Here is a 45,020-nt window from a genome sequence, read left to right as displayed (position 1 = left end):
CGTCGCGACGGAGCTATTACAACGAAATACTGCCGGCCTTTTTCAACGGAATCGGTCACGAGCGGAGATTTGGGCCCGTGCCGATCACGTCGGGATCACCTCTGACAGCCGACATCGAGCAAGTTTCGTGGGCGGTCGAGAAGAGCCATAAGCGGACATCAGCGAACTTCCCGAAAGCGGACGCGTTGTCGATTGCGGGGGACGTCAATCTGGCTTTGCCAAACGGAGATAGCGCCCCGACAGTTGGTGTCACGGTTGCGCGCAGACGCATTCAATCTTGCCGGAAGGAGGATTGCGAGATGACAGAACGAATTTCGTTGGAGGGAAAGGTCGCGGTTGTGACTGGCGCAGGTCACGGGCTTGGGCGGGCCTACGTCGAACTTCTCGCCGAACGCGGCGCCCGGGTCGTTGTAAACGACCTGGGGACCGATGTATCGGGGTTCGGGAAGGATTCCACGATCGCGGAACAAGTGGCCGATTGCATTCGATCCCGTGGAGGCGAGGCAATCGCGAATGACAGCGATGTTTCCACCCCTGAAGGTGGCAGTGACCTGATCGCGACGACCATCGAGCATTTCGGGAGAATAGACCTCCTCGTGAACAACGCAGGTATCTGCGGAAGCCAGCTATTCGAGGACGCCACCCTTGACGATTTCGATCACTATTGGCGGGTGCACCTCGGCGGGCCGGTTAATACGGTGAAGGCTGCCTGGCCGTATATGGTCGCACAGCGCTACGGGAAGATCATCTTCACGACGTCAGTCAGCGGCCTGTTTGGATTACGTGGCCAAGCCACCTACGCTGCGGCCAAGTGCGCCGTAGTTGGATTGATGCGCATTCTTGCAATTGAAGGTGCTGAGCATGGGATTCTCGTGAACACCATTTCGCCAGCCGGGTACACGAGGATGCACCCGGCGGCGGTTGCGGATCCCGCTTGGCTGAAGCAGAGCGAAGCCACAATGCCGGTTGCGGCTGTTGCGCCAGCGATGGTCTGGCTTGCAAGCGATAGTTGTTCGGAGACGAACAGGATTTACAACGTGGAAGCTGGAGTAATCCAACGTATCGCTATCGTCATGGGACCTGGCTTCTACGATCCACATCTGACACCCGAGAGCATCGCCGAGAACTACGCAAAGGTCGAATCGATCGAGGGCTTTTTCGAGCCGGGTCCGTTCGAGCCCGGTCAGATACCCGCAACAGCGAAGTCTTGAGGAACGAGGTTACGCCATGGCGACGTTCGACTGTGGCAGACAGCGTTACTCTATGAACCAGTGCGCAAGTCATCAGCGGCCGCGCCGCGGCGGAGCTACACTGGCCGCCGAAAAGCAGACCTGCTGAAGGTCAGCTAAGGGTCAGAGGCAGCCCTCGGCAGCTTACAAGAGCTTGGTCGGCTCACCTCCCGAAAGCGGCCGTCGCGGCGCTCTGAGCCAAGGTCAGTCCCGGGCCAGAGCAGACATGCGCGCAGCGAAAGAGGCGCCCGAGTTGGCTGCTCTCATGGCTTTCTACTGAGGCAGCGTAGATCGTGCGCAACAGGCGGAGCCTACTAGCGGGCGCGCCGCGATGCAGGCCGCGAAGATCGGCATTGGCGATGAAGCGCAACTTGGTTCCGGTCGAGATTCTCGTTTTGCGCCGGCTCGAGCCGGCGCTGATGGTCGGCCTCCACCTTGCCCATCAGCCGCGCACTGTGTTAATCTATGATAGAAAGGTGCCTCTATGCACGCAGATGTAGTATCAACTCTTTGGACCGACTATCGTTCTCGCGAAATCATCCGAGACCTTCATCCAAACGATCATATGTTCAACGCCGCGGTTCAAGGCTGGACTGATTACATGGGCGTTGGCGTTAGCGCGGTCCAGATCATTTGCTCCGCGCTTCTGACCGGCCCCGCCTACCACCTCGAAAAAGTGCTAGATTTTGGGTGCGGTCATGGCCGAGTAGCCCGTCATTTGCGCGCCTTCCTTCCAAAGGCGGAACTGTATTTTGCAGATATAGACGAAACCGGTTCACGCTTCTGCGCCGATACTTTCGCCGGCAATTACGTTCAATCCCATCACGACTTCGATCAACTCGATCTTCCGAAGGATCGGGACTTGATTTGGGTCGGATCAGTGTTCACGCATCTCGACTATGGCCGCATGAACAAACTGTTCAATGCCCTGATTGGGGCACTCCGGCCGCGCGGCACGTTGATAGCGACCTTCCGCGGAGAATCTCAATATCGCAGAGCGTTACAGGAAACAGACCCTAATCAAAGGCGAAAATGGAAGTCCCTGATTGATCAATACGAGGCCGGTGGAATCGGTTTTGGTTCCTATGGCATCGCCGATGATCCGGAATGGGGACTATCTTTATCTTCCATCAATAGCGTCATCGGTATGGGAAAGCGTCTGCCGAATGTCCGCCTGGTGTCCTACTCCGAAATCGGATGGGCCGCAGCGCATGACGTGGCAGCTTGGTCAATCTCTCCGGTCTAGCTATCCTTTTCGCAAAGCTCCAGTCAGCGCCTGCTTGGCTTCCTGCTGGCAGCGCCTTTGCCATGTTCCGTAATCCGTCCCGGTTGGTTCCTGCCGGCTCGTACTGGATGTTCTGATGGTAGAAATCGACCCGGTCGGCCATAGCGCCGGGCGGCGCCACCTCGAGCTCCAGGTCATCGATGATGGCGCGATAGCCCTCGCGCAGCGCCTGCGTCGGAGAGCCCAGCAACAGTTCATTGTAAGCGGCGCGCGCGACATAGACCGGCCGCGAACCGGAGTCGGAAACATCGGACTTGCGGTATCAACGAGGGCCGCGATTGCTGACGCAGCTCGGCGCGCCGGGCATCGGCCAAGCTTCAAGGCGCGCGCATTGTCGGCTCCCGGATATCGCGCTGTCCGTCCGTCGGCCCTGGGCTTGTCCGATTGTGACCGGATGCACGGACAAGACAAACGTCCGCTCCGGGTCCAGGCCGTGTGAAAATCCGGCAACTTGGGGCGCACCGGCGCATTGCGGCCGCCGAGCTTCTAATTCGGTGGAATCGACCTCCTGTCATCTCGGTGCAACCAGGAGCTTCGTGCAGGCGCTGATTTGGTCGTGCAGAGGCCGGCCTCACGCCTGCATCGCCTCCAGCAATCCGCCTACGCCCACGAGCATCATCACGCGCTTCATGTTGTAGGCGAGCACGTTGAGCGCCATCTCGGTGGCCACCTTTGGCAGCTTTTTCGTGAGAAAGTGCGTTGCTCCCATCCAACACTTCATCGTGCCGAACGGATGCTCCGCTGTCTGACGGCGGACACCCATTGCATTGGGGTTGTGGTCGAGCCGATCCTGAACTTTTTCCAGAACGGCCTCATGCTCCCAGCGTGAGATGCGGCGCTCGGGACCTGTCGTGCACTGAGCTCTTAGCGCGCAGGTCTTGCAGGTGCTTGTCCAGTGTCTTTTCGTCCTCTACGTTCGTATAGTGATAAGTTAGCCGCTCGCCGGCGGGACAGCGATAAACATCATTGGCGGCGACATAGACGAAGTCCTGTTTGCCGAAGCGGCCAGCAGCCTTGGCGCCCGAAGTCATCGGCTTCGGCAACGTCACCGTGATGTCGGCTTCCTCGCAGGCCCTGATCTCCTCGCCATCGTAATAGCCGCGATCTGCCACGACTTCGAGAGTCTCGACAGCCATCTCGTCGCGAGCCTGCCAGGCCATGTTGGCGAGTTGGTGTCGATCGCTGCCCACGTTGGTCACCTCGTGAGCCACGATGAGATGATGCTGCGTATCAACTGCAATCTGCACGTTGTAGCCAACGATCCCGGTGTCCTTGCCACTTGTCGCCATCGAGCGCGCGTCAGGATCGGAGAGCGAGATCTGCTTGTCCTCACTCTTTATCATCTCCGCATTGATCGTGTTGAGCCGGATGGTCTCCTCCTTGAGCTTCTCGATCTTGCCCTTTAGCCGCTCAACCTTCGCCTCCGGCACCGCGTCGCCATGTCGATCGGCGGTCTCAAGCTGAGAGAAATAGCGGGCGATGCTCTCATCGATCCGCTCAAGACGTTTCTTCATCTTGGCCTCGGTGAAGTTCTTGTCCCGCGCATTGACAGCCTTGAACTTTGATCCATCAATGGCGACGCTTGCTGCACTGAACAGATCAAGCTTGCGGCACAGCGCGACGAACTCGCGACAGACCTCACGAATGGCCTTGCCATTGTCCTTGCGGAAGTCCGCAATGGTCTTGAAGTCCGGCGCCAGCTGCCCGGTCAACCAGATCATCTCGATATTGCGCTGGCATTCCCGCTCCAGCCGTCAGCTCGACGGAATCTGATTGAGATAGCCGTAGATGTACAGCTTGAGCATAGTGCTGGGATGGTAACTCGGTCGGCCAGTGTCGAGTGGCTGGACACCGACGAACCCCAGCTTGCCGAGATCGAGACCGTCGACGAACACGTCGACCGCTCGGACCGGATTATCCTTGCTCACATAGTCATCGAGCGACGACGGAAACAGTGTGCTCTGCCCCCGATCCAACCCTTCAACAAAGCGCTTCATCAGATGCCCCGCCAGATCGCCGGGAATCTTATCGCGCGAATCACTACAAACAGAGCGTTTTCACACAGCTTGGGCCAATAGGAGACATACCCCTTGAAGTTTCCACCCAATTTGATCTCTACTTACGGGAATCTTTGGGGGACGTCGTGTCGGCGCCGCAATATTCCCGTCGCAAGGCTGTGTCATCGCTGGCTGCTACAGTCGCTTGTGCGTTTGCTGGTCCCGTTCCCGCAACCGCAGAACCAGTTTCCCCCGGCGCGACGCAAGACTGCGCCGGTCCGATTTTCTCCACAACAGGTCCAAACGCCGAGCTTTACGGCGCCAAAGATGGTTATCCTCTTCCCGACATTGCGGAGGCGCGGAGGCAAGGCGACCCTTGGGAGCCAAAATATCGTGTCGGCGCATTCACCCATATCGATCACATCTATCCAACGCGGCTCATCAGGCGAGCTGTGACACCCTGGAAGTTCAAGTGCTCGCGGGCAGACGTTTACTACAATTTTCAGGGAAGCAAGTTTTCGCCCCTCGACTACATGTCGCGCAATCCGGCCACTGGCCTGCTGATCGCCAAGGACGACCAGATTATCTTCGAAGGCTATCAGTACGCGCGAACTGATCAAGATCGGTTCGTATCCCAATCGATGGTCAAGACGATAACCGGACTGTTGATCGGGATCGCCATCTCGGAGGGGGCGATTAAGTCGGTCGATGATATCCCCGAAAGTTATGTACCGGGTTTTATTGGCAGCGAGTACGGCAGGACGCCAATTCGCGATCTGCTGCACATGTCCTCAGGGGTCGATTTCGGTGAAACAAGAGACGGAGGACGTGACCTCAATCGCCTGTGGAACGGCATGGGGATCGCGTTCCCGGACTCCAAGTTGGGCACGGTTAAGAGCATTGTGCAATTCAATCAGCGTGTCGCCCCAGCGGGAACGAGATTTTACTACGCGAGCATAGAAGCCGACGTGCTCGGCATGGTGCTTCACGGTGCGGTCAACAAGTCAGCGTCTGACTATCTGCGCGAGAAAGTATGGGAACCGATCGGCGCGGAAGCGGATGCCAATTGGCTGGTAGACGCAGAAGGATTCGAACTGGGGCACTTTGGCTTCAATGCCGTTCTGCGCGATTACGCCCGGCTAGGACGTTTGCTGGCGCATGATGGCGCATGGGATGGCAAGCAGATCGTTCCGACGCAATGGATGATCGATGCGACTACCGTTCGAGCTTTGGATGACTATCTGCGACCGGTCGTGGCGACGAAGAGATTTGGCTACGGTTATCTCTTGTGGCTGTTTCCCGGTGAGAGGCGGCAGTTCGCGTTGTTAGGATTCAAGGGCCAGTATATTTGCGTTGATCCGACCTCTAAGGTCGTCATGGTGCACACTGCAATTGAGGACCCGGTACATCGAGGCGAACCATGGGCTCTATGGTCGGCACTGGTCGATCAGCTAGGCTGATACTAGCTCGGGACAAGCTCGACATCGACCGCTTCGGGTCACAAGATGACCTTCCGCGGGCGGGACCGCGTGTCCGCATTGTCTGCAAAAGCAGACATCCGATTTTGTCAGTGCATGCCGTCCGGAGCACCTGCGCGCTAACAAGCGCGCGAAAAGTGAAGTCTAAAGCGCACTCAACGCTGGCGGCGGCTTGCGCATGTTGGAGGCCTTTTCATAGGCGTAGGCCAGACGCAGCAGCTTGTGCTCGCTCCAGGCCCGGCCTGCGAAGGTGACGCCGAGCGGATAGTCCGGCGTGTCCTTGCCGTCGGTCGTCCCCGAGATGAAGCCTCCGGGCACCATGACGCTGGGATAGCCTGCCCTGGCGGCGATCGCGGCGCCTGCGCTGCCGGGGAACAGCACGGCATCGAGCTTGTGCCGGTTCATGTAGGCATCCATGCCGCGGGTCCTGGCGCTGAGCAGGTCCATGGCAAGTGCCGACTTGTACTCGCGTTCGCGTAAGTCGCCTCTGGTGAGGTCGGCGGCGAGGAACAGGTCTTGGCCGAAACGCAGCGCCTTGCTTGCATTCGCCTCGTTGAAGGCCACGATGTCGGTGATGGTCTTGATGGCGGTATTGGTCGCCCAGTCCCTCAGGTAGAGGTTGAGATCTCGCTTCAGTTCGTAGAGGAAGACGATCCGTTGCGTGACTGGATTGCCCTTGTTAGCGCTCAGCGGATTGCGGTTGAGCACGGCCATGATCGTACCTGGTCCGCTCATCCAGCCGGCCGTCGGCATGCTGGCGCGCACGATCACGGCGCCGAGATCCTCCAGCAGCTTGATCGCCTCCGCCATCACCTTCGCCCCTTTGGATGGCAGCTTGCCGTAGAAGGGATCGTTCAGCGGGTCGGCGGGGTCGCTCGGCACGCCGATACGCGCGCCCTTCATCGCATCCTGCGTGAGGTCGGCGGTGTAATCGGCTGGCCGCCGCTGCAGCTCTGTCGCCGTATCGCGCAGGTCCTTCGCCGCCAGCACGTTAAGGAGCAGCGCCGCATCGCGTACCGTGCGCGTCATCGGCCCTGCGGTGTCCAGGCTATGCGCGATCGGCACGATGCCGGCACGGCTGATCAGCCCGACCGTCGGCTTCACGGTGACGAGGCCATTCTGGCTGGCAGGGAAAAGCAGCGAGCCCGAGGTCTCAGTGCCAATCGCCGCTGCACACAGCCCGGCCGCCACGGCGACTGCCGGACCCGAGCTCGATCCCCCCGGGGACACGACCGGGATGCCGCGATCGTCCACCAGCGCAGGCGCGTAAGGATTCTTCACCTGCCCGCCTAGCGAAGAGTAGCCCGCGGGCATGTCGATCGCGAGCATGTTGGAAAACTCAGTCAGGTTCGCCTTGCCCAGGATCACCGCGCCCGCGTCCCGCAGCAGCTTGACGATTGTGGCATCGTCCCGGGCACGTGCGCCTTCCAGCGCCAGCGAGCCCGCCGTCGTCGGCTGTTCGTCGCCGGTCGCAATGTTGTCCTTCACCAGGATTGGAATGCCCGCCAGCGGCCGCTTGGCCGATGGCTTGGTGCCGTCGAGCTTGCCCGCGATCGCGAGCGCATCGGGATTGAGCGTGCGCACGGCGTTGAGCGCGGGCCCGTTGCGGTCGTAGGCCTCGATGCGCGCGAGGTAAGCCTTGGTCAGCGCCGTCGCATTGATCTGCGCAATGGCCAGGGCATGAGCGATATCGCTCAGCGGTGCATCGTCGAGCTTCAGAGGGGTCGGCGCCTCGGCGCTAGGGGCCGCCGCGGCGATGCCAGCATCGCGGCAGGATGGCTGCTTCATGGCGTGCCTCGCCTGACGGCGTTCCGAACCATGAGGCCGCGATAATGGCATAATGCCGGTGTTTTGCCCGACGGGTCAATGTCTCAGCGCATCGCGTCGACCTTTGAGCCGCGCAAGGCGTAAACCATTGAAATGACTACCCCCGGCTACTGTGCATGGGGTTGTTTTTCAGGTTTTTGTTTTGGACCTGCCAAACGATTGGCCTCTCCCCGATGGGGAGAGGCCAAAAATTGAAGCGACAGGCTCGACTTGATCGAGCGATCCTAGTCCCAGGCCCAGGTCGAGAAATCGTTCTCGTATTGTGGCACGTCCTTCCAGACACCCTTCAGCTTCTTGTTGGTGATGGTGATCAGCTGGGGCTGGTAGAGGTAGGCGGAGACGGCGTCGGTGGCCAACATGCGCTGGGCGTCGCCGAGCAGTTTTGCGCGACCAGCCTCGTCGGGTGTCGCGACGATCTGCTTGTAGAGCGCGTTGAACTTCTCGTTGTTGTAACCGAGGTAGTAGTCCGGCTCGGTGATCTTGACGAGGTCGAACGGCTCGACATGGCTGACGATGGTGAGGTCGAAATTATGCGGACCGTTACCGGCGAACACCTGCGACAGCCACTGCGCCCATTCGACGTTCTCGATCTTGGCGACAATGCCAACCTTGGCGAGCTGGGCTGCGACGATCTCGCCGCCCTGCCGCGCATAGGATGGCGGCGGCAGCTTGAGCGACAATTCGAGCGGCGTGGTGACGCCGGCCTCACTGAGCAGCTTCTTGGCCTTCTCGGGCTCGTAGGGGTTGATACCGGTGGTGTCGACATAGCCGAGCGCGCCCGGCACGTAGAAGCTGCCGATCGGCGTACCGAAGCCATCGACGGCACCGTCGATCATCGCCTTGCGGTCGATCGCAGCGAGGATGGCGCGGCGAACGCGGACGTCATCGAGCGGCTTCTTGCGGTGGTTGATCGCGACGATGGTCTTGGCCCTGGAGCCGCCGACCAGCACCGTGAAACGCGGGTCGGCCTTGAACTGGGCGATGGTGCGCTGGGCCGAGACGCGTGGGAACGCATCGACGTCGCCCGAGAGCAGCGCGGCGGTCTGCGCCGCCGGATCGGAGATGAAGCGGATCGTCACCTTCGACAGCTTGATCGCCGATGCATTGCGATAGTCGGCCCATTTGGTCAGAGTGATCGAGGAGCCCTTGGCCCAGGCCCCTAACTGATAGGGCCCGGTGCCGACCGGCTGCGTGACATTGGTGGCTGCGCTCTTCGGCTCGACGATCGAGCCGCTCGCCTGCCCCAGCAGGAATGGCAGGTTCGGCTCCGAATTCTTCAAGGTGATCACGACCGTCTCGGCGTCGGGCGCGGCAACGGACTCGAAGCTCTGGTACAGGCTCTTGTCCTTGTTGGTGCTGGTAGGCACCGCGTTGCGCTCGAACGAGAACTTCACCGCGGCGGAATTGAACGGCTCGCCATTGTGGAATTTGACGCCCTTGCGTAGCTTGAACGTATAGGTCTTCAGGTCGGGCGAAGCGGTCCAGCTCTCGGCCAGCAGGGGCGAGGTGGTGCCATCCTCGTTGATCTTGGTCAGGGTCTCGTAGATGTTGTAGAGCGTGACCTCGGCGATCGCAGCGGCGGCGGCATTGGTGGGATCGAGCCCCGGCGGCTCCAGCGCCATCGCCATGACGACGCTGTCCTTCTTGCTCTGCGCCAGCACCGGCAGCGGCGCCGCGACGAGCGCGGCGGCAAAGGCGACGATCGATAGTTTCCTCAACATGCGTAACTCCCCGGCCATCTCTGTTTCCAGCCTACGCCAATCCTGCCCCGGACATTAACCTTCCATGGCCGCCCGCGGCAACGCCATCACGGCCTCGGCCTTGTGGCAGGCGGCAAGGTGCCCCTCGCCCACCTTGCGTAGCTCAGGCGCCACCTCGCGGCAATGCTGGTCGGCAAGCGGGCAGCGCGCCACATAGGGGCATCCGGCCGCGGCCGCCGCTTGCGAGGCGATCGCCTGGGCTCCGCGCCGCCGCCGGCCGCCGCCGGCGCGCGCCCGCGGCACGGCATCGAGCAGCGCCCGCGTGTAGGGATGGGCGCAGCGCTCGAACAGATCCTCCGGCCGCCCCTGCTCGACGATCCGGCCGAGATACATCACCGCGACCTCGTCGCAGAGATAGTCGACGACGGCGAGGTCATGGCTGATCAGAATGTAGCTGAGGCCGAACTGCTCCTGGAGGTCCTGCATCAGGTTCAGCACCTGTGCCTGCACGGAGACGTCGAGCGCGGAGACCGGCTCGTCCGCCACGATGAGCTTGGGCTGCGTAATCAAGGCACGCGCAATCGCGATGCGCTGGCGCTGGCCGCCTGAGAACTCATGTGGATACTTGTCCATGTCCGCATCGCGCAAGCCGACCTGGCGCAGCACCGCGGCGACGCGTTCGCGGAATTTGGTGCGATCGGCCTCCTCCAGCACGGTGAGCGGCTCGGCGACGATGCGGGCAATTGTCTGGCGCGGATCGAGCGAGCCGTAGGGGTCCTGAAACACCATCTGGAAATCGCGCCTGGCACGGCGCAGCTCGTCGGCAGAAATGCGGTTGAGATCGCGGCCGAGCAGCGCGACCTGGCCCGAGGTGGGCCGCTCCAACGCCATCACCAGTCGCGCGAAGGTCGACTTGCCCGATCCGGACTCGCCGACCACGCCGAGGCTCTTGCCGGCGGCGACCCGCACGTTCACGCCATTGAGCGCGCGCACCTGCCCCGGCGGCCGGAACAGGCTTTCACGCGGCAGCGTGTAACGCTGCACCAGATCCTTCACGTCGAGAAGCGGCTCGGCTGCGGTGGTCATGCAGTCAGCGCTCCGACGCGTTCAGCCATCGACACGTCCGTCCTGATGCAGCGCACGAAATGGCCGGGTCCGACGTCCACCATCGGCGGCAGCGCGGCGCGGCACCGATCGATCACCAGCGGGCACCGGTCGGAGAAGGTGCAGCCGGACGGCAGATCGGCGAGCTCCGGCACCGTGCCCGAGATCGTCTTCAGCCGCGTCCCCTTGCGCGCACCGAGCTTCGGCCGGGCGCGGAACAGGCCCTGCGTATAGGGATGCCCCATGCGCCTGAACACCTCGTCGGTCGGCCCGCTCTCGACGACGGTGCCGCCATACATCACCATCATGCGCTGCACGTTCTCGGCGATGACGCCGAGATCGTGCGAGATCAGGATCATCGACATGCCGCGCTCCTCGACGAGATCGGCGATGAGGTCGAGGATCTGGCCCTGGATGGTGACGTCGAGCGCGGTGGTCGGCTCGTCCGCGATCAACAGGTCCGGCTCGCAGGCGAGTGCCATGGCGATGGTGATGCGCTGGCGCTGGCCGCCGGAGAACTGGTGCGGATAAGCGTCGACGCGCCGTGCGGGATCCGGCAGCCCGACGCGGTCGAGCAAGGCGATGGTCTCGCGCCGCGCCTGCGACGCCGAGTATCTCTTGTGACGCCGCAGCGGCTCGGCGACCTGATGGCCGATCGTGTGCATCGGATTGAGCGAGGTCATCGGCTCCTGGAAGATCATGCTGATGCGGTTGCCGCGCAGGCGGCAATAATCGGCATCCGAAAGCCCGACGAGCTCGTTGCCATCCAGCTTGATGCTGCCACTGACGACCGCGCTGTCAGGCAGCAGCCCCATCAGAGAGAGTGCCGTGACCGACTTGCCGCAGCCGGATTCCCCGACGAGCCCGAGCGTCTCGCCGCGCTTGAGGGCAAAGCTGACGCCACGCACGGCCTGCGCCGGCCCGCGGCTGGTGTTGAGGCGCACGCCGAGATTGGCGACCTCGATCAGTGGCATGGTTGCGGGATCAGCCATTGTCACCGCTCCCGCGCCAGTCTGGGATCGAGCAGGTCGCGCAATCCGTCACCAAGGAGGTTGAGACCGAGCACTGCGATGGCGATCGCAGCGCCCGGATACACCGCAAGCATCGGCGACTGGAACAGCAGCGTCTGCGCATCGTTCAGCATCCGGCCCCATGACGGCTGCGGCGGCTGCGTGCCGAGGCCGAGATAGGACAAAGCGGCTTCGGCGAGAATGGCGAGCGCGAACTGGATGGTGACCTGCACGATCAGGATCGAGAGGATGTTGGGCAGGACGTGCTCGATGGTGATGCGGAAGCGTCCCTTGCCCGCGGCGCGCGCGGCCAGCACGAATTCGCGCGCCCAGATCGCGTTGGCCGAACCGCGGGTCAGCCGCGTCAGTGTCGGAATCTGGAAGATTCCGATCGCGACGATCGAGGTCACCATACCCGGCCCGACCACCGCGGCGAGCATGATCGCAGAGAGCACGGCCGGAAAGGCGAAGCTGAAATCGGCGAAGCGCATGATGATCTCTTCGGTCCAGCCGCGCCTGGCCGAGGCGATCAGGCCGAGGCAGACGCCGAAGCTGAGACCGATGCTCACCGCGATGATGCCGACCATGATGGTCGAACGCGCGCCGGCAAGCAGCAGCGAGACGATGTCGCGGCCGAAAGAATCGGTGCCGAGCCAGTGCGCCGAAGACGGCGGCCGGAGTTTCGAAGCGATGTCGATCTCGTAGGGCGACCACGGCGTCCACACCAGCGACAGCAGCGCGGAGGCGAGCACCAGCAGGCTCAGCGCGCCGCCGAGCACGAAGCTGCGATGGCGCAGCGCGCGGCGCCAGAACGTCCGGGCCGGCAGCGGCCGCGTTGCAACCGGCGCGTCAATGGTCAGGGGCGCGCTCAAAGGTCGTGCACCTTGATACGGGGATCGATAAAGGCATAGAGCACATCGACCACGAAATTGACGACGACGACCATGGCAGCGAGCAGCATCACGCAGTTGCGCACCACGATCAGGTCGCGGTTGGCGATCGATTGGAAGATCAGGCGGCCGAGGCCCGGCAGGTAGAACACGTTCTCGATCACGATGGTGCCGGCGAGCAGATTGGCGAATTGCAGCCCCATCACGGTCATCACGGGGATCATGGCGTTGCGAAGCACATGGCGCCACAGCACCTCGCGCTTGCCGAGCCCTTTCGCACGTGCCGTGCGGACGAAGTCCTCACGCAGCACCTCGAGCACGGCCGAGCGGGTGACCCGCGCGAGGATCGCGGCCTGTACCACCGCAAGCGAGATCGCCGGCAGCAGCAGCGACTTGATGCCCGGCCAGACGCCATCGTCCCAGCCGGCAAAGCCGCCCGCCGAGAGCCATTGCAGCCGCACCGAGAACAACAGCACCAGAAGGATTGCGAACCAGAAGTTCGGCAGCGCGATGCCCACCTGCGTCAGCGACATCACGCCGACGTCGCCGAGCTTGTTGTGGTTGGCGGCGGTGTAGATGCCGGCGGAGAGCGCCAGTGTCACCGTGACTGTCATGGCCATGATCGCGAGCGGAATGGTCAGCACCAGCCGCTCTGCGATCAGGCTCGCGACCGGCGTGCCGTAGACATAGGAGTTGCCGAGATCGCCGACGAGGAGGCCTTTGATCCATTGCAGATAGCGAACCGCCAGCGGCTGGTCGAGCCCGAGCTTGACGGTGAGCGCGCGGACGGCGTCCGGCGAGGCATCGGCGCCCATCAGCATCTGCGCGGCGTTGCCGGGCAGCGCGTCGAGCACCAGGAAGATGATCAGCGAGGCGCCGACCAGCGTCGCCAGCAAGGTCAACAGACGTCGGAGGACAAAGACGCTCATGCGTGCTCGGCTTCAGGGCTCACCCGCGGCACGATCAACATGTCTGGACGCCGGAGGCAAGCTCTTTGCTGCATGTCCATCTCCTCAAGCCGGCCAGCGGGACAGAAGGTCGCTTGAGGCCTCGAACAGCGCGCTCACGCGCAGCAATTCGGCGTCGCCGCGGAAGCGGCCGACGAGCTGAAGCCCGATCGGCAGGCCGTCGCGGTCGAAACCGCAGGGCAGGCTGACGGCGGGATGCCCGGTCATGTTGAACGGCATGGTCCAGGGGAACCAATGCGGCCGGACGCTGTCGAAATGCGCCCCGTCGATCTCGATGGTGCCGAACAGGTCCTGGTCGATCGGCAACGCGGTGCGCGTCAGGGTCGGCATCGCCAGCAGGTGCCCGCGCGCAAGCAGCGATTGCACCCGGCGGAACAGCGCGGTGCGCGCGAACATCGCCTCCTGATAGTCGACGCCGCTGACCTCGGTTGCGAGCGCAAGCTGCTTGAGAAAGGCCTCGCTCAGCTCGTCCTTGTGCTCGGCCGCGAGCTTTGCAAAGCGCGTGCGCCAGACCGTGTGGTTGATGGCGCGCCAGATCGGCTCGATGTCGAAGCCGTCGCCGGAGAACTCTTCGAGCTCGGCACCGAGCTCCGCCAGCCGATCAAGGCTCGCCTTGAAGCTGGCCGCGACGTCCGACGACACCGGGCGCCCGGGCGGGGAAGCACAGAACAGGATCTTCTGCCCGCGCAGATCGCCGCGCGGGGCGGCGGTGCCGATGAAATCAGGCACCGGGACGCCGATCGACCAGGGATCGCAAGAATCCTCACCGGCCATCGCCTGCATCATCAACGCGGTGTCGGCGACGGTACGGGTGGTGGGCGTGACATAGGTTTGGTTGCCGAACACGTCCAGCGCCTGGCTGTGCGGGACGACGCCGTTGCTCTGCTTCAGCCCGACCACGCCATTGCAGGCGGCCGGAATCCGCGTCGAGCCGCCGCCGTCGGTCGCGATCGCGAGCGGCGCAATACCGCTCGCCACCGCCACCGCCGCGCCGCCGCTGGAGCCGCCGGAGGAACGGCGCGCGTCCCACGCATTGCGGGTGCGGCCGAACAAGGGCGAGTCCGTCAGGCACTTGCTGCCGAATTCCGGCGTCGTGGTCTTGCCGATCAGGATCGCGCCCTCGCTGCGCAGCCGCGCAACGGCGACGGCATCCTCGGTCGGCACGTTGTCCTTGTAGGGAACGGCGCCGAAGGTGGTCCTCACCCCCTTAGTGTTGACGATGTCCTTGACGGTGATGGGGATGCCGTGCAGCAGGCCAAGGGGCTCGCCAGCCATCATCTTGCGCTCGGCTTCGCGCGCCGCCGCGATCGCCTCATCACCGCACAGCGTGATGAAGCAGTTCAATGCGGGCTGAAGCGCCTCGGCGCGCGCAAGAACCGCGCGGACGATCTCGACCGGCGAAATCCGCTTTCCGGCGACGAGGCCGCGCAGCTCGGTTGCGGACAAGAGACAAGGATCGCCGTTCATCGTCAAATCGCGCTCCGAAGCGGGGCCGCCGTTGGCCCAAAGAGATTGACAGCGAGAATGACAGTTTTGTTAACTCGTCGTCCAATACGATTTTTGTCGTCAAGCCATACGCTTTCGGTATGCCAATGGATCTTCGCCGGCTCCGCTATTTCGTCGCCGTCGCCGAGGCGCGCAGCATCGGCAAGGCGGCTGAGCAACTCCGGATGGCGCAGCCGCCGCTCTCGGTCCAGATCCGCAAGCTCGAGGCCGAGATCGGCGCGCCGCTGTTCCGCCGCGGCACCCGCGGCATGGACCTGACCGAGGCGGGTCAGGCGCTGCTGGCGCGCGCCAGCGAAGCGCTCGCCCTTGCGGCCGACGGGGCCGAAGCCGCACGCGCGGTTGCTTCGGGGCGGCGCGGGCGGCTGTCGGTGGGCTACATGTTCGTGTTGGCGAATGCGATGCTGCCGCGGCTCATCCCCGAGCTCCGCCGCGCAGTTCCCGGCGTCGACCTCGGCTTCGCCGAGCTCAGCGCCTCGACGCGGGAGGCCCGCGTGCTCGACCGCAGCGTCACGGTCGCCTTGTGCATGCCGGCAATCAATCATCCTGAGATCCAGGTGGCACGGATCGGTGCGCAGCCCTTCATGCTGGCCATGCCGATCCGCTCGCCACTCGCCCGTCTGAGCTCCGTGCCAATGGCCCGCCTGCAGGGCCGTCCGCTGATCGCGCTCCCGCATCCGGACCATGGGCCCGCCTCCTCCGCCGTCGTCCCCTTGTTGCGTCGGCACCAAGTCGTGATGCCGATCGCCAGCCGGGTGGAGACGGTGCATTCGGCGATGAGCCTGGTTCTGGCCGGCGAAGGTCTCGCCATCCTGCCGGCCTGCGCACAGCTCGGCGCGCCACGTGGCATCGTGTTCAGACCCCTGCGTGACGTCACCGACTCCCTCGACATTGCAGTCTGTTGGCGGCGGGATTCCCAGAGTCCGCTGATCGGAACCTTCCTCAAATGCGCCGAGAAGGCCGTCGCGCGGATGTGAGGCCGCGCTACAAGCTCCAACTCACCTCAAAGCTCCAGGGCGGATCGGCGCCCGGACGGGTGCAAGTGAGGCCGGCGCAATTGGCGGCGAAGGACAGCGCGCGGCGGAGCTCGTCGGCGCTGATGTCCTTTAGGGTTTGCCGGGCAATGCGACCCTGCTTGTGCAAGGCGAACAGCAGCGCAGCCTGAAAGCTGTCGCCGGCCCCAATGGTGTCGGCCACCTCGACCTTTGGCGCAGCGACCTCAATCTGCCCTGCGCCCGCGTGCCAAGCGACCGCGCCGTCGTTGCCGCGGGTGATGACGACGAGGCTCGTACCCTGCCCCAGCAGCGCGCTCGCGCGTTGTTGATATGGCTCGTCCCCGAAGAGATAGGCGAAATCGACGTCGGACATCTTGATGAGATCGGCGCTGGCAGCGAAGCCGGCCATGCGCGTGAGATAGGCCGGCTTGTCCTTGACCAGATTGGGGCGGCAGTTCGGATCGAAGGAGATGGTCGATGACGCCCGCGCGTCCGCGATCAGGGCCTTCGTCTCGGCCGCACCCTGGTCGTTGACCAGCGTGGTCGAACCGACATGAATGGCTTCGACCTTATCGAACGGAATCGATCCGCGCCGATAGCTCCAGTTCCGCGTCGCGGTTCCGGCATCATAGAACGCATAATGCGACTCGCCCGCGACGATGCGGACAAAGGCGAGCGTGGTCTGGTGATCGCTGCGGGTGGCGAAACTGAGCTCCACATGCGAGGCCGCGGCGTGATCGGCAATCATCCGTCCGAACAGGTCGGTCGAGATGCCGCCGACGAAGCCGGTGGGTGCGCCCAGCCGGGCCATGCCGATCGCGACGTTGAGGCAGGAGCCGCCAACCGCCGGCATCACCGCCTCGCGCCCGTCCGCGTTCCGCGTCGGCACGAAATCGATCAGCGCATCGCCGCAGGCAATCAGCATGTCTTTCAGCCTCTCGCGATGTCGCGCATCGCCGCGCGGCTGCCGCGATCGACCTCGCGCAGCAGCTTGTAGACCTCGCGCTTGCGGGCGTGAAACGCCGCCATGTCGGGCGCGGTCGGCTCGCTCTTGCGTCCCAGCGCCGACATCTTTGCCATGGTCTCGCCGATCGAGGCATAGGCGCCGCCGGCCACCGCGCCGAGCATCGCGGCGCCCAGCAGCACCGGCTCTTTCGTCTGCGGCAGCGCGACCGTGAGACCGGTGGTGTCGGCCATGATCTGCCGCACTAGCGGGCTGCGGCTGGCGCCGCCGCCCATGATCATGATGCTGGAGCGCACGCCGTGCGCGGCAAAGGCCTCGATCACCTCGGCCAGCCCGTAGGCGAGCCCACACAGGCCGGCGACGAACAGTCGCTCCATCGAGGCGATATCGGTGTCGAGATCGAGGCCGGCGATCACGGCGCGCGTATCAGGGTCGGCGTAGGGCGAGCGGTTGCCGATGAATTCGGGCAGCACATGGACGTCGCGGGCGAGCAGCGCGGCGCGGCTGGCATCGCCTGCGCGCGCGATGATGCGGCGCTCGAGGAAGTCGATGAGGTCGAGACCCTCGTTGCGCGCCGCCGCGCTGGCCTCGGCATGGCCCGGATGCGACTTGAGGAGATGGTCGATCGCAGCGCCCGCGGCCGACTGGCCGCCTTCGTTGAGCCAGAAGTCCGGCACCATGCCGGAGTAATAAGGCCCCCACACGCCGGGCACGAAGCACGGTTCCTTCGTGGTCGCCATGATGCAGGCCGAAGTGCCCATGATATAGGCGAGACGATCGCACGCGTCGGTCGCCCCGCCCGAGCCGTCGCGGCCGCCGATCGCGCCGATGCCGCCGGCATGCGCATCGATCAGCGACGCGCCGACCGGCGTGCCCGGCGACAGGCCGAGATCAGCCGCAGCAGCCGGGGTGAGACCTGCACCGAGCCGCGTGCCGGGGGCGACGATCTCGGTGCCGATGCGGGCATATGTCTCGGCCACGAAATCCGACAGCCCGATGCGCTTGAAGAACGGCGCGCTCCAGCCGCCGTCATGCGCGAGGTAGTTCCACTTGCAGGTGACGGTGCAAGTCGAGCGCTGGAGCGAGCCGGTCGCGCGCCAGGTCAGGTAATCGGCCAGATCGAAGAAGTGACCAGCGGCGTCGAAACTCGCGCGAAGATGCCGCTTCAGCCACAGCAGCTTAGGCATCTCCATCTCGGGCGAGATCGAACCGCCGACATAGCGTAGCACGGCATCCTCGGTCTCGTTGATCAGTCGCGCCTCAGCGGTGGCGCGGTGGTCCATCCAGACGATGACGTTGCGCTGCTTGTCGCCGGAGCCGCTGACCGTGAGTGGATCGCCTTCCCTGTCGAGCACGACCAGCGAACAGGTGCCGTCGAAGCCGATACCGCCGACGCCGTCGGGCGTGATGCCAGCTTCCATCATCGCCGCGCGTACCGATGTCGCGCAGGCGTCCCAGATGTCCTGGGACGACTGCTCGACGATATCGCCGGCCTCGTGCCAGATCCGGATCGGGTGCCGCGCCATCGCGAGCAGCGTGCCCGCCTCGTCAAACACCCCTGCCCGCGTGCTCGTGGTCCCTACATCGACACCGATATACGCTCGCGGCATTGTCGCTCCCGGTCGCTTCGTCAGTCTTGACGCAAGCCTACCAGCAAGTGTAGCCGCCATCCACCAGCACGATGCTGCCGGTCATCAGGCTTGCGGCCTCGGACGAGAGGAACAGCACGACGGAGGCGATCTCCTCGACCTGCCCCATCCGGGCCATCGGGGTTCCACCGATCCAGGCGTCGTACATTTTCGGGTTGCTCTTCACGAAGGCGTTCAGCGGCGTCTCGATATAGGTCGGCGCCACCGCGTTGACGCGGATGCCGCGCGCGCCCCATTCGGCGGCGAGCGATTTGGTGAGGTGGTGCACGCCGGCCTTGGAGGCGTTGTAGAAGCACTGCTCCTGCGGCTTGTTGACGATGAAGCCGGACATCGAGCCGACATTGACGATGGCGCCGCTTTTGGCCTTCAGCATATGCTTGCCGAACTCGCGGCAGCACCAGAAGGTGCCGTTGAGATTGACGTCGATGACGTTGAGCCAGTGCTCGTCGGTCACGGTCTCCGCCGGCGTCTCGCTGCGCGCAATGCCGGCATTGTTGACGAGGATATCGACCTTGCCGTGGCGGGCGACGAGGTCGTTCGCGACGTCCGCCACACGCTTGGTATCGGTGACGTCCATGATCGCGGTCTCGATGTCGTAGCCCTTAGCCTTCAGGCTGGCTTTCGCGCTGTCGGCGACCTTGCTGTCGCGATCGCCGATGATGACCTTGGCGCCGGCCTCGGCCAGCGCCTCGGCGCAGGCGAGCCCAATGCCCTGCCCGCCGCCGGTGATGAACGCAGTCTTGCCGTTCAGCTTGAATTTTTCCAGGTACATGGTGGTCTTTCCGTTTTCTTGCCGTTTCTTCTCAGCCTCGAAGCGCGTTGCCGCCCTGGTCGAAGCGATGGATGCGCGCAGGGTCCGGCACCAGCGACACGCGATCGCCGGCGTGCAGGCTCAATTCGCCGATGTAGCGCGCCGTCAGCATGCCGAGCGGGCCGGCATCGACATAAAGAAAGGTGTCGCTACCGAGATGCTCGGCCACCGCGATCGTGCCCTGCCAGCCGCCGGCACCGTCGCGCTCGATCTTGAGGTGCTCCGGCCGCACACCGATCGTCACGGCCCCCTTCTGCAAGGCCGGCTCACCGGTGACGAAATTCATCTTGGGCGAGCCGATGAAGCCGGCGACGAAGAGATTGGCCGGCCGCTCGTAGAGATCCAGTGGCGAGCCATATTGCTCGATCTTGCCGCCGTTGAGCACGACGATCTTGTCGGCCATGGTCATGGCCTCGACCTGGTCGTGGGTGACGTAGATCGCGGTGGTGCCGAGCTGCTTCTGCAGCCGCGTCACCTCGATGCGCATCTGCACGCGCAGCGCCGCATCGAGGTTGGAGAGCGGCTCGTCGAACAGGAACGCCTTGGGCTCGCGCACGATGGCCCGCCCGATCGCGACGCGCTGGCGCTGGCCGCCGGAGAGTTCGCGCGGCTTGCGATCGAGATACGGCGTGAGATTCAGCGTCGCGGCCGCCGCCTCCACCTTGCGGTTGATCTCGTCCTTGGCAAGGCCGGCCATCTTCAGGCCGAAGCCGATATTGCCGCGCACGCTCATATGCGGATAGAGCGCATAGGACTGGAACACCATCGACAGCCCGCGCTTGGCCGGCGGCGTGTCGACGACGTTCTTGCCGTCGATCAGGATCTTACCGCCGGAGACGTCCTCGAGCCCGGCGATCAGCCGCAGCAGCGTGGTCTTGCCGCAGCCGGAGGGACCGACGAACACCACGAAGGAGCCGTCGGCGATGTCCAAATCGGCGCCTTTGATGATGTGCACGGGGCCGAAGGATTTCTGCACGTCCTGAAGTGTGATCTGACCCATGATCCGGCAGCCCCTCTACTTCACCGCGCCGAAAGTGAGCCCGCGCACGAGCTGCTTCTGGCTGAACCAACCGAGGACGAGAATGGGCGCGATCGCCAGCGTCGAGGCCGCCGACAGCTTTGCCCAGAACAGCCCTTCCGGGCTCGAATAGGAAGCGATGAACGTGGTGAGCGGCGCGGCGTTCGAGGTCGACAGGTTGAGCGTCCAGAACGCCTCGTTCCAGGCCAGGATCAGGTTGAGCAGCAAAGTCGAGGCGAGCCCCGGGATCGCCATCGGCGTCAGCACGTAGACGAGCTCGCGGCCTATTGTTGCGCCGTCCATGCGCGCGGCCTCCAGGATATCGCGCGGGATCTCCTTGAAATAGGTGAACAGCATCCAGATCACGATCGGCAAATTGCCGAGGCACAGGATGAAGACGAGGCCGATGCGGGAATCGAGCAGGCCGAAGAACTTGTAGATCAGGTAGATCGGCACCAACACACCGACCGGCGGCATCATCTTGGTCGAGAGCATCCAGAGCAGGATGTCCTTGGTGCGCTTGGTCGGCGAGAACGCCATCGACCAGGCCGCGGGAATGGCGATCAGGAGCGCAATCAGCGTCGAGCCGCCGGCGATGATGATCGAGTTCATCGCGTGGTGGAAATAGTCGCTGCGCTCCTGCACCGTCGCGTAGTTTTCCGTGGTCCAATGGAAGAACAGGAAGGATGGCGGGACGGCGAAGGCCTCGAGCTCGGTCTTGAAGCTCGCCAGCACCATCCACAGGATCGGGAAGAAGATCAGAAATCCGAACAGCCAGGCCGCTGCCGTCGATATCGCCACCCGCCGCGTCGTCGCCATCCGTGCCATGTCAGGCCTCCAGGTTGCGGCCAACGATGCGGACCAGGAAGAAGGCGACGACATTGGCGATCACCACCGCAACGAGGCCGCCCGCGGAGGCGCTGCCGACGTCGAACTGGATCAGCGCCTGCGAATAAATCAGGAAGGCGATGTTGGTGGTCTGCAAGCCCGGCCCGCCGCCAGTGGTGACAAAGATCTCGGCGAACACGGTGAGCAGGAAGATGGTCTCGATCAGGATCACCACCGTGATGGGGCGCGCGAGGTGCGGCAAGGTGATGTAGATGAAGGTCGAGACGGCGCTGGCGCCATCCATCTCGGCGGCCTCCTTCTGCTCCTCATCGAGTGATTGCAGTGCAGTAAGCAGGATCAGCATCGCGAACGGCAGCCATTGCCACGTCACGATCAGGATCACCGCAAACAGCGGCATATCGTTGAACCAGTCGATCGGTGTCAGGCCGAAGAGCGAAGCGAGCCAGGCGAACAATCCCGACACCGGGTGCATCAACAGGTTCTTCCAGACCAGCGCGCTCACCGTCGGCATCACGAAGAACGGCGCGATCACCATCAGCCGGACGAAATTGCGTCCGATCACGGGCTGATCCATCAGCAGCGCCAGGGGAATGCCGAGCAGGATGGTCAGCGCCAGCACGGAGCCGACCAGCACCAGGGTGTTCTGGAGCGAGGCAAGGAAGGCCGGATCGGTGAGGAAGTAGCGGAAGTTTTCCAGACCGACGAACGATTCCGAGCCGGGATCGAGCAGGCTGTAATGCAGCGTCGCAAAATAGATCGTCAGCGCAAGCGGGACGATCATCCAGATGAACAGCAGCCCGACGGCCGGCGTCAGGAGCGAGCGCGCAAGGAACTGCGTCTGCCGGGTTGCCATCCCTGGCTTCTCCTTTCGGGGAAGAAGGCGGCCATCCATCCGTACGGCGGATGGCCGCCAGTTTGAGCTCAGGAGGGAGAGCTCGGGTTCACTTGATGTAGCCGGCGCGTTTCATCTCGCGCTCGGTGGAGGATTGCGCCGCGGTCAGCGCGGCATCGACCGTCATTGATCCCGCAAGGGCAGCCGAGAACTGCTGGCCCACCTGCGTGCCGATGCCCTGGAATTCGGGGATCGCGGCGTATTGTACGCCGACGTAAGGCACCGGCTTCACCGTCGGCTTGTTCGGATCGGCGGCATCGATCGAGGCCAGCGTCAGCTTGGCGAAGGGAGCGACCTTCAGATAGTCCTGGTTCTGGTAGAGCGAGGTCCGCGTACCCGGCGGCACGTTGGCCCAGCCCTCCTTCGACGCCACGAGCTTGGTGTAGTCCTTGCTCGTGGCCCAGGCGATGAACTTCTCGGCGGCTTCCGTCTTCTTGGAGCCGGCGGGGATCGCGAGATTCCAGGCCCACAGCCAATTGGCGTTCTTGCCGAGCCCGGTGTTGGGTGCGAGCGCGAAGCCGACCTTGTCGGCGACCTTGGAATCCTTCGGATTGGTGACGAAGGACGCCGCAACCGTGGCATCAATCCACATTGCGCACTTGCCGGCGTTGAACAGCGCCAGATTCTCGTTGAAGCCGTTGGAGCTCGCGCCGGGAGGACCGGCTTCCTTCATGAGATTGACGTAGGTGGTCAGCGTCGCCTTCCATTCCGGCGTATTGAACTGCGGCTCCCACTTCTCGTCGAACCAGCGCGCGCCGTAGGAATTGGCCATGGCCGAGAGGAACGCCATGTTCTCGCCCCAGCCGGCCTTGCCGCGCAGGCAAATGCCGTAGACGCCGGCGCTCTTGTCGGTGAGCTTCTTGGCGGCGTCGATGACGAAATCCCAGGTCGGTTTCTCCGGCATCTTCAGGCCGGCCTTCTCGAACAAATCGGTGCGGTACATCACCATCGAGCTCTCGCCATAGAACGGCGCGGCGTAGAGCTTGCCGTCGACGGAGACCGCATCCTTGATCTTCGGCAAGAGGTCGGCGACGTCGTAATCGGCGCCGAGATTGGCAAGCGGCACCAGCCAGCCCTTCTTGGCCCAGATCGGCACCTCATAGGTGCCAATGGTCAGCACGTCGAATTGGCCGCCCTTGGTGGCGATGTCGGTGGTGACGCGCTGGCGCAGCACGTTCTCCTCCAGCGTCACCCATTTCACGGTGATATCGGGGTTCTTCTTGGTGAACTCACCCGTCAGCCCCTGCATGCGGATCATGTCGCCATTGTTGACGGTGGCGATGGTCAGGGTCGTTTCGGCCATCGCGGGGATGGCCAACAGCAGGCAAGACGCGCCGCAGACGGCGCCCAGGACGTGTTTCACGGTGACCTCCCTAGAATCGCGTTTTGAGCATATGCCCACGCGTTGGGCGTATGTTCAGCCCAAGGAAGACGGTTGTCAAGCAGGCGCGCGAGCGTTCAAGCAACTTATGAGTGCTGCGGTGCGGGAGGCTTTGTAATGTCGCGCATAGGGGTGGCGGCGTTCTCCACCTCTCCCGCTTGCGGGAGAGGTCGCATCGCATTGAAAGATGCGATGCGGGTGAGGGTTTTCTCCTCTTGGGGAGTCTTGCCAGTCGAGAGACCCTCTCCCCAGCCCTCTCCCGCAAGCGGGAGGGGAGTCGACTCCCGCTTCCGCGCGAGCGCGCCCTACCGCTCCAAGATCGCCCTTGCCGTCGCCTCGTCCGTGATCAACCCGTTGATCAACCGCCCGTTCAGCGCCGCCGCGATCGCCGGCACCTTGGCGGCGCCCACCGCCGCGCCGATCGTCGTGGTGTTGGCCGGGACTTCCGGCGGGATGCTGGTGAGGCGCTTGTTGGTGCCGGATTTGAGCAGGCGGCCCCTGGAATCATAGGCCCAGCCGGTGATCTCGCCGATGGCACCTAACCGCATCATCTCGAATAATTCATCACGCGTGACGAAGCCATCGACATGCACCTGCGCCTTCTGGTCCATCTGGCCGATGCCGACGAGGCGAAGGTCCGCCTTGGCCGCGACCGCCTTCACCTTGGCGATCGGCTCGATGCGGACCATCTTGTTGCGCTCGTCCTCCGACGACATCAGGAACGGCAAGGGCATCGGATAATGCCGCGCGCCGGTGCGGTCGGCGAGCCGGCCGACGGTGTCGTAGAAGCTCGCCGAGCCATCGGCGGAGATGTTGCCGACCAGCGAGACGATCTGGTGGTTGGGCCGATCGATCGGCGTGACGCGCTCGACCGCGGCGCGTACCGCGCGGCCCGTACCGAGCGCGACGATGACCGGCGTCTCCGAGCGCAGCGTGGAATCGAGCAGGTTGGCGCAACGCTCGGCAATGCCCGCGGTGGCCTGCGGCGCGGCAGGGTCGGCCGGCACCACCTCGCAATGAACGAGATCAAAGCGCTGCTTCAGCCGCGCCGCCAGCTCCATGCAGGCGGCGATGGGATGCTCGAGCCGGAAGGTGATCAGCCGCTCGGCGAGGCACAGCGAGACCAGCCGCTGCGCCGACGCGCGCGAGACCTGGAGCATCTTTGCGATCTCGTCCTGGGTATGACCGGCAATGAAATAGAGCCAGCCCGCGCGCGCGGCGTCGTCGAGCCTTGATTTCTCGTTCTCGGCGGCCATGCGGGCCTTACGCCCCCTTCCAGAAATCGCTCATGCGCCCGAAGACCCGATCGGCCCCGGCGTCCGACAATATAGCGTGCCCGTCCCGGCTGCTGTAATGGCCGCCACCGACAAATCCCCAGACGGTCATGCCGGCCGCCTTGCCTGCCTGCACGCCGCTGACGCTGTCCTCGATCACCAATGTGCGCGCGGGCGGTATGCGCATCTTCTCGGCCGCATGGAGGAAAAGGTCGGGTGCCGGCTTGCCGTGCCTGACCATCTGCGCCGTGTAGATGCGGTTGTCGAACAGCGGCCTGAGGCCGGTGACCTCGAGCGAGAGCGATACGCGGTCGATATCGCTCGACGAGGCCACGCAGAACGGCACCGTCAAGTCCGACACCACCGCCCCCACCCCGGGGATCGGTTCCAGCGAAGCGGCAAATGTCTCGAGCACGCGCGACTTCAAGCGCGGCAGGAAGCCGTCCGGCACGATTTGCCCGAGATCGCGATAATGCTGCTCGATCGCCTTGGTGCTGCGCCCGAGAAAGAGCTCGAGCGCCTGCCCCTCACTGAGCGCGAAGCCGAATTCGGCCAGCACTTCGGACAGGCAGCGGCAGCTCAACAGCTCGCTGTCGACGAGCACGCCGTCGCAGTCGAAGATGATCAGATCGGGTTTTGGCCGGTCCAGGTCCATCCGGCCATTCGATCATATACCCATCGTATGAGCAATAGCTCAGCCGGAGCAAGCCCTCGGGGGCACTTCCTGTACCTCAATGCGCCACCTGCCGGTAGATCGCCGGCAGCGCCGCCGGCAAACGCTTGATGTTGCCGACGATGGCGTAGCCGCCGCGGCCGAACAGGGTCGGGAAATAGGATTGCGCGGTCGCGTCCACGGTCACGCCGAATGCGGCGATGCCGAGCCGGCGCGCCTCCTGCACGGATTTCCGGGTGTCCTCGACCGCGAACCGGCCTTCATAGTGATCGACGTCGTTCGGCTTGCCGTCGGTGAGAACGAGCAGCAGCTTCTTGCGCTGCGGCTGGCGCGCGAGTTCGGCTGCGGCGTGGCGTACCGCGGCGCCGATCCGCGTGTAATAGCCGGGCTTGAGCGCGCCGATGCGGCGCTCCACCGCCCCGCTCATCGGCTCGCCGAAGGCCTTGACCGTCTCCAGCCGCACCCATAAGCGCCGGCGCGAGGTGAAGGTCAGGATGCTGTGGTGGTCGCCGCAGGCCGACAGCCCATGCGCGAGCACGAGCAGCGCCTCCTTCTCGACATCGAGCACGCGATAACCGTCGACCCAGGCGTCGGTGGAGAGCGAGACGTCGACCAGCAGCGTGACAGCGAGATCGTGCCCCTGCGGGCGCATTGCGACATGGATGCGATCGAGACCACTGCTGCTGCCGGCGCGAAGGTCGCAGCGCGCGCGCACGAGCGCGTCGAGATCGAGGTCGTGGCCGTCGGCCTGGGCGCGCATCAATTCGTGACGCGGACGCAAGACTTCGAAGCGGCGACGCACCTGGCGGATATGGCGGCGCATGGCGTCATCCGCCGTCCAGCTCTCACCTTGTTCGGACGCCGCAGCCGCGAGTACGCGGCAATGATCCGGCAGATAGGTGCCGCTGCGATAGTCCCATTCGGGATAGCTCAGGTCCGCGTTCAGGCGCGACGTATCGAGGGCTTCCGGCGGCAGGTCGAGATCGAATTTGAGCCGGCTCGCGGGCTTGCCGCTGCGGCGGCTGAGCGTGATCTCCTCGAGATCGTCGGCCGCCTTCTGCGCATCCTCGTCCTCGCTGTCATCGGCGGGACGATCGACATTGACCATCTCGGCCATGGCGAGGATCTTCTCGAAGCGGTTGAGCACGAAGGGATCGCGACGATTGGCATTGTCCTCACGCTCGCGCACCGCAAACCGTCTGCGATCGTCCGACGGCGCAGGTGCCGCGCCCGGCGCGCACTCGTCCTCGCCGGCATGCGCGGGCGAGAGCTCGCGGGTCCAGCAATCGCCCCAGAGTGGGCACGGCAGGATCGAACGATAGCCCGGCGGCGCCTTGTCCGGGAGCGGGCCCGTCCCCATCATCGCTGGCCACAGCTGGCCTGCGGGCGCTTTTCCGGTTCCGAGCAAGGCCGGGACGATCTGTTCCACCTCGCGCTCGACGCGCGGCAGAGGGCGCTGAGGCCGGGCCTCGGCGGTGGCCACAGCGAGCTGCGCGTAATCGGCGACAAGCCCCGGGAATTGCGTGAGCACCCAGACTGCCGTCTCGCTGGCGCGACGCAGCATTAGGAGATCGCGCCTGAGCGGATCCGCCTCCGCGATCGCCTCGACCGGCGCAGCCGCGAACCACGCCGCAAGCCAGCGATAGAGCGATGCATTCAGCGCACGGTCGGAAAAGATCGCGATGCGGTCGGGAAGGAAGATGGTCGCAGCGTCGCGGCCCGGCTGCTCGAGGCGCTCGTCGCCGAGGCCGATGCGCTGCCGCCAACCGAGCCGGTGGGCGGACTTTCGGGCCCCTGCGCTCGCGATCTGCACGCCGGTCTCGCCGCCGAGCGCGCGGAACATCACCGCGAGCCGGCTTTTCATCTCCGTCAGCGTGACAGCCTGATCCTCGTGAACCGGATAGCTCGCGGTGCCGCCAACCATTCTGTGCCAGGCGCGGCCGACCGTCTCCTCCAGTTCGAGGAAATCGAGCATGGCGGTGGCCTCACCCGATCACGGCGCGCGCGACGTCGAGCAGCGCCGCCTTGACGTCGGCATCGTCGGTGAGCGGCTCGATCATGCCGGCGAGCACCGCATCGGCAGTCGGCGTGCCCGAGGCAATCAGCGTCGCGCAATAGACGACGAGCCGGGTCGAAACGCCCTCCTCCAGGTCGTGGCCCCTAAGCGCGCGCAGCCGACCAGCCAGCCCGACAAGCGGCCGCACGCGCTCCGGCGACAGTCCGCTTTCGGCGGACACGACGGCGATCTCCTGCTCGGGCGGCAGGAAGCCGAATTCGATGGCAATGAAACGCTGCCGCGTCGACGGCTTCAACGCCTTCAGCAGCGTCTGGTATCCGGGATTGTAGGAGACGACGAGCATGAAGCTGTTCGGCGCCGCGATCTCCTCGCCGGTGCGCTCCAGCGGCAGGATACGGCGGTCGTCGGTGAGCGGATGCAGCACGACGGTGACGTCCTTGCGCGCTTCCACGACCTCGTCGAGATAGCAGATGCCACCCTCGCGCACCGCGCGGGTCAGCGGACCGTCAGTCCACACGGTGTCGCCGCCCCTCAGCAGATAGCGGCCGGTGAGATCTGCGGCGGTGAGATCGTCGTGGCAGGCGACGGTGTGCAGCGGCAATCCGAGCCGCGCCGCCATATGCGCGACGAAGCGCGTCTTGCCGCAGCCGGTAGGTCCCTTCAGCAGCACCGGAAGCTGATGCCGCCAGGCGTGCTCGAACAGCGCGCATTCGTTGCCGCTTGCGACATAGGCCGGCAGCGCGGGCACCGAGGTCACGGTGTGAAGAGCGGGTTTCATGATGTCTCTCCGGACTTTCCAGGAAGCAGGCGGCCGCGGCGAACCGCGGCTGCCATTTGCATTTACTCGGCCGGCTGCAGCGCGCCGGGGATGACCGGTTGCCTGGCGCGGCCCGGCACCAACACGGCCCACACGAACATCAGCGCGGAGATCGCCACGAATACGCCGGAGCCGAGCCGGACCCAGTAGAACATCGCGAGTTGGTCCTGCACGTCCATGTAGCCCTGGCCGAGCACGCGCTGGAGATGGACCTGGACCACGCCGGCAAAGGTCAGCGCGAAGGTCATCACCATCATGGCAGTGCACATGATCCAGAAGCTCGCCATGGAGAGCCACTGGTTGTAGGGCGCGCGCCCCCTGATCTGCGGGATTGCGTAGGCCATCACCGACAGGTTCAGCATCACATAGGCGCCAAAGAAGGCGAGATGGCCGTGTGCGGCGGTGACCTGCGTGCCGTGGGTGTAGTAGTTCACCGAGGACAGCGTGTGCAGGAAGCCCCAGACGCCGGCTCCGAGGAACGCCATCACCGAGCAGCCGACCGACCACAGCAGAGCTGCGCGGTTCGGATGCTTGCGACCGGCCTTCCAGGTCATCTGCACCGTGAAGATCACCATGGTGAAGAAGGGGGCGACCTCCAGCGTGGAGAACAGCGAGCCGATCCACTGCCAATAGCCGGGCGCGCCGATCCAGTAGAAGTGGTGGCCGGTGCCGAGGATGCCGGAGAACAGCGCCAGCCCAATGATGACGTAGAGCCACTTCTCGACCACCTCGCGGTCGATGCCGTTGAGCTTGATCATCAGATAGGCCAGCACGGAGGCCATGATCAGCTCCCAGACGCCTTCGACCCAGAGATGGACGACGTACCACCAGTACATCTTGTCGACCGCCAGATTGATTGGATTGTAGAAGGCGAACAGGAAGAAGATCGCAACGCCCCACAGGCCGAACAAGAGGATGTTCGTGACCGTGGTCTTGCGGCCCTTGAGCGCCGTCATCGTCACGTTGAACAGGAACATCAGACAGACGACGACGATGCCGACCTTGATGATGAAGGGCTGCTCGAGGAACTCGCGGCCCTCGTGGTAGTGGAAGAGATAGCCGACCACGGCCACACCTGCCGCGCCAAAAAACATCCAGAACTGGATTTTTGCCAGCAGCGGGCTGTAGAGCTCGGTCTCGGTCTCTTCCGGAAGCAGGAAGTAGGTCGCGCCCATGAAGCCGATCAACGACCACACGATCAGCGCGTTGGTGTGGATCATCCTGACGATGTTGAACGGCAGGAGGGTCGACAGCGTGTTGGGCAGGACGTAGATCGTCCCCGCGAGGAGGCCGAACAGGACCTGCGCGAGGAACAGAGTCAGCGCGCCGTAGAAATACAGCATCGCGACTTTCTGGGTCTGATATTTCATCTCAGGCTCTCTGTGTTTTAGGGATTCACGAGGCGATACGCTCAGCCGGCCCTGTTCGGCGGCCATTCCTGGCGCTTGATCGTAGAGGTCCATTGCAGGAAGTCGGCGAGATCGTTGAGCTCCTGGTCGGTGAGGTTGAACTGCGGCATCTGCCGCCGGCCCGGCGCGCCCGAAGGCTGCGCCTGCATCCAGGCCTTCAGCGTCTCGCGCGCTCCCGCCGGGTCCTCGTTGCCGCCCCAGCGATCCCAGACGTTGCCGACTTCGGGAGCGAAATAGGCGCCCTCGCCGAGCAGGGTGTGGCAGTTGATGCAGGAGTTCTTCTCCCAGACATGCTTGCCGCGGGCGACCGACGACGTCAGTGTCGTCGCATCCGTCGAGGTCGTGGCCATGTAGTAATGGCTGTGCGCCGTCAGCCCTATGAAGATGGCGAAGAAAAAGGCCGAGCCGCCGTAGAAGACGTTTCGAGCGGCCGACTTGGTCAGGCGTTCAGCCATTGCCAATCCTTTCCGTTTGATTCCTGCGAAGAAGCGATGCGGTGATTTATTGCCGAACGACGCGGATCACTCTTTGACGAAGCGCAAGGAGCGCGACGATCCGCGAGGCGCCGCGTCAGATCAGGGTGACGACAGCGGATGCGAGCCAGGCGAACAGCACCACGACGAGGACCCAGGCGCTCACGAGGCCGCGCCAGAGCACCGGCGCGGCCCGAAGATCGAGGAAATCGAGCACGATACGGCGGCCCTTGACGGCCGCGAACGCCAGCAGCAGGGCATTTCCGAGCAGCGGATGCGCCACAAATGATGGGACCAGAATGGTCGCGAGCGCGAGACCGATCAGCGCGATCCAGGTGATGTCGAGACGATCCGGAATCACTGCTGCACCAGATAGATGATCGGGAACATGACGATCCACAGCAGATCGACCATGTGCCAGAAGGCGGTTCCCGTCTCGACCCCCGAGGCTTCGGCACTCCGGGAAACTACGGCCAGGATCACGATGCCAAGGCCGACATGCAGGAGATGAAAGCCGGTGAGGAGAAAGTAGAGAGTGAAGAACGGGCTGGTCTCCAGACCGTTGCCCTGACCGATCTCGCCGGCATATTCGAACAGCTTGACCGCGATGAAGAGAGCGCCAAGCGCCATGGCGCCGAAGAGCCAGCCGCGCGCGGCCGGCCTGCGGCCCGCACGGGCGGCAGCCGTCCCGCGCGCTGCGGCCCATCCGCTGGTCACAAGAACGACGGTGTTGATCCCGGCGAGATGCGCATCGAGGGTGGCCTGACCGGCCGCGAAGATCGCGGGATGAATCGCACGGGTGACGATGAAGGCGCCGAGGAACAGGCCGAAGGCGGCAAGCTCGCTGAAGATGAGCACCCAGATCATGGGATCGCCGGGGAGATCTTCGAGGATTCCCCAGCCGGTTTCTTGTTGCTCGCAGTCCGTCGCCGACATCTGATTTCCAAACCAAGACGTCCAGCCACTACCTCGACGGCGCTGTTCCGACTTTGACGCCGGACAAAGAAGCGGCAGGCCATAGGGTGTTTGCGCTACCGCAACATCCCGGCGGCCCTTCCGCCATAGGGTGGATCAACCCGGCGGTTCCACAAGACGGCAAACGACCAGATGAGCGATGCACAAATCGGCCTGATGACCGCGACCCCCATTATCATCGCGTTTGCCATCGCGCTCCGGCGAATGGGCGTGCTGTCGACCGTGGCGACCGTGTCAGCGGTAAGCCTCTCCGTCGCGATTGCGGCGGTGCTGTTCACGACGCAGTAGTGACAGGCGCCTCAGCGCGCCGTTGCGGCACTGCACAGCAAGGGCGCCTGCTGCAGGTGCGTCTCGGGCACTTTGGATTCCTCCGTCTTGGCTTCCTTGCGTCGTGCGCTAATATTGCCTTCCACACGACTGGATGAGTTCGCCATGCCTGAGATCATCAACCTTGGCGCGCTGCAGCTGACGTTCCTACAGAGCAAGGATGACACCGCCGGCGGCCTCGATCTGTTCGAGATGACGCTACAGCCGAACGCGCGCATGCCGATTCCCCATTATCACGATGGCTGGGACGAAACGATCTACGGACTAAGCGGCATCTCGACCTGGCGGATCGACGCAAAGGACATCGACGTGGCGCCGGGCGAAAGCCTCTTCATTAAGCGCGGCGTGGTGCACGGTTTCATCAACCGTTCGCCCCGACCGGCGACCTGCCTGTGCATCCTCAGCCCCGGTGTACTCGGCCCACAATACTTCAAGGAGATGGCGGCCCTGCTATTGGCCGGCAAGCCTGATCCGGCCAAAATGAAGGAAACGATGCTGCGCTACGGGCTGGTTCCGGTGATGCAATCCTGAGGATGAGTGCAGCGCGAGCGGTCGAGTCAGGTGGCCAAAGCGTTCGCTATAGCTCAAAGGGCGATGGCGAAGGCGCGCTCAGCGCCTTCGTCGTAGTCGTTGAAAAGGGTGGGCACCGCGCAAGAGCGCTTCTGCCCACCCTACGAAATCAGCGAAACTATCGCCGCTGATTATACACGTCGATGCAGACCGCCCCGAGCAGCACCAGGCCCTTGATGACCTGCTGGTAGTCGATACCGATGCCGAGGATCGACATGCCGTTGTTCATCACGCCCATGATCATGGCGCCGACCACGGCACCGCCGACGCGCCCCACCCCGCCATAGGCCGAAGCGCCGCCGATAAAGCAGGCGGCGATGACGTCGAGCTCGAAGCCGAGACCGGCCTTCGGGGTCGCGGTGTTGAGGCGCGCGGCGAAGACAAGGCCGGCGAGCGCGGCGAGCACGCCCATGTTGACGAAGGTGAGGAAGGTCAGCCGCTCGGTCTTGATGCCCGACAGGCTTGCCGCCTTGGCGTTGCCGCCGACGGCATAGATCTGCCGGCCGATCACGGTGCGCCGGGTGACGAAGCCGTAGAGCGCGATCAACGCAGTCATGATGACCAGCACATTCGGCAGGCCGCGATGCGAGGCGATCAGATAGGTGAAATAGAGCACGGCGCAGGCCAAGAGAACGCTCTTGCCCAGGAAGAACGCATAAGGCTCGACCTCGATGCCGTGCAATTGCTCACGCGAGCGGCCCTTGGCGCTGGCATAGACCAGGCCGAGCGCGAGCACGGCACCGATCAGCATGGAGGTCGGATGCAGCGTGCCGGCCTCGGGCAACAGTTCAGGAATGAACCCGGACGACAATTTCTGGAAGGTCGCCGGGAACGGCCCGAGCGACTGGCCCTGCAACACCGCGAGTGCGAGGCCCTTGAACACCAGCATGCCGGCCAGCGTCACGATGAAGGACGGGATCTTGAAATAGGCCACCCAATAGCCTTGCGCGGCGCCGATGGCGGCGCCGACCAAGAGGCAGGCGATGAACGCGAGTGTGAAGTCGATCTTGTAGGTCACCATGAGCACGGCGGCCACCGCGCCGATGAAGCCCGCGACCGAACCGACCGAAAGGTCGATATGACCGGTGACGATCACCAGCAGCATGCCCAGCGCCATGACGACGATGTAGCTGTTCTGCAGCACCAGATTGGTCAGGTTGAGCGGCTGCAGCAGCGTGCCGCCAGTGACGACCTGGAAGAACAGCATGATCGCGACCAGCGACATCAGCATGCCGTAATTGCGCAAATTGTTCTTGATGAAGCTGCCGTGCCGACGCTCCTCGGGCAGCGAAACCGTCTTGTCGGTCATGGCTGCGTTCCTCCCATCTCGACGACCGCGGGCGCGGCGTTCCCAATTTTTCTTTCGTTGCGCATGATGGCGCGCATGATCTTTTCCTGCGTCGCCTCGGATCCCCTGAACTCCCCGACAAAGGCGCCGTCGTTCATGACGCAGATGCGGTCGCAGATGCCGAGCAACTCTGGCATTTCCGAGGAGATCACCACGACGCCGCGGCCGGCTTCCGCCAGCTCGTTGATGATACAGTAAATCTCGTACTTGGCACCGACGTCGATGCCCCGCGTCGGCTCGTCCAGGATCAGCACCTTCGGGTCGGTCATCAGCCATTTCGACAGCACCACTTTCTGCTGGTTGCCGCCGGAGAGCTGTCCGGTCTCCTGGTAGACGTCGGAGCAGCGGATCCGCATCCGGTTGCGGTAGTCGCTGGCGACCTTCAATTCGGCAATGTCGTCGATCACCCTCCCCGGCGCGACCTGGTCAAGGCTCGCCAGCGTGATGTTCTTGCGGACGTCGTCGGCGAGAATGAGGCCGAGCTGCTTGCGATCCTCGGTGACATAGGCAAGGCCGGCGTCGATCGCGGCCGCGACGCTCGGCAGCATCATCTCCTTGCCCTCGAGCCGGAGACTGCCGCTGATGGTGGTGCCCCAGGAGCGGCCGAACAGGCTCATGGCGAATTCAGTGCGGCCGGCCCCCATCAGGCCGGCGATGCCCACGACCTCGCCTCGCTTGACACTGAAATTGACGTTCTTGATCACCTGCCGTTCGGGATGAATGGGGTGATAGACCGACCAGTTCTCGACGGTGAGCACGGCTTCGCCGATCTTCGCGCTGCGCTCCGGGAAGCGGTGAGCAAGATCGCGGTTGACCATGCTGCGGATGATGCGGTCCTCCTGGATCGGCTCGGCATGGCAATCGATGCTGTCGACCGTGCGGCCGTCGCGCAGCACGGTGATGTGGTCGGCGACCTTGGCGACCTCGTTCAGCTTGTGCGAGATCAGGATCGAGCCGATGCCCTGCTCGCGGAACGCCATAAGGCGTTCGAGCAGCGCGGCGCTGTCCGCCTCATTGAGGCTCGCGGTCGGCTCGTCCAGGATCAGCATCCGCACCCGCTTGGAGAGCGCCTTCGCGATTTCGACCAGCTGCTGCTTGCCGACGCCGAGATCGGTGATCAGCGTATCCGGCGATTCTCGCAGGCCGACCTGCGCGAGCAGTTCTCGCGTGCGCCGGTAGACCTCGTCGCGATCGATCACCCCTAATTTCGACGGCGGATGCGACAGGAAGATGTTCTCGGCGATCGACATCAGCGGAATCAGCGCCAGCTCCTGATGGATGATGATGATGCCGAGCGCCTCGGAATCGTTGATGTCGCGGAAGCGTCGCTCCTCGCCTTCGAAGACGATGGTGCCCTCGTAACTGCCGTGCGGATAGACCCCGCTTAGCACTTTCATCAGCGTCGACTTGCCGGCGCCGTTCTCGCCGACGAGCGCGTGGATCTGCCCGGCGTGAACCGAGAAATTGACATCGCGCAGCGCCTGCACACCGGCAAAGCTCTTGCTGACGTTGCGCATCTCCAGCATGGCGGTCATGGCTTTGGTGTCCCTTGCGTTAGTTCGCCTCTCCCCGCGTGCGGGGAGAGGCCGGAATTCGAGCGCAGCTTGAATTCCGGGTGAGGGGGAGTCTCCGCGAGGGCAACTCTCACCGCCCCCGTTGAGAGCCCCCTAACCCTCTCCCCGCACGCGGGGAGAGGGGAAAGAGAGAGTCCTTACTGGAACTGCGACTTCTTGTAGTAGCCGCTGTCGACCAGCACCTTCTCCCAATTGTCCTTGTAGACCACCACCGGCTTGAGCAGATAGGACGGCACCGTCTTGACGCCGTTCTCGTAGGTCTTGGTGTCGTTGACGGTGACCTGCTTGCCGGCGAGCGCCGCGTCGACCATGTCGGCCGTGACCTTGGCGAGATCGCGGGTGTCCTTGAAGATGGTCGAATACTGGTCGCCGCGCAGCATCGCCTTGATCGAGGGCACCTCGGCGTCCTGTCCGGAGATGATCGGCATCGGCTGATCGGCGCTGCCGTAGCCGACACCCTTCAGCGAGGAGATGATGCCGATCGAGATGCCGTCATAGGGCGACAGCACGGCATTGATCTTCTTGTTGCCGTAATAGGCGCTGAGCAGGTTGTCCATGCGGGCCTGCGCGGTGGCGCCATCCCAGCGGAGCGTAGCGACCTTGTCCATGCCCATCTGGCCGGAGACGACGACGAGCTTGCCGCTGTCGATGTACGGCTTCAGCACGCTCATCGCGCCGTTGTAGAAGAAGTAGGCGTTGTTGTCGTCGGGCGAGCCGCCGAACAGCTCGATGTTGAAGGGTCCCTTGCCTTCCTTGAGGCCGAGCCCCTGCTCGATCGACTGCGCCTGGAGCACGCCGACCTGGAAATTGTCGAACGTCGCGTAGTAGTCGACGTTCGGCGTGCCGCGGATCAGGCGGTCATAGGCGATCACGGTGATGCCCTTGGCCTTGGCCTGCTTGAGCACGTCGGACAACGTGGTGCCGTCAATCGCGGCGATCACCAGCGCCTTCGCGCCCTTGGTCACCATGTTCTCGACCTGCGAGAGCTGGTTCGGAATGTCGTCCTCGGCATATTGCAGATCGGTGTTGTAGCCGCGCTCCTTCAGCACCTTGACCATGTTGTTGCCGTCGTCGATCCAGCGCGCCGAGGATTTGGTCGGCATGGCGATGCCGACTGTCGCCTTCTGGGCGGAGGCGGTGACGCCTGTGGCCATCGTGGCAGCGCCGGCCAGCGCCAGTGCGAGGAACGTCGTCTTCAGTTTCAGCATATTTCACTCCCTTTGGGTGTCAGACTGTTTCTTCGTGTCGTCGAGAACGTGGGTGGGCTGCTTCGGATCTCCTATGCGAGCTTGACGTCGGGCTCCGCACGACCGCGCGCGGATGCATCCAGCAGAAAGGTGTGGCCTGCTTGCGGATCAGCGGCGCGCGCCGCCGCGTTCATGTCCTGCCAGGCGGAGGTGACGAGGAGACGCGACAGATCGGGGCCAACGAAAGCCGGGCAGCTCGCCTGCTTCGCAGGAACGCTCAATGAGCGCAGGCGCTCGCCCTGCGGAGAGTAGACATCGATGCGGCTCGCGCCCCAGCAGGCGTTCCAGATCTGCCCGTCGGCGTCGCACACCGAGCCGTCGAAACCGCCGATGCCGGTGTGGCGCAGCAGCACCTCCGGCTCGCCGCGCGGCAGGCCAGTCGCCGGATTGAGCGGCACCGTGTAGAGCACGGCGCGCGCACTATCGGCGAAATAGCCGATCGCACCGTCCGGCGAGAAGCAGATCGAGTTGGGAATGCTGATGCGGGGGAACAGCAGCGAGATCTTGCCGCGATGGAACGCGTAGATCGCGCCGGCCCCTGCTTCCGCCTTGCGTCCCATGGTGCCGATCCAGAACGTGCCGGACTGATGCACGCGCGCGTCGTTGGAACGCGTGGCGGGATTGTCGGCTTCGAGCGGGCAGAGCAGCGTCATTGCGCCGTCGGCGACGTTGCGGATGTAAAGGCCATCTTCCGCGACGATCAACTGACGCTCGGCATCGATGCGTCCGAGCGCGCTCGCCATCCGGCCGAGGGCATGGATGCGGACCCCACCGCCGCCGAGCTGCGCCTCGAACAGCAGCCCTTCGCGGATGTCGAACCACCAGGCGGTGTCGGTGGTCGCATCATAGGTCGGTCCCTCGCCGAGATGGCAAGGATGGTCCGAGAGCACAGACGTCGGCACCTCTTCCATCATGGCGTCCTCACCGAAAAGCGATAGACCGTGTGATGGCGATAGACCTCGCCGGGTGAAAGCCGCGGGCTCGGGAAATCCGGCCGGTTCGGCGCGTCGGGCCAGATGTGGGGTTCCAGGCACATCGCATCCGACTGCCGGATGAGCTTGCCGCCCTTCCCGGAGATCGTGCCATCGAGATAATTGCCGGAATAGACCTGAAGTCCGGGCTGATCGGTGAACAGCTCCATGATGCGCCCCGAGTGCGGCGCCTCCAGCCGGGCCGCGAAAGCAAGCTTGCCGTCACGCGCGAGGCAGTAGGTGTGATCGTAGCCCCTGCCGCTCTGCAATTGCTGATCGCTCTCGCGGATGCGCGCACCGACGGGCCGTGCTTCGCGGAAGTCGAACGGCGTGCCAGCAACGTGACGCGGCGGCTCCGGCAGCGGAATGGCGGAGGGATCGATCGCAAGGAAATGCTCGGCAGCGACCATCAGCTTATGATCAAGGATGGGGGTACCCGACGTCGCACCTTCCAGATTGAAGAAGCTATGGTTGGTGAGATTGACGATCGTTGGCCGGTCCGTGCGGGCTTCCATGGTGAGCGACAGCTCAGTCGGTCCCGTGATGCGATAGGTCAGACGCACATCGAGCCGGCCGGGATAGTTTTCTTCGCCATGCGGGCTGACATAGGTCAGCGTCACGGCGGGCTCGGCGCCCTCGTCGATCTCCCCAATGTCCCAGAGTTTGCGATCGAAGCCATCGAGGCCACCGTGCAGCGCATTCGGACCGTTGTTGACGGGAAGCTGCACCGTCTCGCCGCCAAGCGAAAACTGTCCCTTGGCGATGCGATTGGCATAACGGCCGACGGTGGCGCCGAAGAACTTTCGCTCGGCGAGATAGCCCGCGAACGCATCGTGGCCGAGCACGACATCGTCGTAGCCGCCCTTCGCGTCCGGCGCGATCAGCGCCTGGATCACCGCACCATGGGTGATGATCCGCGCTTCGAAGCCGCCCGCTCCGCGCAGTACGATACGTTCGACCGCGCGGCCGTCCGGCAGCGTTCCGAAAACGTCTCTTATTATTTTCGAGCCAGCCATTGTCAGTCCACAAATGCTTCGACGATCGTCCGCTTGCCGAGCAGGAAAGCATCGGCGACGAGACGCAATGGCGCCAGATCGACGTCGCTCGCGCAGGTCGCAGCGAGATCGACGAAGCGCCGGTAGAGCTCCCGATATTCCTCATCGGGCGCCTCGGCAACGGTCTTGCCGTCGATCGCCATGCGCCTGCCGCCACCGGACAGAGTCAGCTGGCCCTGATCGGTTTCCACGAGGATATCCCAGCTCTGCGGTCCGGTCTGGCGGAAATCGAACTCGGCGGTGACAGGCAGGCCGCCGATGTCCGTCAGCGTCAGCTTCGCGGCGATCGGCGCCTGGCAATTGGCGGGAAAGGCCAGCTCGGCCGCCGTGACGAACACCGACTGCGGCAGGATTTTGGTCAGGATCGACAGCGCGTTGATGCCGGGATCGAATACGCCAAGCCCGCCCGGTTCCCAGATCCAGCCTTGCCCGGGATGCCAGACGCGGACGTCTTCCTTCCAGTTGATGTGCACGGAGGTGATGCGGCGTTCGGCGAGCCATTGCCGCGCCGGCTCGACCGCCGGCGCGTAGCGCGAATGCCAGGTCGCAAACAGCGTCCGCTTCGCATCCGCCGCCATCGCGATCAGCGGATCGAGTTCGGCAACGCCGGTGCCGGGCGGCTTCTCCAGCATGACATGCTTGCCGGCGGCGAGCGCCGCGGCCGCCTGGGCACGGCGCACCTGCGGCGGAGTGCAGAGCGACACCGCGTCGATCGGCGGCCCCTTCTCCAGCAATTCCTCGATGGTGGCGAAATGCGGCAGCCCCGGCAGCGAAGCGTTGCGACTGGCGACAGCCGCGAGCGTCGCACCCGGTGTCGCCGCGATCGCACTAAGGTGCTGGTCGCGCGCGATCTTGCCGAAGCCGACGATGGCGATACGAAGTTCAGTCACGATCTCTCTCCGGATTTCGCAGATGACAGCGGCTCGGCCGGCGCGGTTTCGATCACCGCGTCCTCGTGGCGGCGCATGCCGTTGTGAATGACGTAGACCATCGCCTCCGACGCGGCGTCGACATCGCCCACCGCAATGGCATCGACGATCTTCTGATGCCAGAGCAGCACGGTGTCGCGGTCCTCCGACTCGACCGGGGCGCTCAGCAGGAACGAGGCGCGGAGCGCAGCCTCGATGACATGCCCGATCGAGCGCATGAACAGATTGCCGGAGGCACGCGCCACCCCAACATGGAGCGCGAGGTCGGCATCGGCAAAGCCGACGGAGTCGGACGCTTCAAGCCGCATGCGATCCATGCAGCGACGGAGCTCAGCGACGTCCTCGTCGGACCGGTGCATAGCTGCGAGCGCGGCGGCGCGCGGCTCGACGGCCAGACGGATCTCAGCGAGGTCGTTGAGGAAACGCTTGTCGATGCCGGCGTCCAGGTGCCAGGCCAGCACGTCGGCATCGAACATGTTCCAGGCGCCGCGCTCGCGTACGACGGTGCCGACCCGCGCCTTGGTGGTGAGCAGGCCCTTGGCGACCAGGGTCTTGACGCTTTCGCGCAGCACCGGCCGCGATACGCCGAACATCGCGATCATCTCGGCATCACCGGGCAGCCGCGTCCCCTCCGCATAGCGGCCGGCGATGATGTCGACGCCGATCGAGCGGGCCACCTCCGCATGGTTGGAGTGGGCCCGCCGCGTCGGGATGACGACGATGCGCGAGGTCATGAGATTGCTCCTGCACTCTTCCTCACCGGTCGTCGTGCAAGCGCGACCAGTCCCTGCTGCAAGGCGATGAAGGCGAACAGCAGCACGCCGGTCGCGATCTTAGTCCACCAGCTCGACAGCGTGCCATCGAAATTGATGTAGGTCTGGATCAAGCCCTGGATCAGCACGCCGAGGAAGGTGCCGATCACCGATCCCTGTCCGCCGGTGAGCAGCGTGCCGCCGATCACGACGGCCGCGATGGTGTCGAGCTCGACGCCGACCGCGGAGAGCGAATAGCCCGCGCTGGTGTAGAAGGAGAAGACAATGCCGGCGATGCCCGCCAGCAGGCTCGACAGCATGTAGATCTTCACCGTCATCTTGCCGACTGCAACGCCCATCAGGCTCGCGGTCGCCCGGCTGCCGCCGAGCGCATAGACATTGGCGCCGAACCGGGTGAGATGCAGCAGCAGGGCGCCGCCGATCACGATCACCAGCATGATGATCGCGATCGCCGTCAGCCGTCCGCCGCCGGGCATGCGCAGCGCGAAGTCCGACACGGTGGAGTAGACCGGCGCGGTGATCGGCACCGATTCCGTCGAGAGCAGGAAGCTCGCACCGCGTGCCAAGAACATGCCGGCGAGCGTGACGATGAAGGGCGGCAGGTCGAAGACATGGATCACGGCGCCCATTGTAGCCCCGAACCCAGCCGAGAGCACCAGGATGGCGGCGAAAGCGACCAGCGGCGGCACGCCCCAGCGCTCGATGGCCAGGGCCACGAACACAGTGGTGAAACCGATCACCGAGCCGACCGAGAGATCGATGCCGCCGGAGATGATGACGAAGGTCATGCCGATCGCGACGATGCCGAGGAAAGCGTTGTCGGTGAGGAGATTGCCGACCACGCGGGTCGAGGCAATGTTGGGGAATTGCATCGCGCAGAGCGCAAAGCCGGCGACGAGCACGATGGCCGTGATGAGGGCGGGCGGCAGGCCTTTCATGCTTTGGACCTCCGCAGCCGCGCGGCGATTCCGGCAATGCCGGCGAATTTCGGCGATTGCAGCAGCAGCACCGCGAGCACCACCACCGCCTTGACCAGCAAATTGAACTCCGGCGGATAGCCGGACAAGAGGATCCCGGTGTTCATGGTCTGGATGATCAGCGCGCCGAGCACGGCGAGCAACAGGCTGAAGCGGCCGCCGAACAGCGAGGTGCCGCCGATCACGACCGCAAGGATGGCGTCGAGCTCGAGCCAGAGGCCGGCATTGTTGGCATCCGCGCCCATGATGTCGGCGGCTGCGATCACGCCGGCGAGCGCGGCGCAGACGCCGCACCAGACATAGACCGACAGGATCATGGCGCGCGTGCCGACGCCGGCGAGCTCGCTTGCGCGCGCATTGCCGCCGGTCGCCTCGATCAGCAGCCCCAGCGCCGAGCCGCGCACCACCGCACCGGTGAGGATCAGCATGCCCAAGGCAATCGCGACCGGCACCGGCAGGCCGAGCACTGCGCCATTGCCGAGCCAGACCAGATCCGGCGAAGAGAAGGTCACGATGCGCCCCTCGGTGATCAGCTGGGCGATGCCGCGTCCCGCCACCATCAGGATCAGCGTCGCCACGATCGGCTGCATGCCGAGCACGGCGACGAGGAAGCCGTTCCAGAGCCCACAGACGAGCCCGGCACCGAGCGCAGCCCCCAGCACGATCGGCAGACCGTGGCTGTCGGCGAGGCTCGCCGCGATCGCGCCCGAGATCGCCATGACGGCGCCGACCGACAGATCGATGCCGCGCGTGGCGATGACCAGCACCATGCCGAGCGAGAGCAGCGCCACCGGCGTGCCGCGGTTGAGCACGTCGATCAGGCTGCCGAACAGCCGGCCGTCCTGGAGACGCAGGTCGAAGAATTGCGGCGACACCACGCGATCGACCGCCAGGATGACGACCAGCGCAAGTATCTGGGCAAGGCCGCGGCGCGGCAACAGCGCTGTCATGCCCGGCCCTCATGCGCAACGCTGGCGCCGTCGGCGGCGATGGCCGCGAGGATGTTGCCGACATCGATCGCCTCGCCCGCGAGCTCCTCGACATGGGCGCGGTCGCGCAACACGACGACGCGATCGGAATAGGTCACGATCTCATCCAGCTCCGAGGAGATCACGAGCAGCGCGAGGCCGTCGTCGCAGAGCTCGCGGATCAGGCGGATGATCTCGGCATGCGCGCCGACATCGATGCCGCGGGTCGGCTCGTCCAACACCAGCAGGCGCGGCGATGTCGCGAGCCAGCGCGCCAGCAGCACTTTCTGCTGGTTGCCGCCGGACAACAGGCCGACCGGACGTTCGGGATCTGCCGGCCGGATGTCGAGCATCTTGACGTAGCGGCCCGCGATCTCGTCCTGCTCGCGGCGCGACAGCGGCCGATGCAGCCCGCGCTTGGCCTGGAGCGCGAGCACGATGTTCTCACGCACGCTGAGCTCGGCGACGATGCCGTCGGTCTTGCGCTCCTCCGGGCAATAGCCAAAGCCGTGGCGGACGCCGTCGCGCGGCGATTGGAGCCGCACGGGGGCGCCTTCCACCCTCGCCTGCCCGCGATCGGCGCGTTCGGCGCCGAACACCAGCCGCGCCGTCTCGGTCCGGCCCGAGCCGAGCAGGCCGGCCAGACCGACGACCTCGCCATGGCGCAGCTCGAGATTGAACGGCGCGACATAGCCGGCCTTGCCGTAACCCTCAAAGCTCGCGCAGATCTCGCGCGCCTTGTGTTCGGTGGCAGAAGCCCGCGCGCTGGTGGTCTCGGCCAGCTCGCGGCCAAGCATCATCCGGATCAATTCCAGCCGCGGCAGCGAAGCCGTCTCGCGCTCCCCGACCAGGCGGCCGTTGCGCAAGACCGTGATGCGGTCGGAGATCTCGTAGACCTGGTCCAGGAAGTGACTGACGAAGACGATGCCGATGCCACGCTTTGCGAGCTGGCGCATGATGCCGAAGAGGATCTCGACTTCGTGACGGTCGAGGCTCGCGGTCGGCTCGTCCAGGATCAGCACCCGTGCGGAGAGATCGACGGCCCGCGCGATCGCGGTGACGTGCTGCACGGCGACAGAATAGCTGCCGAGCGGCGCGGCGACATCGATGTCGAGGCCGAAGTCCGCGAGAAAGGCCTTGGCGCGGCGACGCATCTCGCCTTCGCGGACGATGCCGAAACGCATCGGCTGGCGGTCGAGAAACAGGTTCTGTGCCACCGAGAGGTTCGGCAGCAGATTGACTTCCTGGTAGACGGTGGCAATGCCGGCCTGAAGCGCGGCCTTGGCCGAGCGCGGCGCGATTGCCTCGCCACTGATCCTGACGATGCCGGCATCGCGCGGGAACACGCCGGTGACCGCCTTGATCAGCGTGGACTTGCCGGCGCCGTTCTCGCCGAGCAGCGCATGGATCTCGCCGGCGCGAAGCGTGAAGTCGACCTCCTGCAACGCACGCACAGCACCGAAGCTTTTGCTGATCCCGCGCACCTCCAGAAGGGCCGGAGCAGGATCGGGGCTGTTCTCCATGACAACGTCACTCCCGCCAGTGCCCGCTGATGATGCGGTCACCCAGCCTATTCGTTCGCACAGCGATTTCGAAGGGGGTATCACCGGACCACCGAAACATGGCGGTCCGGCGCAGCGCCCGCCTCAGTAACCGAGGCCCTTCTTGCTGTCGTAGATCTTCTGCGGATCGTCGGCAGCGGTATAGAGCTTGGACTCGGTCTGGATCCACTTCGGCGGAACCGTACCCTTGCCCTTGAATGCCGCAATCGCATCGAGCGCCGGGCCGGCCATGTTCGGCGTCAGCTCGACGGTCGCATTGGCTTCGCCGGCGGCCATCGCCTTGAAGATATCGGGGACTGCATCGATGGAAACGGTGAGGATCTCCTTGCCGGGCTTGAGACCGGCTTCCTTCATGGCCTGGATCGCGCCCACCATCATGTCATCGTTATGGGCATAGACGGCGCAGATCGACTTGCCGCCGCCTTCGGCCTTGATGAAGCTCTCCATCACCTCCTTGCCCTTGGCGCGAGTGAAGTCGCCGGTCTGGCTGCGCACCACCTTCAGGTTCGCATGCTTGGCGATAGCGGTGTCGAAACCCTTCTTGCGGTTGGCCGCCACGCTGGCGCCGACCGTGCCCTGCAATTCGACGATGTTGCAGGCCTTCGTCCCGACGGTCTTGGCCAGCCAGTCGCCGGCGACCTCGCCTTCGTGCACGCTGTCGGAGGTGACAGCGGTGAGATAGAGCTCCTTGCCGGAGGGATCGATGTCGCGGTCGAGCAGCACGACCGGGATCTTGGCCTCCTTGGCTTCCTTCAGCACCGAATCCCAGCCGGTCGAGACGACTGGCGCAAGGAAGATCGCGTCGACATTCTGCGCGATGAAGGAGCGGATCGCCTTGATCTGGTTCTCCTGCTTCTGCTGCGCGTCGGCGATCTTGAGATTGACCTTTCGCTTGGTGGCTTCCTGCTTGGAGACCGAAGTCTCGGCCGCGCGCCAGCCGGATTCCGATCCGATCTGCGAGAAGCCGATGGTGAGCTCGGCGGCATTCGCCGGCAGGGCAAGCAGCAACGCGGCCGTGGCGCTGGCCGCAAAGAGGGCTTTGAAGGTCATCAGGCGTGTCTCCCAATATGTTTATCCGGGGCGCCGATGGTAGCATGGCACCCACAGGCCGGCCTTCGAGGCGGCGGGAGGCACTATTTCACGGAAGAATGGTTCCGTATAGTCATATTATTTGACTATTTAGTGGAAAGAGAGCGGCGGAACCGGCTGGCCGCATAGATGACACGCACAGCGCGATTTTGTTCCGGCGATACAACGCGGAGATGAAGGAGAAATTGTGGGCAGCGGCAATGCGCTCCCTTGCCCCGTTTCTTACGGGGCCGAGACGAGCTTCGCTCGCGCTGAGAGGGTTGGGGCGAGGGGGTGTCTCCGCGAAAACAATGAGAGACGGACTCACAACCTCTCCTCCCCCGTCATTGCGAGCGCAGCGAAGCAATCCAGAATCCCTCCACGGAAAGACTCTGGATTGCTTCGCTGCGCTCGCAATGATGGGATGGACGGCCCCCGAACGGCATCGGTGTGCCAGACTGGT

General features: G+C 64.3%; 39 protein-coding genes and 1 pseudogene. 6 read left to right on the top strand and 34 right to left on the bottom strand.

Features of this window, described 5'->3' with window-relative positions; translation table 11 throughout:
- Positions 1–1,211: SDR family NAD(P)-dependent oxidoreductase (locus AAE027_RS36675; protein WP_370991161.1), on the top strand; the 1,211-nt coding region annotated here is incomplete at its 5' end.
- Positions 1,212–1,713: 502 nt separating this feature from the next.
- Positions 1,714–2,475 carry a class I SAM-dependent methyltransferase gene (locus AAE027_RS36670; RefSeq protein WP_370991162.1) on the top strand — a complete coding sequence of 254 codons (762 nt, stop codon included), beginning with the start codon at positions 1,714–1,716 and terminating at the stop codon, positions 2,473–2,475.
- A 610-nt stretch (positions 2,476–3,085) separates the two neighbouring features.
- On the opposite strand, the pseudogene AAE027_RS36665 reads toward AAE027_RS36670, so the two are convergent.
- Positions 3,086–4,511, bottom strand: a pseudogene (locus AAE027_RS36665) (IS1182 family transposase).
- A 146-nt stretch (positions 4,512–4,657) separates the two neighbouring features.
- Between AAE027_RS36665 and AAE027_RS36660 the strand changes: the two are divergent.
- Entirely contained in the window at positions 4,658–5,971 is a 1,314-nt protein-coding gene (locus AAE027_RS36660) for a serine hydrolase domain-containing protein (RefSeq protein WP_370990781.1), read from the top strand.
- Positions 5,972–6,133: 162 nt separating this feature from the next.
- Here the strand turns inward: AAE027_RS36660 and AAE027_RS36655 are convergent, their stop codons facing one another.
- The 7 genes from AAE027_RS36655 to AAE027_RS36625 all read right to left on the bottom strand — a co-directional run bounded on the left by AAE027_RS36655 (position 6,134) and on the right by AAE027_RS36625 (position 14,955).
- Positions 6,134–7,777: an amidase family protein gene (locus AAE027_RS36655; RefSeq protein WP_370990780.1), complete on the bottom strand. Its 1,644-nt coding sequence runs from the start codon at positions 7,775–7,777 to the stop codon at positions 6,134–6,136.
- A gap of 263 nt (positions 7,778–8,040) precedes the next feature.
- Positions 8,041–9,537, bottom strand: coding sequence for an ABC transporter substrate-binding protein (locus tag AAE027_RS36650; protein WP_370990779.1), 1,497 nt, complete (start codon positions 9,535–9,537; stop codon positions 8,041–8,043).
- Between the two features lie 54 nt (positions 9,538–9,591).
- Positions 9,592–10,602, bottom strand: a complete 1,011-nt coding sequence (locus tag AAE027_RS36645) for an ABC transporter ATP-binding protein (protein ID WP_370990778.1) — start codon at positions 10,600–10,602, stop codon at positions 9,592–9,594.
- Complete coding sequence (locus AAE027_RS36640) at positions 10,599–11,612, bottom strand: ABC transporter ATP-binding protein (protein WP_370990777.1); 1,014 nt, start codon at positions 11,610–11,612, stop codon at positions 10,599–10,601. The genes AAE027_RS36645 and AAE027_RS36640 overlap by 4 nt, the downstream gene beginning before the upstream one ends.
- A 2-nt stretch (positions 11,613–11,614) precedes the next feature.
- Complete coding sequence (locus AAE027_RS36635; protein WP_091892406.1) at positions 11,615–12,502, bottom strand: ABC transporter permease; 888 nt, start codon at positions 12,500–12,502, stop codon at positions 11,615–11,617.
- On the bottom strand, positions 12,499–13,449 hold the full coding sequence (locus AAE027_RS36630; RefSeq protein WP_370990776.1) for an ABC transporter permease: 951 nt from the start codon (positions 13,447–13,449) through the stop codon (positions 12,499–12,501). Before AAE027_RS36630 ends, AAE027_RS36635 begins: the two co-directional genes overlap by 4 nt.
- Before the next feature lie 84 nt (positions 13,450–13,533).
- Complete coding sequence (locus AAE027_RS36625) at positions 13,534–14,955, bottom strand: amidase (RefSeq protein WP_370990775.1); 1,422 nt, start codon at positions 14,953–14,955, stop codon at positions 13,534–13,536.
- Between the two features lie 125 nt (positions 14,956–15,080).
- On the opposite strand from AAE027_RS36625, the gene AAE027_RS36620 reads away from it, so the two are divergent.
- Positions 15,081–15,968, top strand: a complete 888-nt coding sequence (locus AAE027_RS36620) for a LysR family transcriptional regulator (protein ID WP_370990774.1) — start codon at positions 15,081–15,083, stop codon at positions 15,966–15,968.
- Positions 15,969–15,975: 7 nt separating this feature from the next.
- Here AAE027_RS36620 and AAE027_RS36615 read toward each other — a convergent pair whose 3' ends face one another.
- The 15 genes from AAE027_RS36615 to AAE027_RS36545 form a co-directional block, all read right to left on the bottom strand.
- The gene (locus AAE027_RS36615) at positions 15,976–16,911 is read right to left on the bottom strand and encodes a carbohydrate kinase family protein (RefSeq protein ID WP_370990773.1); all 936 of its coding nucleotides are present in this window, start codon (positions 16,909–16,911) and stop codon (positions 15,976–15,978) included.
- A 5-nt stretch (positions 16,912–16,916) separates the two neighbouring features.
- Positions 16,917–18,560 carry an FGGY-family carbohydrate kinase gene (locus AAE027_RS36610; protein ID WP_370990772.1) on the bottom strand — a complete coding sequence of 548 codons (1,644 nt, stop codon included), beginning with the start codon at positions 18,558–18,560 and terminating at the stop codon, positions 16,917–16,919.
- Between the two features lie 37 nt (positions 18,561–18,597).
- A complete protein-coding gene (locus AAE027_RS36605) occupies positions 18,598–19,371 on the bottom strand; it encodes an SDR family NAD(P)-dependent oxidoreductase (protein WP_370990771.1) in 774 nt (257 codons plus the stop codon).
- Between the two features lie 31 nt (positions 19,372–19,402).
- Positions 19,403–20,410, bottom strand: coding sequence for an ABC transporter ATP-binding protein (locus AAE027_RS36600; protein ID WP_091892392.1), 1,008 nt, complete (start codon positions 20,408–20,410; stop codon positions 19,403–19,405).
- A 15-nt stretch (positions 20,411–20,425) separates the two neighbouring features.
- Positions 20,426–21,256 carry a carbohydrate ABC transporter permease gene (locus tag AAE027_RS36595; RefSeq protein WP_128934841.1) on the bottom strand — a complete coding sequence of 277 codons (831 nt, stop codon included), beginning with the start codon at positions 21,254–21,256 and terminating at the stop codon, positions 20,426–20,428.
- Between the two features lies 1 nt (position 21,257).
- Entirely contained in the window at positions 21,258–22,130 is an 873-nt protein-coding gene (locus AAE027_RS36590; protein WP_370990770.1) for a carbohydrate ABC transporter permease, read from the bottom strand.
- Between the two features lie 88 nt (positions 22,131–22,218).
- Positions 22,219–23,532 carry an ABC transporter substrate-binding protein gene (locus AAE027_RS36585; RefSeq protein ID WP_091892386.1) on the bottom strand — a complete coding sequence of 438 codons (1,314 nt, stop codon included), beginning with the start codon at positions 23,530–23,532 and terminating at the stop codon, positions 22,219–22,221.
- 323 nt (positions 23,533–23,855) lie between these two features.
- Positions 23,856–24,806, bottom strand: coding sequence for a sugar-binding transcriptional regulator (locus AAE027_RS36580; RefSeq protein WP_370990769.1), 951 nt, complete (start codon positions 24,804–24,806; stop codon positions 23,856–23,858).
- A gap of 7 nt (positions 24,807–24,813) precedes the next feature.
- Positions 24,814–25,479 carry an HAD family hydrolase gene (locus tag AAE027_RS36575; protein WP_370990768.1) on the bottom strand — a complete coding sequence of 222 codons (666 nt, stop codon included), beginning with the start codon at positions 25,477–25,479 and terminating at the stop codon, positions 24,814–24,816.
- A gap of 76 nt (positions 25,480–25,555) precedes the next feature.
- Positions 25,556–27,472 (bottom strand): nitric oxide reductase activation protein NorD, encoded by a 1,917-nt coding sequence (locus AAE027_RS36570; protein WP_370990767.1) that lies wholly within the window; start codon positions 27,470–27,472, stop codon positions 25,556–25,558.
- 10 nt (positions 27,473–27,482) lie between these two features.
- The gene (locus AAE027_RS36565; RefSeq protein WP_370990766.1) at positions 27,483–28,292 is read right to left on the bottom strand and encodes a CbbQ/NirQ/NorQ/GpvN family protein; all 810 of its coding nucleotides are present in this window, start codon (positions 28,290–28,292) and stop codon (positions 27,483–27,485) included.
- A 62-nt stretch (positions 28,293–28,354) separates the two neighbouring features.
- Positions 28,355–29,701, bottom strand: coding sequence for a cbb3-type cytochrome c oxidase subunit I (locus tag AAE027_RS36560; protein WP_128947426.1), 1,347 nt, complete (start codon positions 29,699–29,701; stop codon positions 28,355–28,357).
- Between the two features lie 41 nt (positions 29,702–29,742).
- Positions 29,743–30,195 carry a c-type cytochrome gene (locus AAE027_RS36555; RefSeq protein WP_370990765.1) on the bottom strand — a complete coding sequence of 151 codons (453 nt, stop codon included), beginning with the start codon at positions 30,193–30,195 and terminating at the stop codon, positions 29,743–29,745.
- A 115-nt stretch (positions 30,196–30,310) separates the two neighbouring features.
- On the bottom strand, positions 30,311–30,571 hold the full coding sequence (locus tag AAE027_RS36550; protein ID WP_370990783.1) for a cytochrome C oxidase subunit IV family protein: 261 nt from the start codon (positions 30,569–30,571) through the stop codon (positions 30,311–30,313).
- Complete coding sequence (locus AAE027_RS36545) at positions 30,571–31,149, bottom strand: cytochrome c oxidase subunit 3 family protein (RefSeq protein ID WP_370990764.1); 579 nt, start codon at positions 31,147–31,149, stop codon at positions 30,571–30,573. Before AAE027_RS36545 ends, AAE027_RS36550 begins: the two co-directional genes overlap by 1 nt.
- Before the next feature lie 171 nt (positions 31,150–31,320).
- On the opposite strand from AAE027_RS36545, the gene AAE027_RS36540 reads away from it, so the two are divergent.
- On the top strand, positions 31,321–31,476 hold the full coding sequence (locus AAE027_RS36540; protein ID WP_091892367.1) for a hypothetical protein: 156 nt from the start codon (positions 31,321–31,323) through the stop codon (positions 31,474–31,476).
- A 144-nt stretch (positions 31,477–31,620) separates the two neighbouring features.
- Positions 31,621–32,046, top strand: coding sequence for a cupin domain-containing protein (locus AAE027_RS36535; protein ID WP_091892363.1), 426 nt, complete (start codon positions 31,621–31,623; stop codon positions 32,044–32,046).
- A gap of 157 nt (positions 32,047–32,203) precedes the next feature.
- Here AAE027_RS36535 and mmsB read toward each other — a convergent pair whose 3' ends face one another.
- From mmsB to ytfQ, 11 genes are all read right to left on the bottom strand, one after another.
- A complete protein-coding gene (mmsB, locus tag AAE027_RS36530; protein WP_091892361.1) occupies positions 32,204–33,394 on the bottom strand; it encodes a multiple monosaccharide ABC transporter permease in 1,191 nt (396 codons plus the stop codon).
- The gene (gene mmsA / locus AAE027_RS36525) at positions 33,391–34,968 is read right to left on the bottom strand and encodes a multiple monosaccharide ABC transporter ATP-binding protein (protein ID WP_370990763.1); all 1,578 of its coding nucleotides are present in this window, start codon (positions 34,966–34,968) and stop codon (positions 33,391–33,393) included. Before mmsA ends, mmsB begins: the two co-directional genes overlap by 4 nt.
- Before the next feature lie 176 nt (positions 34,969–35,144).
- Positions 35,145–36,215 (bottom strand): multiple monosaccharide ABC transporter substrate-binding protein, encoded by a 1,071-nt coding sequence (chvE, locus tag AAE027_RS36520; protein ID WP_091892357.1) that lies wholly within the window; start codon positions 36,213–36,215, stop codon positions 35,145–35,147.
- A gap of 71 nt (positions 36,216–36,286) precedes the next feature.
- The gene (locus AAE027_RS36515; protein WP_370990782.1) at positions 36,287–37,165 is read right to left on the bottom strand and encodes an SMP-30/gluconolactonase/LRE family protein; all 879 of its coding nucleotides are present in this window, start codon (positions 37,163–37,165) and stop codon (positions 36,287–36,289) included.
- Positions 37,165–38,241: an aldose epimerase family protein gene (locus AAE027_RS36510; RefSeq protein ID WP_370990762.1), complete on the bottom strand. Its 1,077-nt coding sequence runs from the start codon at positions 38,239–38,241 to the stop codon at positions 37,165–37,167. Before AAE027_RS36510 ends, AAE027_RS36515 begins: the two co-directional genes overlap by 1 nt.
- Before the next feature lie 2 nt (positions 38,242–38,243).
- Positions 38,244–39,170 (bottom strand): Gfo/Idh/MocA family protein, encoded by a 927-nt coding sequence (locus AAE027_RS36505; protein WP_370990761.1) that lies wholly within the window; start codon positions 39,168–39,170, stop codon positions 38,244–38,246.
- The gene (locus AAE027_RS36500) at positions 39,167–39,943 is read right to left on the bottom strand and encodes a FadR/GntR family transcriptional regulator (RefSeq protein WP_370990760.1); all 777 of its coding nucleotides are present in this window, start codon (positions 39,941–39,943) and stop codon (positions 39,167–39,169) included. Before AAE027_RS36500 ends, AAE027_RS36505 begins: the two co-directional genes overlap by 4 nt.
- Positions 39,940–40,920, bottom strand: a complete 981-nt coding sequence (yjfF, locus tag AAE027_RS36495; protein ID WP_370990759.1) for a galactofuranose ABC transporter, permease protein YjfF — start codon at positions 40,918–40,920, stop codon at positions 39,940–39,942. Before yjfF ends, AAE027_RS36500 begins: the two co-directional genes overlap by 4 nt.
- Positions 40,917–41,909 carry an ABC transporter permease gene (locus AAE027_RS36490; RefSeq protein WP_370990758.1) on the bottom strand — a complete coding sequence of 331 codons (993 nt, stop codon included), beginning with the start codon at positions 41,907–41,909 and terminating at the stop codon, positions 40,917–40,919. Before AAE027_RS36490 ends, yjfF begins: the two co-directional genes overlap by 4 nt.
- Positions 41,906–43,450, bottom strand: coding sequence for a sugar ABC transporter ATP-binding protein (locus AAE027_RS36485; protein WP_370990757.1), 1,545 nt, complete (start codon positions 43,448–43,450; stop codon positions 41,906–41,908). Before AAE027_RS36485 ends, AAE027_RS36490 begins: the two co-directional genes overlap by 4 nt.
- Before the next feature lie 123 nt (positions 43,451–43,573).
- Positions 43,574–44,539, bottom strand: a complete 966-nt coding sequence (ytfQ, locus tag AAE027_RS36480; RefSeq protein WP_370990756.1) for a galactofuranose ABC transporter, galactofuranose-binding protein YtfQ — start codon at positions 44,537–44,539, stop codon at positions 43,574–43,576.
- Positions 44,540–45,020: the final 481 nt, after the last annotated feature.

This window comes from Bradyrhizobium sp. DN3, from assembly GCF_041357655.1.
Taxonomy (GTDB): Bacteria; Pseudomonadota; Alphaproteobacteria; order Rhizobiales; family Xanthobacteraceae; genus Bradyrhizobium.
This window is presented reverse-complemented; position numbering and strand designations above follow the sequence as displayed.

Coding starts and splice junctions, on each gene's coding strand:
- yjfF (WP_370990759.1), bottom strand. CDS start 40,920: ATGAAAGGCCTGCCGCCCGCCCTCATCACGGCCATCGTGCTCGTCGCC.
- AAE027_RS36595 (WP_128934841.1), bottom strand. CDS start 21,256: ATGGCACGGATGGCGACGACGCGGCGGGTGGCGATATCGACGGCAGCG.
- AAE027_RS36610 (WP_370990772.1), bottom strand. CDS start 18,560: ATGCCGCGAGCGTATATCGGTGTCGATGTAGGGACCACGAGCACGCGG.
- AAE027_RS36500 (WP_370990760.1), bottom strand. CDS start 39,943: ATGACCTCGCGCATCGTCGTCATCCCGACGCGGCGGGCCCACTCCAAC.
- AAE027_RS36555 (WP_370990765.1), bottom strand. CDS start 30,195: ATGGCTGAACGCCTGACCAAGTCGGCCGCTCGAAACGTCTTCTACGGC.
- AAE027_RS36645 (WP_370990778.1), bottom strand. CDS start 10,602: ATGACCACCGCAGCCGAGCCGCTTCTCGACGTGAAGGATCTGGTGCAG.
- AAE027_RS36640 (WP_370990777.1), bottom strand. CDS start 11,612: ATGGCTGATCCCGCAACCATGCCACTGATCGAGGTCGCCAATCTCGGC.
- AAE027_RS36560 (WP_128947426.1), bottom strand. CDS start 29,701: ATGAAATATCAGACCCAGAAAGTCGCGATGCTGTATTTCTACGGCGCG.
- AAE027_RS36485 (WP_370990757.1), bottom strand. CDS start 43,450: ATGGAGAACAGCCCCGATCCTGCTCCGGCCCTTCTGGAGGTGCGCGGG.
- AAE027_RS36565 (WP_370990766.1), bottom strand. CDS start 28,292: ATGAAACCCGCTCTTCACACCGTGACCTCGGTGCCCGCGCTGCCGGCC.
- AAE027_RS36615 (WP_370990773.1), bottom strand. CDS start 16,911: ATGCTGATTGCCTGCGGCGATGCGCTGATCGATTTCGTGCCGACGCGG.
- AAE027_RS36510 (WP_370990762.1), bottom strand. CDS start 38,241: ATGGCTGGCTCGAAAATAATAAGAGACGTTTTCGGAACGCTGCCGGAC.
- AAE027_RS36515 (WP_370990782.1), bottom strand. CDS start 37,165: ATGGAAGAGGTGCCGACGTCTGTGCTCTCGGACCATCCTTGCCATCTC.
- AAE027_RS36650 (WP_370990779.1), bottom strand. CDS start 9,537: ATGTTGAGGAAACTATCGATCGTCGCCTTTGCCGCCGCGCTCGTCGCG.
- mmsA (WP_370990763.1), bottom strand. CDS start 34,968: ATGACCGCCATGCTGGAGATGCGCAACGTCAGCAAGAGCTTTGCCGGT.
- AAE027_RS36600 (WP_091892392.1), bottom strand. CDS start 20,410: ATGGGTCAGATCACACTTCAGGACGTGCAGAAATCCTTCGGCCCCGTG.
- AAE027_RS36540 (WP_091892367.1), top strand. CDS start 31,321: ATGAGCGATGCACAAATCGGCCTGATGACCGCGACCCCCATTATCATC.
- mmsB (WP_091892361.1), bottom strand. CDS start 33,394: ATGACCGACAAGACGGTTTCGCTGCCCGAGGAGCGTCGGCACGGCAGC.
- AAE027_RS36590 (WP_370990770.1), bottom strand. CDS start 22,130: ATGGCAACCCGGCAGACGCAGTTCCTTGCGCGCTCGCTCCTGACGCCG.
- chvE (WP_091892357.1), bottom strand. CDS start 36,215: ATGCTGAAACTGAAGACGACGTTCCTCGCACTGGCGCTGGCCGGCGCT.
- AAE027_RS36620 (WP_370990774.1), top strand. CDS start 15,081: ATGGATCTTCGCCGGCTCCGCTATTTCGTCGCCGTCGCCGAGGCGCGC.
- AAE027_RS36625 (WP_370990775.1), bottom strand. CDS start 14,955: ATGAACGGCGATCCTTGTCTCTTGTCCGCAACCGAGCTGCGCGGCCTC.
- AAE027_RS36545 (WP_370990764.1), bottom strand. CDS start 31,149: ATGTCGGCGACGGACTGCGAGCAACAAGAAACCGGCTGGGGAATCCTC.
- ytfQ (WP_370990756.1), bottom strand. CDS start 44,539: ATGACCTTCAAAGCCCTCTTTGCGGCCAGCGCCACGGCCGCGTTGCTG.
- AAE027_RS36490 (WP_370990758.1), bottom strand. CDS start 41,909: ATGACAGCGCTGTTGCCGCGCCGCGGCCTTGCCCAGATACTTGCGCTG.
- AAE027_RS36670 (WP_370991162.1), top strand. CDS start 1,714: ATGCACGCAGATGTAGTATCAACTCTTTGGACCGACTATCGTTCTCGC.
- AAE027_RS36630 (WP_370990776.1), bottom strand. CDS start 13,449: ATGAGCGTCTTTGTCCTCCGACGTCTGTTGACCTTGCTGGCGACGCTG.
- AAE027_RS36580 (WP_370990769.1), bottom strand. CDS start 24,806: ATGGCCGCCGAGAACGAGAAATCAAGGCTCGACGACGCCGCGCGCGCG.
- AAE027_RS36575 (WP_370990768.1), bottom strand. CDS start 25,479: ATGGACCTGGACCGGCCAAAACCCGATCTGATCATCTTCGACTGCGAC.
- AAE027_RS36605 (WP_370990771.1), bottom strand. CDS start 19,371: ATGTACCTGGAAAAATTCAAGCTGAACGGCAAGACTGCGTTCATCACC.
- AAE027_RS36535 (WP_091892363.1), top strand. CDS start 31,621: ATGCCTGAGATCATCAACCTTGGCGCGCTGCAGCTGACGTTCCTACAG.
- AAE027_RS36655 (WP_370990780.1), bottom strand. CDS start 7,777: ATGAAGCAGCCATCCTGCCGCGATGCTGGCATCGCCGCGGCGGCCCCT.
- AAE027_RS36570 (WP_370990767.1), bottom strand. CDS start 27,472: ATGCTCGATTTCCTCGAACTGGAGGAGACGGTCGGCCGCGCCTGGCAC.